The sequence below is a fragment of the Shewanella sp. MM_2022_3 genome (genome assembly GCF_022557375.1).
Classification (GTDB): Bacteria; Pseudomonadota; Gammaproteobacteria; order Enterobacterales; family Shewanellaceae; genus Shewanella; species Shewanella xiamenensis.
Genome location: NZ_JAKZGV010000028.1, coordinates 1 through 51,972 on the forward strand (window position 1 = coordinate 1; position 51,972 = coordinate 51,972).

Below are 51,972 nucleotides of genomic sequence, written 5' to 3' on the forward strand. Positions count from 1 at the left end.
TAGATTAAGGTTGCGACCCCAAGTAGGGCAAACAAAATCGCGCAGCCCCTGTGGATCCACTTCATCGGTAATTTTTCGGCACTAAAATGGCCCGCAATCACCACTGGCACGTTCGCCAGCAACATACCCAAAGTGGTACCTGCAACCACCATGGCTAAGGCATCGTATTTTGCGGCTAACACGACAGTCGCGATCTGGGTTTTATCGCCCATTTCGGCAATAAAGAACAGAATAAAGGTCGCGACAAAGGGGCCCATTTTATAGAAACGGCTTTCTTCAGCATCCACTTTGTCGGGGATTAACACCCAAAGGGCAATCGCGAAGAAGGAGGCGGCAACCAAGTAACGCGCTACATCAGGACTCACCCAGTTAATGGCCCATTGTCCAAGCCATGCAGCGGCAAAATGGTTAAACAGGGTTGAGAGTAAAATCCCCATAATGATCGCGGTTTTATTTTTAAATCTTGCAGCGAGTAATAGGGCAAGCAGTTGAGTTTTATCGCCGATCTCGGCGATAGCAACCGTAAAGGTTGAGGCGAGTAACGCTTCCAAGTGTGATCCTTTTAGGGGTGGTTTTTGACATAAGCACAATAGACCGTCCACCCCTAGGTGCGGTTATTGTGCTCAGGTCTTGCAAGACAAATCGATGATTTGCTGTGAACACCATGGCATGTGGCCAAGTATGTTGATGCTCACCCTAGATATTGATGACTCAAAATCCAGTTAGCTACTCCCCCGAAGCGAGGTGGGCATTATACCCAAGTCGCGATCCGTTTCAAGGTTAAACTAATCAAGATTAAAAGCATAAAATCTGGCAGGTGCCAAAAAAATACCGTTCTATATTCTGTAATTCATTGAATTGTAATAATTTAATTTTTGACAACGTTGTCTTTTGTTGTTAGTTTAGCCGCATCTCAGTCTTTGAGTTACATCCTGTTAACTTAATCAATTGAGATCCACCGTATTGGGCAAACTAATTGAAAAATTAGGACGCAAAGCCTCCGGTCTAAGGTTGTAAAAGGATGTTAACTAAGATAGCGGGGTTGCTGTAGAATTCAGCGAATATATTGAATTCTTTAAAAAATAAACGGCTTTGCTTAATGCTGTTTTGCCTAAATACCACTTTTATACCAATGCCAATCTTTTATTGAATGGCCCCTACGGAGTACATTAAAGTGGAACATCTGACTGCTTTTTCTCAATCAACTGTCCCTAAATTTGCAATTCCTAAGCTTACTCAGTTAAGCCTAGTAGCATTAGCCTTGACTGCCGGAAGTTCGTTGCTGAGCCAAACGGCATCGGCTCATGGTTATGTTATATCACCAGAGTCTCGCTCCTACGCCTGTAAAACGGGCAGCAACGTCAACTGTGGCGCCATTCAGTGGGAGCCGCAAAGTGTTGAAGGTCCTTCTGGATTCCCTGAGTCTGGCCCTGCTGACGGTAAAATTGCTAGTGCGGCAAATGGGGCATTTTCTCCTTTGGATGAGCAGAGCCCAAGTCGTTGGTCTAAGCGCGATATCAAAGCGGGTTGGAATGACTTTTCTTGGCAGTTTACCGCTAACCACGTTACCCGCAATTGGCGCTACTATTTAACTCGTCAAGGCTGGGATCAAAATCAAGCTCTGAGCCGCGCAAGCTTTGACTTAGCCCCCTTTTGTGTGATCGACGGTGGCATGGTGCAACCGCCAAAGCTAGTGACTCATAATTGTTATGTGCCTGAAGATAGAACGGGTTATCACGTTATCTTGGCCGTGTGGGAAGTGGGTGATACCACCAACAGCTTCTACAATGCCATCGATGTAAACTTGAGCTCAGGCGCTGTGGTGCCGGGCGAGTGGACCGATATTGGTGATATTAATCCGTCACTCGATCTTAAGGCGGGTGATAAGGTAATGACACGGGTGTTTGATGCTAATGGTGAACAAAGCGCTAAGCAAACCCAAATTACCATTGCCGATGCAACCCAAGGTGCTAAGCAAAATTGGCCATTCCTTTTAGCTAGCGCGATTAATGCTCAGCAGCCACAACTTAAAGCTGGGCAGAAGAATGCGGCTGGTGTGATTTCACCTGTGTATGGCAAAAATGAGATTTTTGCCGCGCCTAAGTCGGGCTTAGAGCGAGTGGAAGTGAGCTTTGATATTGCGCCAGCACCGGGAAATCAGCTTAATGTCACCTCCTTGGCCGATGATTACACCATTGTTGATGGTGTCGCGCAGGTCAGTTTTGATGTTAGCACCAATGCGGATATGCAGGTTTCGGCCTATTTATTTAGCCACGATGGCACCGCAGCAGGTTATGTGACGCAGGCGGTAAACAATACCAGCGCGAGTTTTGTGTTGGATGTCGTTGCCCCTAAGGCAGGACATTATCATTTACAAGTGAAAGCCGAGCCTAAACAAGGTGAAGTTATCCAGCAAAACTTTGATCTTTTCCTAAAAGATCAACCCACTGCACCGGATGCTGACTTTGTCTTCCCTGAGGGAATAAAAAGCTATGCAGCGGGCACTAAAGTGCTACAACCTAAAACTGGTAAAGTCTATCAATGTAAACCTTGGCCCTACAGTGGCTATTGTGTGCAATGGTCACCAACTGCAACCGGTTTTGAACCTGGCGTAGGTAGCTCTTGGACCATGGCTTGGACTGAGCTGTAATTTAACATTTTGAGTGATTGTTAAATTCAACGGAATGGACTTAAGCATATGGAAGGTGTTTAAGTCCATTATCAGCGCGTTTGTGATGTTGTAAAGGCCAAATTAACCTTACGATGATTTTAATCGCGCATTTGGCGTATTTTCACAAAGGTAGCGATTTTGTTGGTTTGTATGTTTTCGTTTATCACTGCGCTATTGAGTTGTTACCATTAGGCGCACCTTCTATCTTTGTTCACAACTGGCTTGCCCACTGGGATTGGCTCTGTTAATGTCCCTAGCTATCTTCTATTACGCGCGTTGTCGCTGTTTTGCTAAGGCAATCACGGTTGAAATTAATGTCACTTTTCTGCAAACGATTTAGTTAGCCTCAATGGCTACTGGGTTGAAATATTCAAAAGCTATTGGGGCCAATTGATCTGCTCTATTGAGATCGGATTGGATGCTTTAAGTTTAGTGACGCTTTTCGTTTGAGATTGCTGTTGGCTTAATCACAGAGTGCGCAAGGCTTTATCCTTCAAATCTACTCAAAAACCTTAAAAAATAATAATTAATACTTGAACAGGATAATTGTGTGAATTCAAAAATGTTAGGCTCGATAGCCATTGTTGCAGGGACCGCTATTGGCGCGGGAATGTTAGCCTTACCGCTCGCTACGGCGGCCTTAGGTATGGTACCTGCTATTTTGTTGATGGTAGTGATTTGGGGGCTGTCAGCCTATACCTCATTGTTAATGCTTGAGATTAATCTTCGTTCTGGCGTGGGCGATAATGTCCATGCGATTACTGGCAAATTACTCGGCAAGAAAGGCCAGATAGTGCAGGGGGCATCATTTTTGAGCCTGCTGGTTGCTTTAACAGCTGCTTATCTAACCGGGGGCTCATCGCTATTAGTGCTCAAAGCGCAAAATATGTTTGATATCGTGTTAAATAACCAACTAGCGGTGGTGTTATTTACCTTAGTGCTCGGCGGTTTTGCTGCGTTAGGGGTGGCTTGGGTTGATAAAGTGTCACGTTTTTTATTTTCGTTGATGATTCTATTGCTCATTGTCGTGGTGCTGTTTCTATTACCTGAAGTGAGTATCGCCAGTATGACAACCAGTGCAGTGGCGCAATCCTTGACCAGTAGTTGGATGGCGGCTATCCCTGTGGTATTTACTTCCTTTGGCTTTCATGTCTGTATCGCGACCTTAGTACGTTATTTAGATGGCGATACCGTGTCTCTGCGCAAGGTGTTATTGATTGGCTCGACCATTCCGCTAGCCTGTTATATCTTCTGGTTATTGGTGACCTTAGGTACGGTAGGCGGCAGCGAAATTAATGGCTTCAATGGTTCTTTACCTGCGCTTATCAGTGCTTTACAAGAGATTGCCCACACGCCTTTGATCAGCAAATGTATTTCTCTGTTTGCTGATTTAGCCTTAATCACTTCTTTCCTTGGCGTTACCTTAAGCCTATACGATTTTGTGGCTGAGTTAACTCGTGCCAAGAAGACCTTCGTCGGTCGGGCGCAAACCTGGTTATTAACCTTTGTGCCACCGCTGTTATGCGCACTTTATGTGCCAGAAGGCTTTGTTGCCGTATTAGGTTTTGCTGCGGTGCCGCTGGTGGTGATGATTATTTTTCTGCCGATTGTGATGGCGCTACGTCAACGTCAAGCCGTGCCCCAAGGATACCAAGTGTCAGGCGGAACATTTACCCTTGGACTTGCAGGTCTGTTGGGAGCCATCATTATTGGTGCTCAGCTATTTGTCGCACTTTAAACTGCGGCAATTGAGCACATTTAAACTTGTAGTGCTTAGTTAATGTATTTGCTTTGTAAGCGAATTTTTCTGAGTCTGTTATAAAGTGCGTACGATATGCTAAAGTCAGGCTCTGTGCCTGACTTTTTACTTTCTGGCTGTCGGGTAAGTGATTCACATCATACGTAGAAATAGCCTCGCAAGCGCTCGGCTTTCTTTATCAAAACGGACTTAAGACAATGAAAAAATGGTTACTCTCAGTTGCTGTGGCGGCGAGTTTTGCTTCCCATGCTGACGAAGGTATGTGGCAGCCCCATCAATTGCCCGCAATGGCCGATGAACTCAAAGCGAAAGGCTTAGAAATTGATGCTAAATCAATCTCTAAACTTACCGAATTCCCGATGAATGCCGTGATAAGCCTTGGTGGCTGTACGGCATCTTTTGTATCACCCAAAGGCTTAGTGGTGACTAACCATCACTGCGCCTATGGTTCGATTCAATACAATTCTACTGCTGAGAAAAACCTGTTACAGGACGGTTTTTTAGCTAAAACCTTTGCTGATGAATTACCCGCAGCCCCAGGCTCACGGGTATATGTGACTGAAGATGTGACTAATGTTACTGAGCGCGTTAAAGCTGGGCTAGAAAACAAAACGGGCCGTGAGTTTTATCAAGGGATTGAAAACCAAGAGAAAGCTCTCGTTGCCGAGTGTGAAAAAGACGAAGGCTATCGTTGCCAGGTGTATAGCTTCCACGGTGGCTTGGAATACTATCTGGTTAAACAGCTAGAAATCCGCGACGTGCGTTTAGTCTACAATCCTGCGGGCAGCGTTGGTAAATACGGTGGCGATATCGATAACTGGATGTGGCCACGTCATACGGGCGACTATTCTTTCTACCGCGCCTATGTGTCTAAAAATGGTAAACCCGCAGAATTTAGCGCTGACAACGTGCCCTACGAGCCAAAGAGCTTCTTAAAAGTCTCTGCTAAAGGCGTAAGTGAAGGTGACTTTGTGATGGTAGCGGGTTACCCCGGCCGCACAAATCGTTATCGCACCGCGACTGAAGTTCAAAATGAGTTTGAGTGGGCTTATCCCGAAGGCAAAATGCTGCGTGAGCGCTTTATTGAAATCATTAAAGCAACTGCGCCAGAGGGCAGTGACGAGCGGATTAAGTATGAGAGCCAAATCGCGGGTTTAGCAAACTATGCTAAAAACTTCACTTCGATGATCGAGTTCTACGGCAAATCGACTATGTTGGCCGACCGTAAAGCCCTTGAGGCTAAACTGGCTGAGTGGATCGCTAAAGACCGCAGCCGTGAGGCTAAATACGGTAAAACCTTAGCCGAATTAGATGCCTTGATTGCTAAGAGCAAAGCGCACCAAGAACGGGATATGATTTTAAGCTACATCAGTAGCACCACTATGTTACCAACGGCGACGAATCTGTACCGTTTAGCCCATGAAAAGCAACTGCCTGATATGCAGCGTGAACCAGGCTTCCAAGACCGTGATATGACTCGCTTTAAGGCAAGCATGGAACGTATTGATCGCCGTTATGCCGCGAGTGTCGATAAGGCCATACTCTTAGATATGCTAAAACGTTATGCCGCGTTACCTGAAGCGCAGCGTTTACCTGCGATGGATAAAGCCTTTGGTATCGATAACAAGGTTAACGAAGCTAAGCTTGCTAAAACCTTAGATAAAATGTACGCCAAAACCGAACTCGGTAATAAAGATGTGCGTTTAGCTTGGATGGAAAAATCGGTCGACGATTTTAAAGCCTCTAAGGATCCTTTTATTCAATTTGCGGTGGCCATGTATGACACCAATATGAGCGAAGAGAAGAAAGAAAAAGAATTAGACGGCGAGATGATGAAAATACGTCCGCAATATATGGATGCCATCATTGCCTATAACCTTGAGCAGGGTAAGCCCGTTTACGCCGATGCGAACTCTAGCCTGCGTGTTACGGTTGGCCATGTAAAAGGTTATTCGCCAAAAGATGGTTTAGTGGCTGTGCCATTCACTCGCCTCGAAGGCATAGTGCAAAAAGACACGGGTATTGATCCATTCGATGCACCGAAAAAGCAGTTAGAGCTTATTAAACAGAAGCAATACGGTGATTTCTATATGAAATCCATTGATTCTGTACCAGTTAACTTCCTGTCGACCTTAGATACCACCGGTGGTAACTCTGGTTCACCGACCTTAAACGGCCGCGCTGAATTAGTGGGTCTGCTGTTCGATGGTGTATATGAAAGCATTATCGGCGGTTGGGCATTTGATAATGAAATTAACCGCTCTATTCATGTCGATAGCCGTTATATGTTGTGGGTAATGAAATATTTGGATGGTGCCGACAATCTCTTAGCTGAGATGGAAATCGTTAAATAATCCATTGCCGGATTAGCGTCACTGCGGTCAAAGCAAGACAATAAAAAGCGATAAACCCATAGGGCTTATCGCTTTTTCATTTTGAGATGATAAAACGACCCAATGCCTGCGTATGGTCAAAAGCGGTTTGGGATAGATATTCATTAGGTTGAGTTGCACACGCCCTAGTGCTCGCTAAATATCAAGCCATACTGGCTTTCGTTGCATTCACTCAACGAGACAGTAAATAGAAACTAAAATTGATACTGGCTTAGGGTTTCTATTAGGGACTAATTCAGCAGTATCCAGTTTGAATTTAGCCCTAAATGTCTTGTGGTGTAGCGCTGATGTATTCACCTAAAGTGATCTGTAAGATAAGAAGATCACTGTAGCTTTGGTGGCACAAAAAATAGTGTGCCACTTCACCCTTAGCAGATTATCAGTTCTTAAAAATTTGGACAGAATCATCTATCTCTGCGGGTTCTTCCTGCATAACGGGTGGGTTGGCGATATGGTCGTCTAAATTATCACTCAGCATTTCACGGTATTCTGCGCTAAACCAGTCGAGTGCATTGTCTTTTTCTGCACCTAAATCGGCTGATTTAATCGCCGCTTCAAAAGCATTAAAACGGGCCGCCGCAAAACGCAGGGCGGTACCTACTTTGCCTACATCACCTTCTTGCTGGCTTAGCTGATTGGCTAAGGCAATAAATTGATCGGCAAGTTCAAAAATAGTGGTGTTGCTCGTGTCTGTCATAGCGCTTACTCAAAATAATTTATTGGTGGGCGATTCTATCCTAATTTCTATGGGAAAGAATCGCTAACTCTTAACTATTGGGATCTAAGTCTGTTGTGACGGTTCCCGTTCTTGAATCGTAATAAATGGATAATTTATCGTTAGCCCGATAAAAATATCGGCATTGATTAGGGTTGAGATAACTGGCTTTATAGTCTGTTTCCGTGGCATCAATATTGAGTCGTGAGACGCTCGGCTGCGCATTTTGGAATAACACTTCCCATACAGAGACACAGTCTTCCACATTATCTAATGAAGGTGATGCCTCATTGCCATAAATATAGTGTTGGGCAGGCCAACCGTTAGCATTAAAGTCCACTTGTTCAGATTGTGCTGTGCCAAATACGGGCAAATCTTCCTTGGGGCCTGAGCCTACTTTCACTGCCCAAACTGAACGCGCTAAATTTAAACCGGATTTAAATCCTGCGCCTGCGGCTTTGACTGTAGCTATCTGCGCATCTTGCTGCACATTGATAAACTTGGGCAAAGCCACAACGGCTAAAATTCCAAGCACCATAATCACTACAACGAGTTCAATTAAGGTAAAGCCTGCGGATTGTGGACTTGAGCCTTGTAAGCGGTCGCGGATCATTTATCTGAATGAATAGGGGATAAGTGCCGACACTATAGCACTTAATTGGTGGCATTTTAACTTGAACTATCAGCAGTTCTGGCGAATTAATCGCACAGTGAGCTTGTCATGGTTGCTTATCACTTTTAAGCTAACGGCATTGTAACTTAAGTAAGAGAAACTGATTTTGGCGACTTGGCAAGCATTTATCGACCATCAACGTACGCAACCTTACTATCAACACCTGATCGCATTTGTGAATCAACAGCGAGAAGCGGGCAAAGTGATTTATCCTCCGAAAGAGGATGTGTTTAATGCATTCAAAACAACGCCGCTCGAGCAAGTGCGTGTAGTGTTAATTGGTCAAGATCCCTACCATGGCCCCAATCAAGCCCATGGTTTATGTTTCTCAGTGAAACGAGGGGTTAAACCGCCGCCTTCGCTTGCCAATATGTATAAAGAATTGGTTAACGATATTCCGGGATTCCATATTCCCAACCATGGTGATTTAACGGCCTGGGCTGAACAGGGGATTTTGATGCTTAATACTGTCCTCACGGTAGAACAGGGGCAAGCGCACTCCCATGCCAATGCGGGCTGGGAAATTTTTACGACGGAAGCGTTAAAGCTGCTTAATGCGCAGCAACGTCCAATTATCTTCGTGCTGTGGGGGAGTCATGCCATCAAAAAAGGTGCTGTGATTAACGCACCACAACACCAAATTCTATCGGGACCGCATCCATCACCTTTATCGGCGTATCGTGGTTTTTTTGGTTGTGGGCATTTTTCAAAAGTGAATCAACTACTGATGGCTCGGGGCGAAGTGCCGATTCAATGGCAGGTTTAAGTTCCATGTTGTAAATAATGCTAAAAATAAAAAGGCCTTGCGAAGCAAGGCCTTTTTATTGATTGTTCACAACAGCTTAGTGGTTGCGGTCAACAGATATTTTCGCCAGTGAGACTAATGCGGTTTTAAAATCACTGTCAGGTAATGCCGCAAGTGCAGCAATCGCCTTATTTGATTCCTCAATGGCCTTTTGCTGAGTATAAGTGAGCGCGCCGCAATGATGCAGAGCGGCAACTATCTTCTCAATAGCATGGGTGCCATCACCTTGCTCAATCGCATGACGAATGAGTTGCTGCTCTTCTTCTGTGCCATGGGCAATGGCATAGATCAGCGGTAAGGTCGGCTTGCCTTCGGCGAGGTCATCACCGATGTTTTTACCTAACTCTTCACTGTCGGCGGTGTAGTCGAGCAAATCGTCGGTCAATTGGAAGGCTGTACCTAAATACTTACCATAATCGCCCAACGCCGTTTCTTGTTCAGGTGTGGCGCCCGCTAATACAGCGGCAAGTAAGGTTGCGGCTTCGAATAGCTTTGCAGTCTTACAGTAAATTACCCGCATATAGCTTTCTTCGGTGGTATCTGGGTCATTACAGTTCATTAGCTGTAATACTTCGCCCTCAGCTAATACGTTGGTGGTATCGGCTAGTACCCGTAATACTCGCATATTGTCGAGTTCAGTCATCATTTGGAATGAGCGGGTATAAAGGAAGTCACCCACTAATACACTGGCGCTGTTACCAAAGAGCGCGTTGGCGGTTTCGCGGCCGCGTCTGAGGGTCGATTCGTCGACCACATCATCGTGCAGTAATGAAGCGGTATGAATAAATTCAATAATCGCGGCAAGCTTAAGGTGGGCTTCACCTTGATAGTCGACGGCGCGAGCGGCGAGGACGGACAGTAAAGGACGAAGACGTTTACCACCACCATTGATAATGTAGAAACCTAGCTGGTTGATCAGGGCGACATCTGACTCCAGCTGTTTATAGATCAGCTGATTGACTGCTTGCATATCAGTGTCAGCCAGTTGACGAATAGCGTTTAAATCCATAATAGACTCTGGTTGTGGGGCCATTACGTACCCGGCCTGTATTTTAGGCTCACGTGTTATATAGAATGAATTTTACCTAAAATTCTGACATATGACAGTACTCACACTACTAATGTGCGAGTTATTCCGGCCTTTTTTTATTCTTTCCTAATTAGGGCTTGCCAGATAAGGATTCTTCGCGTAAACTCCGCGCCCATTGTCAATAAAGTTTTTGTAGCATCCTGCCCCCAAGAATGTGGGCCAGCATGTTAGGAATATCGGAGTAAAATAGCTATGTACGCTGTTTTTCAAAGTGGTGGTAAACAACACCGTGTAGCCCCTGGCCACACAGTTCGTTTAGAAAAATTAGAAGTTGCTACTGGTTCAACTGTTGAATTCGATCAAGTTTTACTGATCGCTGACGGTGAAAAAGTGCACGTTGGTGCTCCTTTAGTGGCTGGCGGTAAAGTCGTTGCTGAAGTAGTAAGTCATGGTCGTGGCGAGAAAGTAACTATTGTTAAGTTCCGTCGTCGTAAGCACCACGACAAGAAGTTGGGCCACCGTCAGTGGTTCACCGAAGTTAAAATTACTGCTATCAACGCATAATAGGAGTCTAACTCATGGCACATAAAAAAGCTGGCGGTTCTACTCGTAACGGCCGTGATTCAGAAAGTAAACGTCTAGGTGTTAAGCGCTTTGGCGGTGAATCAGTTCTAGCTGGTAACATTATCGTTCGTCAACGTGGTACTAAATTCCACGCTGGTGTAAACGTGGGTATTGGTCGCGACCACACTCTGTTTGCTCTGACCGACGGTAAAGTAAAATTCGAAGTTAAAGGTCCTAATAACCGTAAGTTTATTAGCATCGAAGCTTAATTTTCGAGTCTAGCTTATACTGTAAAGCCCCGCCTTTGGTGGGGCTTTCTGTTTTTTGTGCTTCTACTTACCTACGTTTCTGGAGCGATTTGATAAATCTTTATCAAATTAAGGGCGTTGACTGGTAAGATTGGGAGCAAGTATCTCGAGTTTTTTGGCGACCGATGAAGTTAAACGGTATAATTCCTTCATTCAGTGATGCCAGGAGTAAGTATGAAGTTTGTCGATGAGGCAGTAATTAGGGTCGAAGCAGGCGACGGCGGTAGCGGTTGCGTGAGTTTCAGACGCGAAAAATATATCCCTGATGGTGGTCCTGATGGTGGTGATGGTGGTGACGGCGGCAGTGTGTATCTGGAGGCCGACGAAAACTTCAACACCTTGATTGAATATCGTTTTGAACGTTTCCACATGGCTGAACGCGGTGAAAACGGTCGTGGCCGTGATTGTACCGGCCATAGCGGTAAAGATTTGATTTTAAAAGTACCTGTGGGTACTCGTGCGATTGATCATGACACCGAAGAAGTGCTTGGTGATTTAACTACCCATGGCCAGAAGTTATTAGTGGCAAAAGGTGGTTTCCATGGTTTAGGGAATACTCGCTTTAAGAGCAGCACAAACCGTGCGCCACGCCAGAAAACCTTAGGTACACCGGGTGAAGTGCGTAGCTTAAAATTAGAACTACTATTGTTAGCCGATGTTGGCTTGCTTGGTATGCCTAATGCGGGTAAATCGACCTTTATTCGTGCAGTGTCTCGTGCGACCCCTAAGGTTGCGGATTATCCCTTTACGACATTAGTGCCTAACCTCGGTGTGGTTAACCCTCGTCCAGGCCAAAGCTATGTGATCGCAGATATTCCTGGTTTGATCGAAGGCGCGGCAGAAGGTGCGGGTCTGGGTATTCGCTTCTTAAAGCATTTAGAACGTTGCCGTATTCTGTTACATATCATCGATATCGAGCCAATTGATGGCACAGATCCTGTCGACTCTGCCCGTGCAATCGTCGGTGAGCTTGAAAAGTATTCGCCAAAACTGGCAAGCAAACCTCGTTGGTTAGTCTTCAATAAGGCCGATCTACTGCTCGAAGACGAGCTAAAAGAAAAGGTTGACCGAGTTGTTAAAGAGCTTGGTTGGGAAGGTGAGGTCTACACTATTTCCGCCTATGGCCGCGATGGTACTAAGGAATTAGCGACTAAGCTGTGGGATTTCATCCAAAGTCTTCCTCCTGAAGATAAAGATGCAAATCCAGACGATGAAGTCGAATTCAAGTGGGATAATTATCATCAAGCTAACATTGAGTCCGTCAATGAAGATTATGATGATGACTTCGACGATGACTTTGATGATGATGACTACGATGTTGAAGTCATCTACCAAAGATAATATCCATATCTAAGTTTTGAGAGTTTCGTGTACGCAGATACTCAAAATGATATTACTCGGCAAGTTGTGCGGGTTGCACAACTCTTGCTGGCCTACGGTGCTGAATCTGATTTAGTTGAAGAAATCAGCCAGCGCCTAGGTCAGGCCTTAGGCTTAGCAAGTATCGAGCTTTCTATTTCCTCCAATTCCCTCGTGTTAACGAGTTTAGTTCATGGTCGCTGTATCACGACAACGCGTCGGATCCGTGAGCATGGCATTAACATGACCATAGTGTGTGAGTTACAACGTATTTGTTTACTTGCAGAAAAAGGCCTCTATGGCCCCAATGAAGTGCGCAAACGTTTAGCCCGCATCGAGCCTAAGACCTATCCTCCTTATCTTGTTATATTGATGATAGGCTTATCCTGCGCGAGTTTTTGTCACCTCTTTAATGGTGATGTCGCGGCTTCAATCATTACCTTTTTCGCCTCTGCGGTGGGAATGTCGGTGCGCCTTGCGATTGCAAAGCGGCATTTTAATTTGCTGGTGAATTTTGCGGTGACGGCATTTGTCACTAGCATGTTGGCGCAGACGGGTTATGTATTCAACTTGAGTGAGACTCCGCAGGCGGCCATGGCGGCCAGTGTATTAATGCTGGTGCCGGGATTCCCAATGATCAATGCGATTTCTGATATGGTTAAGGGGCATATGAACGTGGGCATTTCCCGTTGGGGACATGCAACATTACTGACGGTTTCTTCGGTCATTGGGATTACAATCGCAATGCAACTTGGTGGTATTTTTCTGTGATGGAATTACTGACTATTTTGCTACACGATGCCTTTTTTTCAGCGATCCCTGCCATCGGCTTTGCCATGGTATTTAATGTACCTAAACGCTTTTTAGTCTACTGTGCATTAGCTGGCGCAATTGGTCATAGCTCTCGCACACTTATGCTGCAATTTGGCTTACCCATTGAGTGGGCGACCTTTGCCGCTGCGGCCTTAGTGGGCACTATTACTATCGGGTTTGCAAAGCGTCATTTAGCGCCGCCGTTGATGTATGCAGTTGCTGCCATTATCCCCATGATCCCAGGTACTTATGCATTCAATACTGTGATTGCCTTAGTGCAACTCACGGCACAATCGCAGGTAAGCCAAGAGCTAACAGGCCAAGTGATTAGTAATGGGTTAAAAACAGTCTTTATTCTAGGGGCACTATCGGTTGGTTTAGCCTTGCCGAGTTTGTTGTACTTTAGAACCCGTCCAGTTATTAAATAAAAACAATTCCACAGGAGTGACCATGCGCATTGCTATGATAGCCGCGATGGCAAACAATCGAGTCATCGGAAAAGACAATAAAATGCCATGGCATCTACCCGAAGATTTACGCCATTTTAAAGCCATGACCTTAGGTAAGCCAGTTGTGATGGGCCGTAAAACCTTTGAATCAATCGGTCGACCTTTACCTGGGCGTCATAATATTGTGATTTCTCGCCAAGCGGATTTATTAATCGAGGGCGTAACCTGTGTCACATCATTTGAAGCTGCCAAAGAGGCGGCTGGCGATTGTGAAGAGTTGGTGGTCATTGGCGGTGGACAATTGTATCAACAGCTATTACCCCAAGCCGATAGGCTCTATCTAACTCAAATTAACTTAGACGTTGAAGGTGATACCTTTTTCCCTGCTTGGAAAACCGATGAGTGGCAAGAAACCGAATCCGTAGCGGCTATAAATGCTGATGGGCTGGAATATCGCTTTATCAATTTGGCAAAAAAATGTTAAATTATGTCGTTATGTTGTGTACCCTGTGCGTATGGATTGTCAATATGTCGAAGGTATTATACCGGCTAGGCGCCAGTAGGCTGAGATAACTGTGTTATCGAGAGCTATCTGAACCTGAGAGGTTAATTATCGTTAGAGATAGACGCAGACCATACAAACCATAAAAAAATTATAAGAAAGTATTAAGGAGTATCGGATGCGTCTAATGCCTGTAGCCTTGGCTGCACTAATCGGATTTAGCTATGTTTCTGTGCCAACCTCGGCTAAAGCGACTGAAGCAGATCCGCTTGTTGCGAGTATTTGTGATTACGTTAAAGCGAACGATAAAAACCGCTTACGTAAAAAATTAAAAGAAAGTCGTGTTAAATTGCGCCAAGTTTACAGCGGAATTAGTTGTGACGGCCAAAGCTTACTACGTACCGCCTATGCCGTGAATGCGAATGATGCGGGTGAGTTTGTTGCTAAGCGGTTATCCGCCAACGAGCTAAGCGTACCAGAAGCGGATGGCATGACTATCCAAGCTTGGGCTGAGGCAAATGGTCATAGTGCCAGTCCTATCACTGCAGCGGTTAAAGAGCGTTTAGGTGCAGGCGCTGGCGGTGAAGAAGAGTAATAGCCTGTTTAATCATTTTCTCGCGTGCTTTTACATAGGCAAAGAATAATACGTAAAAAATGCCGAACTCAGTTCGGCATTTTTTATGGGTGTCGTTTAGGCCGTTTTTACTGAATATTGAGTTGAGTTCCGAAATTGCATTTATAGCATTTGGCTGCGGGATAGCCTGATAACCGAGTTCAAGGGAAAGCGCAAGCCAAAGAAAAGGGCCGCGACAGCGACCCTATTTATACCTGAGTGTTTGCTTACACTCTAAATTCACCGACAGAAGCTTGTAGCTCTTCGGCAAGCTTAGCCACCTGATGGCTTGATTGGGCGGTTTGATCTGCGCCAATCGCGGTCTCTTCCGAAATTGCTGCAATATGTTCTAGTTTTTCAGACACTTGTTGGCTTACTAAATTTTGTTCCTGCGCGGCGTGGGCAATATGAGTGCCTGCATCATAGGCTTTATGCACCGACTGGCTGATGGTCTCTAGGGCAAGGTTGGCTTGTTCTGTTTTTGCTACGCAGGCATTGGCTTGGGCACGGCCCATATCCATCGCAGCCACTGCTTGCTGTGCCCCTTGCTGCAATACCTCAATCATTTGTTGAATTTCACGGGTCGAGACTTGGGTTCTTGATGCTAGGCTTCTTACTTCGTCGGCGACGACCGCAAAGCCACGGCCCTGTTCACCCGCCCGCGCGGCTTCAATGGCCGCGTTCAATGCCAATAGATTCGTCTGTTCGGCAATACCGCGGATCACATCCAAAATCGACCCAATTGAGGCGCTATCCGATTGGACCTTGTTAATCACTTGGCCTGCTTTAGCCACTTCTTCCGCTAAGGCCAGAATAGTGTGTTTATTTTCCTCGGCAATAGCACGCATATGCTTAGCTTCTTGATCAGCTTGTTTAATTTGTGCGAGTGCATCATCGGCACTCATCGACACTTGTTGCGCGCTGGAGCTTAATTCTGTCGTTGCGGTAGCCACTTGATCGACTTGATTCTTTTGTTCTTGGATACCCGTGGTGGTTTGTGCGGTGATTGCAGAGGTCTGTTCAGCTGCGGCGGCAAGCTGGTTTGAACGATCTAAAATACCCGCAATTAAGCCGCGTAAACTATCGACCAAGCGATTACAGTTTTTGGCAAGTTCAGCAAACTCATCGTGACCTGAATCATCTAATTTGTGGGTTAAATTACCTGAAGCGAGCACATTCAGCGCATTGTTTACTTGGTTCAGCGAGCGTTTTAGGGGCGTGACTACGGCAAAGCTGATAATAACGGCGACAACAATTGCGATAAGCACCACAATCATAGTGCGGATACTGGCTGCATCAATTTGAGCAATGGTTTCTTGGCTCATTTGTGCCGCAACCGCTTCGATATTATTGCTCACTTCTTCCATGTTACGATCGATGATTTTAGCGTCTTTCTCAATAATGCTAAGTTGATTCGATGCCGCCAAAGAATGACTCAACTGGCTCGCTTTGAGTTGCACCATAGAATCTGAGCCTTCGAGGAGTGCCAGTACTTTTTTAATATCTTGGTTAATCGATTCTAAGGTATCAGCTTCAATAATACCCTGCGCATGGCGGTTAACGTATTCGAGCTTATTTTTGCTTTCGCTAAGAATGTAATCAAGTTCCTTGGAAATGAGTTCGTGTTTACTCATTTCTTCGTTTGTCACCAAATCAGCAATGGTGGTGATGATATTCCCCATGCTGCTATCAATTGCACTGGCTGAAGCTGCAAGACTCTGGGCATCAGGGTTTTGGCTATTTTCTAAATCGATAATATCGAGCAGTACCGATGAGGCATCATCAGCGGCATTTTCGAGTTTCTTTTTTAAATTGATAAGCTGTTCTTGTTTGCTTAACGCGGCTTCTCGCTCGGTAAGCATGGCCAAACTATCCCGCTCAAAGGTAGAAAAGCTTGTATTTAATTGAGAAATCAATGATGACAAGTTGTTTTGCTTTTGAACAAGCTGGTTAAGATTGCTGATCTCATTTTTAAACTGGGCGCTATGGTCGTTAAATACTTTACGGATATCGGGAATGAGCCGGGATTTTGGGGCATGGTAAGCGATTAATACTTGACGCTGTTGCTCACTCAGGGACTCGGTTAAATGATTGGTCGATTTTAGGGCTGGCAGGCTGAGTTCTTGCATCATCGCCGAACTATCTTTGAGGCTAATGTTCGTCAGGTAAGAGGTAAATCCTAACAACACAAGTAAAAGCGTGACTATGCTAAACCCGCCAATGACTCGGGTGGCTACATTAACTTTCATAGGATACTCCGGTTATTATTATATTATTCCGAATGAAAAGATTATTAAATTCAGGGCTTAGACGCACTGTCGTTTATCGACCAAAGTTAAGGTTAGTTTAACTCTTTTTTAACTTTTTTTGGGTAATTTTTTGGTCTTTTTCAAGATGCCATAGGGTGAGGTGTTCTCCCCAGCAACAGCCTGTATCGAGTGCTTTTAACTTAGGATCTTTCACTTTTCCCATCAATGCAGCCCAATGTCCAAACACTAAGGTGTGACTTTGGCGTAATGCCGACGTAAATTCAAACCACGGGCGAAGCTGTGGATTACTGCAATTTTCTGGTGGCTGTTTACAATCAAAATCCAAATGACCATCGATATACAAATAACGCATGCGGGTCAACGCATTAATACAAAATCGCAGCCGATTTATACCAATAGCACTTGGGTCCCAACGTTCTGCAGTGTCGGTATACATTTGGCGAATGAGAGCATCGAGATAATCATTTTGCTGTAGGGCTTGGCTAACTAGTTGGGATTCTTGCTTTAATTGTTCTAATGACCATTGCGGTGGCACGCCAGCATGGGTCATGATGACGTTATGTTCTGGCAACTCTCGCATTAGGGGTTGCTGCCTAAGCCAGTCGATAAGGCTCGAAATATCCGGTGCGTTTAATAGTGGTGTGAGGTTATCACTGGGTTTATCCCGCTTAAGTTTGCCATGCAGGGCCAGTAAATGCAGATCGTGGTTCCCGAGAACCGTTTTACCCGCATCACCTAGAGATTGAAAAAAGCGCAGTGTCGCTAATGAATCTGGGCCTCTAGCGACAAGATCACCCACCGCCCACAGTTCATCGCGGGATGGATTAAAGTCGACCTTAGCAAGTAATTTTTGGAGTTCGGCAAAACAGCCTTGGACATCACCAACAAAATAATGGGCCACAGTATCCTTTCTTAAATTAAATCAGTGTAATAAACCAGGGGTCGCTAAACGGAAGGGCTTAATGGTTGCCTTAAAACGTTCGCCAGATTCGCTGACCATACCATAAGTACCATACATAATGCCAAGAGGCGTATCGAGTACTGTGCCACTGGTATATTGGTAGGCGGTATTGGGTGGAATGCTTGGGGTTTCGCCGACGACTCCTGCACCTTGTACTTCAGTCATTTTGCCGTTCGCGTCGGTAATGATCCAGTGACGGGTTTCGAGTTTTGCGGTCTGCTCACCGAGGTTAATAATGGTGATAGTGTAGCTAAAGAGGTATTTCTGATCCTCTGGCGAGGATTGTTGTTCAATATACTCGGTTTTGACTTCGACTCGGATAGAGTTATCCAATACGCTCATGTGAGTTCCTACAATGATATTGGGCACCTAAGTGCCCATCAAACTTAACTGCTTAAGCCTGCTTATCACATACCATATTCGCCATTGCAACATATTGTTCAACGGAGATTTGTTCTGGACGCAGGTTGTGATCGATACCTAACTGTTCGAACTCTTCATCACTTAACACTTGTTTGAGGTTATTACGCAGTGTTTTGCGGCGCATATTGAATGCCGTGGTACATAGCTGGCGTAGCACATTCACATCTTTACAGGGGAAGGGTTTTTCTGCATAGGGCAAAAGGCGCACTACGGCAGAATCCACTTTCGGTGGTGGCGCAAAGCTATGGGGTGGTACTTCGAGTACGGGGACCACTTGGCAAAAATATTGTGCCATAACCGTTAATCTGCCATAGGCTTTCGTGCCTGGACTTGCAGATAAACGCAGCACTACTTCCTTCTGCAACATAAAGTGCATGGTTTCAATCAGTTCGGCAAACTCGAACAGATGGAACATTAACGGAGTTGAAATATTGTAAGGTAAGTTACCAAAAACTTTGAGTTTTTTACCTGGGACAACCAACTGACTAAAATCAAACTGCAATGCATCGCCCTGATGAATGGTGAGCTTATCCTTAAGTACTGGGTGATGCTGCAAGCGCTCAACCAAATCGCGGTCTAACTCCACTACGGTGAGATTGTCTATCGAGGAGGCGACTGGCTCCGTTAAAGCGCCAAGGCCTGGGCCGATCTCTACCATCACATGGTCGTTATCGGGGGCGATTGCACCCACAATGCGGTTAATCACATTGTTGTCAGTTAAGAAGTTTTGTCCGAAACGCTTTCTGGCCGTGTGGCCTAAATGTACTTTGCTACTCATTAATATCTAATCGTTTAGTTTTTTGAGGATAACTCAATGGCTTTATTCAAGGCGCAGACAAAACTGCCGATATCGGCTTTGCCAGTTCCCGCAAGATCGAGCGCCGTACCATGGTCAACCGAGGTACGGATATAAGGTAAACCTAAGGTAATGTTTACCGATTTGCCAAATCCTTGTGACTTTAGAACGGGTAAGCCTTGGTCATGGTACATGGCCAAGACGACGTCAGCGTCCTGTAAATATTTAGGCTGGAACAGGGTATCGGCGGGGAGGGGGCCGACAATGTTCATTTGAAACTCATCACGCAGTTCATTCAGTGCCGGAATAATCACGTCGATCTCTTCACGCCCTAAATGTCCATCTTCACCCGCATGGGGATTTAAGCCACAGACATAAATCTTAGGCGAAGCAATGGCAAACTTGCTGATAAGGTCAGCGTGTAAAATCTTGATAATATGATGTAAGCGTTGGCGTGTAATGGCTTTAGCAACATAAGCCAGTGGAATATGAGTGGTCACCAGTGCCACTTGTAAACCTTGAGTTGCTAACATCATCACTACATCGGGGCAGTTAGCCTGATGGGCAAAAAACTCGGTGTGACCACTAAAGGAAATCCCTGCTTGATTGATGATCCCCTTATGCACTGGGCCGGTGACAACGGCATCAAACTCGCCACTCATGTTTTTTTCACCTGCGTAACGCAGAGTCTCAACCACATAGGTACTATTTTGCTCATCAAGTTGCCCACAAACGGCTTCAGTGACCAGCTTGAAGGGGGCGATTGTCAGCGTACCTGCTGCTTGAGGTTTTGGGGCCTGATCAGGCAAATAGGGGCGAAAGGTAACATGAAGGCCAAGTCGTTTAGCCCGGCTGGCTAATAATTCAGGATCCGCACAAACGACTAACTCAGCAGGCCAAGCCTGCTGAGCCAGTTGCACGACTAAATCGGGGCCGATACCCGCAGGTTCTCCGGGGGTAACGGCAATACGTTTAGTGGTCAATTTACCTTAACCTCGATTAGACTCAGGCTGAAAGACTTCAATGTATGCGTCGGCACGCATTTCGTCTAGCCAGTTTTGCAGTTCTTCGTTAAATTTGCGACGGAAAATCAGTTGGTGCGCACGGTTAGTATTAAATTGATCCGTGGCATCGGTTTTTCTACGCTCTTCTAACTGAGTGATATGCCAGCCGTGGGTAGTACGGAAAGGCTCACTGATCTGATCAGGGCTTAAACTATTAAGTGTCTGCGCAAATTCTGGCACATAAATACCTGGCTCTGCCCAACCTAACTCGCCCCCCTTAGTCGCTGAACCCGGATCTTCAGAGTATTGACGGGCTAAATCTTCGAATTTAGCTTCGCCTGAACGAATTTGCTTCAGGAATTGCTCCAACATGGCCTTAGCGCGATCTTCCGACAGAATTGGCGATGGCTTGAGCAGGATATGACGCGCTCTCACTTCTTCAATTTCTTTGGTTTGTAAACCACGAGCATCCATAATCTTGATGATATGGAAGCCAGCACCGCTTTTAATTGGGCCGATAATATCGCCTTTTTTGGCGCCATTAATGACTTCTGCAAACAGGGTTGGCATCTCGTTGATGTTCATGTAATCCCAAATACCGCCTTCAAGTGCTTTAGGGCCAGATGAAGAGGCGATAGCGGTACGGCGGAAATCCTCACCACTCTTTAAACGTTCAAGCACCGCATTGGCGCGTTTGCTTGACGCTTCGAGTTGTTCACTGGTGGGATTATTGGGTACATCAATAAGGATATGGCCGATTTGGTATTCGACGTCCTTCATGCCTTGCTCTTGGATCAGTTTCACTAGGCCAGTGATTTCCTGTGGTGAAACTTGGATACGGCGTTGTACTTGAATACGTTGGATTTCACCTAAGGTGATTTCTTCACGTAGTTGCTCACGGTATTGGCCGAAGCTTAAGCCTTCGCTCTCAATTTTTTGCTGCATTTGCGCCACGGTCATTTTTTGTTCGCGCGCAATGTTTTCAATTGCTTGGTCTAACTGTAGGTCACCAATATGTAGACCAATGCGATCCGCCATTTGTAATTGCAGACGAGTCAAAATTAATCGCTCGATAACCTGGGTGCGCAGTGCACTGTCGGAGGGTAACGATTGATTCGCGGCCTTAGCATTGGCTTTAACCGTGTCAATCATATTGGTGATTTCACTTTCGAGCACAATACCGTCGTTGATTTGAACGGCAACACGGTCGAGTGGCTGGGGAGCTGCCATGGTTGGCTGGCTGATAGCGAGTGCAAATAAAGCAAAAATCAGATGTTTACTGGGTTTCATCCACAAAATCCTTGGCACGTTCTAAGGTCAGATTCGACGGCTTATTTAAGTTAACTTTACCATTTATATCGAAATTACAGTGAGTTGCCTAAATTTTCTTTTGTTGGTAACTCTTAAAAGATGCGTCACTCAATTCAGTTATTGGGTGAACGCACAGCTTTCATTAACTTGTTTGGACTCTCAGTCCTTGTTGAGGTTCAGCAATCTACCACAATTCTTTGCTAATTCCTCAGATAAAGCGGTTTTCTGTAGTTAAACAGACCATCATTGAGCATATCCGTTACACCTAATGGACCAGAACCACCGAGCCCTTTGATGACTAAGTTGAGGTACACACCACGCTCAAATTGCTCGCGCTCATCGATAATGGCTGAGCCGATGTTGTCATCGTAGTTGGTTTTAATGCGATAGTGATAACTGAGGCGGATTGCATAACAGCATGATTCATATTGGAAACCTGTATAGGTTTCTATGCTACGACTCTCGTTGAGGTCATAGTACCAGTTGCCAACAAAATAGAGGCTGTCATTGATAGGCCAAGCTCCGCGAACACCTGCTTGGGAGATATTAACCAAATCGTTAGTGTTGGAGTTCAGTAGATCGGGTACATAACGATAGCTTAATTGCAGTAGTTTGTTGGCTTCAGGACGGAAGTCTAATGTGACTTCGGTCTTCTTATTGTCACTGGTGTTGGTATCGTACTGAATGGCCGCGCCCAAATACCAGTCTTGGCTTAAACGAGTATCTAACTCGGCCGCCAATACTGAAGTTGATTGATTTTGCTCAAAAATATTATCTTCATAGCCTAGCTTACTGTCTTGAAGATAGAAGATTTGTCCGAGACTGAATTTGGTCGCTTCTTGGTTATGGTCATCGAAGAAACGAGTTGTAATACCAAGGGTAACTTGGTTGGCATCGGCGATACGGTCAAGACCGGAGAAGCGGCGATCTCGGAATAGACCAAAGTAGTCGTCCTGTAATTGGGCGGTATCGTAAATACCAATGCCCCGTTGATCCTCATAACCTACATACAGATACTGGAATTGAGGTTCGAGTGTTTGGCGATAATTTTGCTCAAATATCTCGGTAAAACGTTCAAAGTTGATTTGTCCGTTGATACGCACCTGAGGAATGGTACGGCTCACAGTGTCATCTAAGGTATCAAATTTAGTGTTATTTTTGTCCTGCCAATAGTTAGTTTGCATTAACTTTAATTGGCTCGTCAGTGAGCCTGAAGGACCATGGATTGGCAGTGTTAGGCTGGGTGCCATATGTAAACGGGTTGCCGTGTTTACATCGTCATCTTGGTGGGCAAAATTGGTCAGCTCTGAGTTAAAACCAAAGTCCAAGTTGTTCCAAAAGTCGGCGGCACGGTAGTTAAAGTTAACCTGTGGCATGACTTGATATGGCTTTTCATCTTCGCCCAGTACTTTAATATCCTGCACCCGAGTGCTGATATCCCAATCACGTTCGAAGTAACTGACTTCGCCAATCCGTGATAATTGGTTATCGGTCGCACGGTTAACATCAGACTTTAAGTCGTTGAAATAGTTGTTATCCGAAACTTCAGTAAAGTTAGTCAATACTCGCCAGTTTTTATCGATAGCTCCCTGGTGTTGCCAGTTATACAGGTAACGATTTGGGCTGCCGCCGATCATTCGATCACTGCCTAGATATTCAAAATTCAAACGGCCATTTTGAGCTTCACCCGCGAGATAACGAAACTCAGTTTTAGTGAATAACCCGCGGTTAGTCATATAGTTTGGCGTAAATGTCAGGTCGTATTCCGGTGCAATATTCCAATAGTAGGGCGCTGACACCTCAAAACCGTTGGTGGTGCTGGTGCTAAAGCTTGGATAGAGGAAGCCTGTTTTACGTTTGTCTGAAACCGGAACCGTCATATAAGGGATGTAGAACACCGGAATATCGGCCACTCGCAGCTTGGCATTCCAGATCTCACCCCATTCTTCTTCGCTGTTGATCTTAATTTTTTCGGCTTCAAGCAACCAAGAGACGTTGTCAGGCGGACAGGTGGTAAAGTTCGTATTGGTTAAAATCAGGTTGTTGTTTATGGTGATTTGCAGTTTTTCTGCATCACCGTGTACCTGTTGCCCGTGCAGCCAATACTGTGCGCCTTTGAGGGTGGCACGATTGCTGCGCATTTGCGCCTGTAGCGAGTCTGCGGTAACGGTAAAATTGCTGTCTTGGAAGACTAAGTTGCCATTAGCATCAAATTGTTCTGTGGCTTGATCGAGGATGGCTTCATCGGCAGCGATGTGTCTATCGCCTTGGCTGAAGACCACATCACCGGTAAAAATCGCTTGCTTACCCATTTCAGCTTTTGAGCGGTCTGAAGCTATTCGAATTTTTGCTTGTTCAGCCGCACTCAACCCCGGTTGAGATACGATACGAGGTACTGGCGGTTCGATTAGGCATTGTGATGCTGAGGTTGCGGGAGATTCGTCTGCCAGGACTAATTTAGGTAACAGGCTCAAGGCCAGAAGGTAACGGATCTGCATCTTAGGTCAATAATAATGATTTCTTAGTCTGGACAAGTATCGACGGGGAAAGTTGCAAACTACAAGTGCAACGCAGCAAATAAATCTCTCAATTTCTTAGCTGTTTCCAAATTATATGCCAGCTATAATAAAGCAATTTTTCTATAAGAGCCATGAAATGACTTTATCCGATCCGAGATTTATTTCCCTTAATCAGTGGCTGAACCGTTATTTTTCCTATGATGTGACCCCGATATTGATTTCGGGTGATGCTAGTTTTAGACGCTATTTCCGCGTCGTTGCGCGTGATGCTAGCTATATTGTCGCCGATTCTCCGCCCGCCTTAGTGCCTATCGCGCCTTTTATCGCCCTCGCTAGTAGCTATGCTGCGGCGGGACTGACAGTTCCAAAAGTGATTACTTCCGATGCCGAGCAAGGTTTTATGCTTCTGAGCGATCTGGGGGATACCCAGTTATTGTCTGTACTTACGGACGATAATGTCGCCGATTATTACCGCCGCGCATTGGCATTATTGCCCCAGGTGGCCTCAGTGGTTGAGAGCCTTGATCCTGTCACAGGCAACACGCAGCCCTTGCCTTTATATGATGAGGCGTTTGTGCGCCGTGAGCTGGGGATCTTTACCGAATGGCTGTTAGAGAGGCATTTACAGCTCGAACTTAGCCATGAGGAACGCTTACTGCTGGAGAAGAGTTTTGGCCTCTTAGTAGAAAATGCCCTCGCTCAGCCAAAGGTGGGGATGCACCGGGATTTCCACAGCCGTAACTTGATGCTAAAAGAGGGCGAGCTGTGCGTGATTGATTTTCAAGATGCGGTGCTAGGGCCTGTGACCTACGACGCTGTGTCTTTACTGCGGGATTGCTATATCCGTTGGCCGCAAACCATGGTGCAGGAATTAATGCAGCAGCATTATCAGCAAGTGCTTGAGTTAGGGCAAATCCCGGCGCAGACATCCTTTACCCAGTACCAAACTTGGTTTGATTTAATGGGGTTGCAGCGCCATATCAAGGCCGCAGGGATTTTTGCCCGTTTACACTATCGTGATAACAAGCCCGCCTATATGGCCGATATTCCGTTAACCTTGTCCTACATTGTGGATATTGCCAGTGTTTATCCTGAGTTGGCACCATTTTCCGCTTGGGTGCAATCGCGCGTTGTGCCTGCGTTTGCGGCCAAGGAAAGGGATACTCAGCAGGGAGACAAGCAATGAAGGCGATGATCCTGGCGGCAGGCAGGGGAGAGCGTTTACGCCCATTGACTGACTCTTTACCAAAACCCCTAGTACCGGTGTTAGGTAAGCCGCTGATTGTGTACCATATCGAGAAGTTAGCGGCGGCGGGTATCGTGGATATCGTGATAAATCACGCTTGGCTTGGGCATAAGCTGGTCGAAACCTTAGGCGATGGTCATGCCTTTGGGGTCAAGATCCAATATAGCGCCGAAGCATCGGCACTCGAGACCGGTGGCGGAATTAAACAAGCCTTGCCTCTGCTGATGACGGATGGCGACTCGGATGCACCGTTTTTAGTGCTCAATGGTGATGTGTTTATCGATGCCTTGCCGACGATTGTCCCCTTAGCGGATACTGCTCTGGCGCATTTATGGTTGGTGCCGAATCCCGAGCAACATCCTAACGGCGACTTTGCCTTAGAACAGGGCCTTGTACGTGAACAGGGTGAGCAAAAATACACTTTCTCTGGCATGGGCTTATATCGCCCATCATTATTTGACGGTACGCCGGATGGTGCCTTTGCCCTTGGGCCTTTGCTGCGGGCTAAGATGGCCGATGGCCTGATCACCGGGGCACACTTTAATGGACTCTGGTGCGATGTTGGGACGATTGCGCGTCTGCAAGCATTAGAGTCAGCGCTAGCGTAATGGCATATCGCCTAATGTTTAGCGCCCTGACTTAACGGTTTCACTCGCGATGTCGATTGAGTGACTGAATAAATTATCAAATTGGGAATTAAGATGCGCCTTTGGGGTAAGTTTTTTGGATTTGTTATCGGGTTTATGTTTGGCCGTATTTTCGGTGCTCTGCTGGGCTTATGGCTTGGGCATCTCTACGACAAGCGCGCTGGTGGTGGCGCCAGTTTTAGTCAGATCTTAGGTCAAGCCAAGAATCGACAGGGAATATTCTTTAACACCACCTTCGCCGTGATGGGCCATGTGGCCAAGGCGTCGGGTCGAGTGACTGAAACCGATATTCGTATCGCGACTATGTTGATGGATCAGATGCGCTTAACGGGTGAAGCCCGTAAAGAGGCGCAGCAGGCGTTCCGTGAGGGTAAAGAGCCCGACTTTGACCTGCGTAGCAGCCTGCAAGCCTTTCGCGCCGTGACCCAAGGCCGTCAAGAACTGGTGCAAATGTTTATCGAGATCCAAATTCAAACCGCCCTATCGGACGGTGAGCTCGATGCCGCAGAACATGCAATTCTGATGACGGTGGCCCAAGAGTTAGGTTATGGTCGTGGGCAACTCGATGAATTACTGAAACGTTGGCAAGCGGAATACCGTTTCCACCAAACCTCTAATGGAAATAAAACCTCGATTACCGACGCCTATCATTTGCTCGGCATTAATGCCGAGGCGACGGATCAAGAGGTCAAGCGGGCTTATCGTAAGTTGATGAATGAACATCATCCCGATAAATTGGTTGCTAAGGGGTTACCACCCGAGATGATGGAAATTGCCAATCGTAAGGCGCAGGATATCCAAGCTGCGTACGACAGAGTGAAATCGGAGCGCGGCATGCGCTAATGCTTCGGTTAACGTTGTCGACGCAAGGAATAATAACGATAGATAAGGGATTAAGATGAAATACGTTAACCGATTAAGTGTGATTGCAGGTTTATTACCTCTAACCCTCGCATTACCAACCTATGCCGAACCCGAGCTGTTTGTCGCCCCCTACGGTGGTTACAGCTTTGGCGGCAGCTCGTTCGATATCAATGAACTCGATGCTAACAACGCTGAAACCAATAATAAGCAGAGTGTGGGTATCGAAGAGGCGAGCCATTACGGCCTCATGTTAGGGATTGGCACTAACGATCCCGGCAATATTTACCTGCTTTACAGTCGCCAATCCTCCGAGCTGAAAAGCGGTGGCCTGTTTACCCCAGACTTAGTCGCCTCCTTAGATGTGGACTATATCCACCTTGGCGGCACTTTATTCTTCCCAAGTGGCGATTTTCAGCCCTACATTACCGCCAGTGCCGGGGTGACTCGGATGATGCCCGATGATTGGTCAACGGAAACCCGTTTCTCCATGGGCATTGGTGGTGGCGTCGAATATCGTATGATGCAAAACTTTGCGTTGTTTGCGGATCTGCGTGGCTACGCGACCTTTATTGACAGTGACACCTCACTTTTTTGTAATGAAGACCAATGCTTATGGCATGTCACATCGGATGTAATGTGGCAAGTGCAAGCCAATCTTGGGGTCAAACTCAGTTTTTAATTTTCCTGCTTTATGGGCAAGGCGCAAACGCAGTTAAGAGGTAAAGATGAAAATAGTCGTACTCGATGGTGAAACCTTAAATCCAGGGGATCTAACCTGGCAAGCGGTCAGCGCATTAGGGGAATTTAGCTGTTTTGCCCGCACGCCCTCGGCGGAGATTATCCCCCGTGCTCAGGATGCCGAAATTGTGCTCACCAACAAGACGCCCCTCGATGCTAACACCTTAGCCCAACTGCCTAAGCTTAAATATATCGGTGTGCTTGCTACTGGCACTAACGTGGTGGATCTTGCCGCCGCAAAAGAGTTAGGCATAGTGGTCACCAACGTGCCCGCCTATGGTCCTGATGCCGTCGCACAAATGGTGTTTGCTCATATTTTGCATCATACGCAAGCGGTTGCGGCGCACCATCAAGCCGTTGCCGCAGGGCAATGGAGCAATTGCAGTGACTTTTGTTTTACCTTAATGCCGCTGCAATCCCTCAAAGGCAAAACCTTAGGCTTGATTGGTTATGGGGATATTGGTCAGCAGGTGGCTAAACTCGCTTTAGCTTTCGGCATGAAGGTATTAGTAAATACCCGCACTCAGCCCCGCAATTTACCCCAAGGCGTGAGTTGGACATCTCGTAATACGGTATTCAAGGAGTCCGATATTCTCTCGCTCCATTGTCCACTCACCCCTGAGACCACCGAGCTGATTAATGCTCAAACCCTCGAATTAATGAAGCCGAAGGCGTTACTGATCAACACCGCACGCGGCGGCTTAATTGATGAGGCGGCGCTTGCGGCCGCATTAACGCAGGGCAAAGTATTTGCCGGCGTCGATGTACTCTCTACCGAACCACCGAGCGCGGATAATCCGCTACTAACAGCGCCCAATATCAGTATCAGCCCACACAATGCTTGGGCAACCAAAGAAGCACGGCAGAACCTGCTCAATATCGCAACGGCAAATCTCAGCGCTTATCTAGCTGGCGAGCGAGTTAATTGGGTGAATCCATAAGGCCTGTGGGTTAGCTTGTTTCTGTAGGAAATGTTTTCATTCCAAAGAAATGCAGTTGGAATTGAAGGGGGAAAAATGTGTTGGATAGTTCCCTTAACGGCATAAAATTTGGGGGAGACGATATTTAAGTGCTGAGTTATAGGTGAGCCATGGTATTCGCTCATCGACACGCAGCGAGTCCGTCCGTGGATGCTCGACCGCCCCGTCCATGGGGCGGACGGTCGTCTCGCAAACCTCCATGGCTCACCTATTTAGCATCGGCGTAATCTGTAAGTTTTAAAGAAATACATAGCACGCTTTGGGACAAAAGCGTGCTATGTTTTGCGCGAAATTATCTCCATTTCGGATAAACAAAAATAATCCTAAACGCTGAGTCGTGAGCAACTTAAGGATGTAACGCTTGGCTTGAGGCTTTACCTTTACACCATTTGCCGCTGTTATGCTGCTTTTTAAATTCACACATGCTATCCCATCGACCACTTATGCCACTGTATTGACGACGAAACTCTTTGGCTGATGTGAGCCACGCATCGGGCGCAACACCTAATTCATTGAGTAGCTTAGGTCGTTGATTATCGATATAGCCTTTCTTATCAAGGCGGATGGCGCGGCCTGTCCAATCAATCAGTTCGAGATAATCGGCAAAGTGAAACGGAATACCCACTTGCTGATTCAGGTGAGCTGCGCCATCGAATTGGACCAGAGACTTGTGGGGAATATGAGCTTCATTAGTTGAGAAGTCAGTTTGTAGCTTTGAGATAGCTAATGGGCGCTTGGGTGAATCTAGCGAGTTAATTCGCTCCTGAATCGATGTAAAATCAGAGGATTGCAAAGAATCGGCAATGCCTGCTCTGATTGGATTTAAATCGACATACATCATGCACGCGAGCAAGGCTTGCTCATCTAACAGTGCTTGCGATTTAAAACGACCTTCCCAAAAGGCGCCTTTGCACTCATCTTCACGATTAGCCTTACGGGCAATTTCTTCGTTTAAACAACGCATAAACCAAGAAATACTGCTTAATCGTTCATGCCACTCGGTAATTAAGCCATCGAGCAACATGCGTTCACCTTCGATTAATGCATCACCATTCATATACTTAGTCGCGACTGCATGGCCTTTAGTGATTTGGCACCAACGGCTGATAATGTCTTTTTGCGTTAAGGATTTGGCCTTATCGACATCTATTTTAAGCACTAAATGATAGTGATTGCTCATCACCGCGTAGGCGCAAATATCGATACAAAATATCGCAGACAAGGCTTTGATTTTATCAACTATCCAGCCACGTCGATGCTCGTAACTACGTCCAGATAACTTATCCTCGCCGCACAAAAAAGCCCTTCTAACACAGCGATTTATCACATGGTAGAAGGGCGTTGAATTAGCATCAATTAGCTGTCTTCTTGCCGAAGTCATCGCAAACTCCACACAGACAAAATCAGGATATTTTAAAGCCTAGTTGAAGGTGCTGAATAACACAAAAAGATATGGCTGTCCCCGCTATTATCCAGATAACTTATCCTCGCCGCACAAAAAAGCCCTTCTAACACAGCGATTTATCACATGGTAGAAGGGCGTTGAATTAGCATCAATTAGCTGTCTTCTTGCCGAAGTCATCGCAAACTCCACACAGACAAAATCAGGATATTTTAAAGCCTAGTTGAAGGTGCTGAATAACACAAAAAGATATGGCTGTCCCCGCTATTAACTTCGACCGACAGGCGCTAACATCACCGCCTAAGGCGAGAAGTATAAGGATAACGGGCTAACCAAACAGAATGAGGACTTGATAACGGCTTGATGAACAAGTGATAAAAATATTAGCTCGTTCGCTAAGGGCGGGTCATGTCTGCATAAAAGTCTCTTTCAAAATAAGACCTTCGCCAGTACACATTCTCAATCCGCTATTTGCATAATAAAGTGTCCACAACCAGCATCGGGCTTGTTCAACACTTGGGATAAGGTCGCGGCTACGCGCGGCCTATCCTTATTTGTTATGCGTTAACGCCGATGATACAGAATACCTAGTGATCCTCGAATCCATACTTCCTTAAACTCTGAACCGACTTTAAATGTATTGAAGTGTGATTTTGATACATCTAATTTAACCGGCTCATCTGAGTTGGGAAGTAGAACATACACATAGTAGCTCATACCGCCTTTAGTACTTTTATATGTATCAAGTTCGACAACAGTACCTGATAAATAAACTTCTTTCTGGCTGCCCACCCAAGCGTTAAAGAAAAGAACATAGCCACCACTAAATAGCAATAATAATGCTGCAACCATTGATGTCCATGCAAAGCCTTTAAAATTTCCAGCTTTGCGTCGAAATTTTGGTAATTTGTAAAAATAAACATAGAAAGATAAACCAAAAATTGGAATCGACAAATATTTAAAGGCCCAGTGATAAGGTGCATTCAAAACTGTGTCGTACAAAAAATTTGGTATTATTGCAACAACTGCTATAAGTATAAAAAGCCCGTTTCCATACTTTTTTAGATAAAACTCCAAGGCCACTCCTTTTACGCATAACGATTAGCGCACGTGCGGCAAAGCGCGCAGCGATTTGACGTCACTGTGGCGCGCCTTGTTAGCCGAACCAATGCTACCGCTCAGCAAGCAAACCCAAACAACGACGCGCACGTGCAAATAAAAAACAAAACCAACCAACAACTGACCCGCGCAGCGTCGCTGCCCGCAAAGGGTGATTGGCACCTGTAAAATTTACGTTAAGGACAAACTATCAGAAGGGATGCAGCGAAAACAACTGGCGATTTAAACTTGGCTAAAACGAAGAACTGCCAAACAGCGCCACCATCCTTGATGAGTTGCCTTACCGGCGAAAACTATAAAACCCGAAAACCGGCTAACATTTTATTCGTGCGCATGCGCGTTTATCTCGTTAGACCAGCAAAAACGCGCACTGTTAACTACCTGTATGCAAAGAACTTATCAGCTTTCTGCCAAATACACTATCTGGAAAAACGCGCATGCGCGTTTTCCAAACCTATTAACTAAAATTCAGTTACTATATTCACCTGATTTTATAGCGTTTTATTTTTGCAGATGGAGTTAATGTGCACTGATATTGTCTAAAAATCATACCAAAACACCTAAGTTTAAATATGACTGTATACCCATCATTGTTAGCCGATTTTTGGTAAGGCCAAACATAGGCAAATAGATAAGAATATGTATGGCATCAGGTGTGGGAATTTTCGATTGAGCTAACGAGCCGAAACACTAAATGGGGCATTAGCTTTTTAGCCAAATGAACAGTTCGATGGTCGTAAAGATTGCCATTGTTGCAACAGTGACCGTTGGCGGCATGGATGCCGCCGTCGAGCCTATAAGGACATATTCATGGCGTGTCACTGGGAAAACAATGGCAATTCTCCCTGTACTCCAGCAATTCATCAGCTCTGCTTTAGCGCCTTTCTTTGGTGATAAGAAAGGCGCTTTGTGTTTTTACTGTTTACGCTTTCTTCTGCGCCACGCGTAAGCGCCGAGTAGGGCGGCGATGATGGCAACGCTAACGGCCACAGGCTTTTTCAGTTTGTGGTAAATCGCATTCCACTCGGCGATTTGGTTGGCTTTTTCCCGTTCGACGGCGCGGTCAAAGTCTGGGGTTTCACACTGCGTACCAAAATTCTCGGCCCAAGGCACAAAGGGGCCGTTGGCGACGTATTTTTTATAGTAGCGTTGGGCGAGTTCATCATCGCGATATAACACCCAACCTGTGGCTTGGCATAATAGCGCCGCATAGGCTTGGCTGTTGTGGGGGACTAAGTCGGCGGCCTTGCTTGCCAGCTCGGCGGCTTGGTAGCGATAGTGGAAACGTTTATCGGGAATCGCTTGGCTGGCGCTGATGCGTTGCTGCTCTTTATCGCTGAGCTTATCCGCTGCATACCAATCCCTTAAGTCGAACATCCCGGCGTAAATCGAATAATCCGGCGCTAATTCAAAGCCTAAGATTTCCATGCCTTGATGACGCGCGAGTTCGGCGGCAGTCCAATAGGCGCGGGCACTCTCAATGCCCTTGCTACTCTTGGCTGTGGTCAATGCCTTGCCATACTCCTGCACATTGGCATTAAGTGTGGGATTACTGAAATAAGCTGGCGCTTCGGCAATCGCGCCTTCACGCAGTAAGCGACGACCCAGTAAGTAACGCAGGCGATTATTGAGTGGCTCGACACTGTCGTACCAATCGCTGTCCTTGGGATACTCGAAGTTCATTACCGGCACATGCTCGTCGACAAACAGCTTAAGCTCGGCGGTGGTGAGCACGCGCTCGGCCACATAGGCGATATCCTGCCAATACTCATCGCCACTGGCGAACAGTTGGTTTAGGGCATCGACATATTCGCCCCGTTCAAGGGATAGCACGCCCTGCTCGGCGCGAATACGGCAATAGGTGGCTTGCTCTGCATCGGCTTCAATGGCCTGCTGCTGGGCATCCTGTTGGCTGGTAGTTGCGGTAGCAGCGTTCATATCCGTTGGGAAATGGCGCACCGCTTCGGCATAGGCCTTAGCGGCTTGGGCTTGATCACCCTTTTGCATCATTAATTTGGCCGTGAGCCACCAAGTCAGGCCGCTGGGTTTAGCGAGGGCAATGAGGCGCTCGGCACTGGCATAGTCGCCCAACTGATAGTAAATCGCGGCTAACTTATCGCCTTGGCTCAGCATGAGGCCATCGGTTGGGAAGACGGTCAGCGTTTTAGCGACCTGTTGCCCCATTTCTGTAAGCTGTCCATCAAAGGCGAAGTCATTGGCGCTGCTCTGCCAGTAGGCGATAAGCAACTGCTGCACACTTGGTTGCTGCAATAAGGGCTTAATCTCAGTGATATCTTTCGCCATTAAGGTGCGGCTTAACATCAACAGCGAATCATAACCGCTGCTGTCGCCCTCGGCCGATTGAGTGGCGTATAGCTCAATAATCTTATCCAGCGTGGCGGGATTTAAGGCCACATCAATTTTTGGCGGCTCATATTCCCCACGAGTGACTTCAATTTGAGCTTGGCCTTGATGCAGCAGAATATAAGCCTGCTCGCCAAGGCCGGCTAAGCTCAAGCGCAGCGGATCGGCTGCGCCTTGAGTCACCTCAGCTTGTAGCTGCTGCAAGTAAGCATTGGCTTGGACAAAATGGCTATTATCGTTGGCGCTTTTGCTCTTAATCAGCTCGATACGAGACAAGCTATACAGCGCCCACAGGCTGCGACCCGCACGCTCACTCTCAGGTAGGGCGATGACCTTTTTAAAGTAATCGCTGGCTTTATCGTACTCTTTGGCATCAAACGCCATGGCGCCAAGGCTGTACCACGTTAAGGCGGGCGCTAAGCTCTCTTTTAACTGCGCAGCGATTTGTTCGGCCTCAGCCAAGCTTTGTGCATCACGCAGGCTATTAACTTGCGCAAGTTGAGCCTCGGATAACTCGCTGTTTTCATAGGCGCGAGTCTGCGAAAGATAGCGACTGTGTGCCTCATCCCAAAGATACTCCTGCGCCGCTGGCGCCCCCTGAAACTGCCAAGCCAGTGGTTTGGCTAAACCGCTTAGCTGCTGGCTAAAACTGGTTTGGGGTAAATAACTTAGGTTATTTTGCCTGTCTTGAGTCAACTGTAATGGGAAGTCGGGGCCACAGGCTAATAGCACAGGGGAGAAGAGACTTAACCCAATCAGGCTGGTTTGTTTTAATTTGGTTTTCCAGCGTGGAATAGCCTTCGCTGGCAATGAATTTGACTTATGGCGCATAAATTCCCTGTAAATGTAATGACTCACAACGTGCCCAGCCTATGACTCTGCGTCCATTTGGGCTTAGCTCGATCGCTGAGATTAAATTCGGCGCAAACTGCGAGGAGGCTGGTGCGGCTGCGCGCTCCGTTGAGGTGGCTTGCGGTAACTGCCACACTAATATTCCTTGGGTTAATTTGGCTTGATAACCGTTTTGGGCATCATACCCGCTGCACGCCTGCGCCGCTAGGGACAACTGGCCCGGCAACTTGCCCGCAAGATTGCCCTTATTGACTAATACCAGTTGAAATAAGCGGCTTCCCGGCGCCTCATGTTGGGCTGACCCGGTATTAGCCTGGCTTAAGATTTCTAGCTCAATGTGCGCTGCGAGCGGTTGCTGCTTGGCGACGGCAATCAGGGTCGAGAGTGGCCACACCCGTTTATCCCCTTCGAGAGGTAATCTAAACCAAATTATCCCCTTAAGTTTTGTGTCAGCAAAGGTATGCAGTTTTTTAACAAAGGACTGCAACACCAGTGGATCGGCCATCAACTCCTGCCGCGCGAGATGCTGCGAAGATGCAGTGTCTGCCAATGGCATTTGCATCGGCACTTCACTCTCCACTCGATAACCCGCTGCCGTGCTATACACCGCCGAGCCGTAGGAGGGCAGGGCGATGAGATAGGGCACCTTAGCTAACCGTGAAAGTTGCTCGACCCATTGCCAACCTTGAGTGGCGTCGAACAGCCCTAAACGTGGGTCGCTAACACTGTGAATTTGCAGTACCAGCTCATCGATATTGTCAAACAACGCCGGAAACTCCGAGCTGCTCATCCAAGCGGGCAATGAAGTAATACTGAGTTTTAGCGAGTGGGGTAATTGGCTTTTTAACTCGCGTAAAAAAGCGTTATAGGCCGCGAGTTTACTGCTGGCGCTATCGTGGTCGATTTCAATTCCCGCAAGCCTTGTGCCCTTTGCCTGCCAGTCTTGAATGAGCGCGAGGATTTTTTGGAGAGCTTCGCGATTATTAAGGCGCGTTAGTTGGCCATCTAATCTTATCACCGCCACTTTAGGGCGAGGATCGGCCTGTAACCAGGTATGGTTGACCTGCACTTCAAACCAGATATCCGCGCCATTGGGTTTGGGATGGGCTTGCAATGCAAGAATGCGCACGCCATTAAATGTGCTTTGGCTTTCGACCAAAGCGCTTTGATTGGCATCGCGCCATTGCCGCTGCCAGACATACACTTCTTGGCTTAATTCACGCTGGGCGACGGTGTCTGCCTTGCTGCTCGATGTTTCTTGATTCGCAGGTTGACAGGCGCTAAGGGACACTAAGCCAAAGGATAATGCCAGTAGCTGGGATAACCTGAACAAAAGGGAAAGGGTGCGATGTATCGCTTGCAAGGATTTTGAGCGCCTAGGCTCAAAGTGCTTGGACTGAAAGCGCCTAGAGTGAAAGTGCTTAGAGTGAAAGCGCTTAGAGCGAAAGAGAGAGCAATAACGACTGCGTAAATCCATGGGATCAGAGTAAAAGCCTAGCGTGGGGCATGCCAAATAGAGGACTACTATGCCTCAAAACCACCTTGGATTGCATCAGGCTTTTGCATTAGACGCGAAATCAATTTGGGTGAAGAGGAAATGGCTGTTAACTCGGCTTTGATACCTTAATAACGCGCCCAGCAATAATGCTGGGCGCGGTGCTGATCACGGTACTGAACACTAAGTTGTCGGTGACAAGTCGTTAAGCATTCATGCCTAGAAAATCACTTTTACCTTAGATGCACTATCCAGCGCTTTGTTGACTGCGCTTTCGATATCTTTATCGCGGGCGAGGGCCACCCCTAAACGGCGGCGACCATCGATTTCAGGCTTAGCGAATAATCTGAGCTGAGTATTCTCCGCTGCCAAGGCATCGGCAAGACCTTGATAGCGAATGTTTTTCGATTTGCCTTCCACCAATACTACCGCCGAGGCGCTGGGGCCATGTTGGTGGATATTCGGGATCGGCAGGCCAAGAATCGCCCTGACATGCAGTGCAAACTCGGATAAATCTTGGCTAATTAAGGTGACTAAGCCGGTATCGTGCGGACGAGGCGAGACTTCAGAGAAGTACACATCGCTCCCCTTCACAAACAGCTCGACCCCAAATAAGCCGTAACCGCCGAGGGCTTCGACTACTTTGCTAGCGATCGCTTGGGATTTTGCCAGCACGTCGGCCGACATGGCTTGAGGCTGCCATGATTCGCGGTAGTCGCCGTCTTCTTGTCGATGACCAATTGGCGCGCAGAAGTGGATACCGTTGACTGCACTAATGGTTAATAGGGTGATTTCGTAATCGAAGGGAATAAAGCCTTCAACGATAACGCGACCACCGCCCGCACGGCCGCCTTCTTGGGCGTATTGCCAGGCTTTGACGCTTTGGGATGCATCACGGATAACACTTTGGCCCTTGCCCGATGAACTCATCACGGGTTTGACCACACAGGGCACGCCAATTTTGCTAATCGCTTGATTAAATTCGGTTTCAGTGTCGCAGAAGAAATAGGGCGACGTCGGTAAACCTAAGGTTTCAGCGGCGAGGCGGCGAATGCCTTCTCTATCCATAGTGAGCTTAGTTGCGCGCGCGGTCGGCACCACATTGAGGCCTTCGGCCTCCATCTCAACTAGGGTTTGAGTGGCAATAGCTTCAATTTCGGGGATCACTAAGTGGGGCTTTTCTAGCTCAATAACGGCGCGAAGGGCCTTGGCATCGAGCATATTGATCACATGGGAGCGATGGGCTATTTGCATCGCGGGGGCGTTGGGATAACGATCAACGCCTATCACTTCAACACCTAAGCGTTGTAACTCAATGGCGACTTCTTTACCTAGCTCACCGCAGCCAAGCAACATGGCGCGTCGAGCGCCCTCGGTGTAGGGGGTTCCTATCATGGTGTGGGTACCTTTTTATATTGGGATAATTGACGCCTTGGGGCGTTCTTGGGCCATAGTCTACCCCGATTGGCGGCAAAGCATGAGACTGAAATTAACAACTGTGTTTTTGATCAAGCTATTTAAGGGTGATTAGTGCTTGGCATGGTAAAAATCCTGTTTGTAGCGGTGTTTTATGTTAACTTTTGGTTTCATAACGGATTATGGACTTAAGATATGCAAGACATTCGCGATTTGACCGCAGTACTACGCTCTAAAACGCCCATCGTGGTGATTGAAACCTATGAAGAATATCGTGTTGTTGACATGCTTAAGCGAATCGCGAATGTACTCTATCAGCCGCTATTTACTTGGAGTATTACCCAAGGGCTCACGCGGGTTGATAAGCCGATGCCTGCACAGAAATTTAATACTGAACCTAGCGATATCCTAGGGCAGATTAAAGCGACGACTCAGCAGGGGATTTATGTGCTCTGTGATTTTCACCCCTTTGTGATTGATGCGCCAAAGAATGTCCGTCTGCTGAAAGAAATCGCCCTCGAATACGATGCGCTGCAACATACGCTGGTGCTAGTGAGTCATGCCTTTGAGATCCCGCCCGAAATTAAGCGTTACTGCGCCTATTTTCAGCTTACCCTGCCGAGTACCTCGCAGCTTGAGAACCTGATTTATCTTGAGGTGGATAAAGTGCGCACCCAAGGCATGCCATTGAATGTGGATGATAAAGCCGTGATTAAACTGGCGGAAAATCTGCGCGGTGTGACCTTAGATGATGCCAGGCGATTGATTCATAAAGCGATTGTGGATGATGGCGCCATTACTCACTCAGATGTTGACCTGATCAACAAAGCTAAATTTCAGTTGCTCGATCTTAACGGCATATTGCAATTTGAGTACGACACCAGTGATTTTTCGCAGATTGCCGGATTACATAATCTCAAAAAATGGTTAAAACAGCGCGCGCCAGCGGTGCAGGTAACCACCGATGCCAAGGCTGCGGTACAACCCGATGCGCCAAAGGGGGTGTTATTACTCGGAGTGCAGGGCAGTGGCAAGAGTCTTGCGGCCAAAGCGGTGGCGGGTGTGTGGCAGCGGCCCTTGCTCAGACTCGATATGGGCGCCTTATATAACAAATACATAGGCGAAACCGAAAAGAACTTGCGCAATGCCCTCGAATTGGCCGATATGATGTCGCCCTGTATTCTATGGATTGATGAAATTGAGAAAGGCTTAAGCGGCAGTAGCTGTGATGAGGGCACTTCGACTCGCATTCTTGGCACACTATTAACTTGGATGGCGGAGCGTAAGTCTGAGGTGTTTGTGGTCGCCACCGCTAACGATATTCAAGCCCTGCCGCCCGAACTGATGCGAAAGGGGCGAATGGATGAAATCTTCTTTGTCGATTTACCCGATGAGGCCATACGCAAGGCGATTTTCTTGATCCATTGCCAGCGCCGTGGTATCGATGTGACTCGGCTCGATCTTGCCCAGCTTTCGCGCCATAGCCAAGGGTTTTCGGGGGCTGAAATCGAGCAGGCGGTGATAGCCGCCATGTACAGCGCCCGCAGTTTAGCGCGAACGCTTGATCAAGACATGTTGTTAGAAGAGCTGACCAAAACCAAACCTTTATCCATAGTGATGGGCGATAAGATTAATGCCCTAAGACAATGGGCTGCGGGGCGCACAGTCAATGCCCATGAGTAGCTATTGGGCTGGTAATCGCTGATTTATATGTGGCGGCTTATGGGGTATCGCTTCTTATCCGCCATAAAGCGACTTTAGATTTTAGTGTTGGCTTTTGGTTGGGGAAAGAGTTGGGTATCATCACAGTCGATGTTAACTTGCTGGTGGATATGGATTATTTTTCAGTTTCTAATGGCAAGTTTTTAGTGTGAGTAATATTTGCCGTTTGTGTTGTACAGCATGATAAGCAGGGATAGAGATGAGTTTCGAGCAAGAGTTTACAGAAAAAGTCGATGGCTACTTAGCCAAGCTCACCGATAAGTTACAGCCCATTCTTAAGCAACTGATTGAGCATGATTATCCCCAAGAGGTGGCCACGCTGGCGTTTGAAGTCTTTGTCGATCGTTTTTCATCCCAATTCCCGGTGCGGGTATTTTTTATGGATAAAGATAACATCGAGTATTTTGTGGAACTCGATGGCAAGGCTGCATACCCATCACCAGTCAATCCAAGTTTGCTCGATATCGACCATGTCTATCCCGATGAGTTTGAAGAGGAATATATCGACAAGGATGAAGATCTTGACCCTTGGCAGATTGCAACCAACGCGCTTATCGAATGGTTCTCCAAGTGCTGGATTGCGGCAGGTGGCAAAAGCTTTAAATTAAAAGCTCATATCGCTCCCCATGACAGCCACTATGAGTTCAATTTAGTTGAAAGTCAGTGGCAAGAACGATGCTAACTCGCTTGAAGTTAAAGCTTTTAAATCAAACGCTTGGATGTTGTGATTCTTGGGTTAATGCTCAGACTGAAGCCGTGAGATCGTTATCCAGCCTTGGTTTGCTCGCCTCTACATCGGGAGTAACCCCATAGAAATCTAAGCTGACATTACCTATCTGCAAATCTCGTCTTTGCTTACTTTACGCGTTGCTCACTCACGCTAGCCTTTTTTCGATACAAGACATAAAGGCCTAGGCTTTTGAGCTATCCCTGTCTCGTCGCTTGCTGTATTTGGCAAGCCATAATTCATATCTTGGCGATAGTAATTTGTCGACACTGGCCACCTTTCCTTGGATGCCATTTGTCGCATCGCAATAAACCATTGTGTTTTTGATCAAGCTATTTGGATGGTTTTGTTGCGAATTTGTCATTCTGGTGTAGAACTATATGGTGTCTCAAATTGAAAGACACTGTGTGGCAAAGAGCGATTTTGGTAAAGGATGTTTTACCGAAATAAGGAATGGGAAGGGAGTGGGAGCTCAGCATGTTTCTGGATTATTTTGCCTTAGGTATTTTGTTTTTTGTCGTAGTGGTGATTTTTTATGGCGTGATTGCCATTCACGATATCCCTTATGAAATTGCGAAAAAGCGCAATCATCCCCAGCAGGATGCATTGCATATTGCGGGCTGGGTAAGTTTATTCACGTTACATGCAATTTGGCCTTTTTTATGGATTTGGGCGACCTTGTATCGAGAGGACCGAGGCTGGGGATTTAGCACTGTGATGAAGCGCGAGCAGGCATTGGAGGATGATGTTAAAGCGCTAAGGGAAACAGTAATGGCCTTACAGGCAAAGCTTGAGCAACTTGAATCAGCGCCTATTCCCATTCCGGCAGCAGCAAGCGTTGAGACCAATGCTGCAACTTCCACTGTCGTAAGCCCAAAAGCCGAGGTATAACATGGATTTACTATTGATATTAACCTATGCCTCCTTTTGTATTGTGATTTTTAAAGTATTTAAGATCCCGATGAACAAATGGACAGTGCCAACCGCCGTATTAGGAGGCGTGATTCTTATCGGGGCGCTGTTGCTGATAATGAACTACAACCATCCCTATTCACGTTTTGCGCGGGAATACTATGTGACTATTCCCATTACGCCTGCTGTGAAAGGTATAGTCACTTCTGTTGATGTCAAACCTAATACGCCGATTAAACAAGGGGATGTGCTGTTTCGCATTGATTCAACGCCCTATGAAGCTGTTGTTAAAACTAAAAAAGCAGCGTTGTTAGCAGCGGAGCAAGAGGTGCCACAACTTGAGGCAGCATTGGAAACCGCTAAGGCAAATGTGGCGAGAGTTGCCGCAGATAGAGATCGCAATAAGTCAGCCTATGACCGTTATGAACAAGGCCATCGTAAAGGTGGGGCGAACTCGCCTTTTACTGCGCTGGAATTAGACAATAAACAACAATTGTATTTAGCCTCTGAAGCACAACTTACTGCGGCGCGAGCGGAAGAGTTACGTGCACGTCTTGCCTATGAGTCCAATGTGGATGGGGTTAATTCTAAAGTTGCCGGACTACAGGGTGATCTTGAAAGCGCACTGTATAATCTCGAGCAAACTGTTGTGCGGGCGCCCGCCGATGGTATTGTCACCCAAATGGCGCTGCGTCCAGGGGCGATGGCGGTTCCCTTACCTTTACGGCCGGTGATGAGTTTTATCCCCGATGAACAGCGGTATTTTGCCGGTGCATTCTGGCAAAATTCGCTGCTGCGTTTACAGGAGGGCGATGAGGCCGAAGTGGTATTAGATGCGGCGCCTGGACAAGTGTTTAAGGGCAAAGTCGCTAAGGTACTCCCTGCGATGGCAGAGGGTGAGATCCAGATGAATGGCACGCTGCAATCTTCCAATCAGCTATTCCAAACAGGGCGGGTTATCGTATTAATCGATATTGAAGACGATGCGATACGCCGTCAATTCCCAGCTGGAGTAGCGGGACAAGTGGCTGTGTATAGCGAACATTTTCACCATGTCGCTGTGATGCGCAAAGTGCTGCTACGGATGCAGGGCTGGTTAAACTACTTGTTCTTCGATGGTCACTAGTAGGGGGGAATCTAACCACTTTGCTTGGATTTGGTTTTAAGCTGTTCTAGAGTTAACAAAAAGCGCTAACAAGACTGTCAGCGCTTTTTGTTGTATGCAGTAGGTGAATGCTGGCTGCGATTAAATATCGAAGACTAAGCTGCCCGGCGGCAGGAAGGGCCAGCTTTGACGGATAGGCGAACCATCACCTTGTTCAGCAAAGAAATAACCCGTTCTTGGGGTGGCGTAGACCACACAGCCTTTTTGCAGCCCCAATTCTTGCAGATGGTGGTGGGTAAAGGTGGCTTCCCACAGTTCTTCACTCTGCCAGCCGATAGGTGCCAGTTCGACACGCACTTCTGCGCCAACCGGTGTTATCGCCACTATGGTAAAAGGAATATGGGCTTGGCTATTGGGTTTATCCGCCAGTGCCAGCTCATGGCTACGCACATAGAGCGCGCCGTTTTGTTGCAGTGGCGCTTGCTCAGGAGGCACTAAGAAGGCGTCACCATTGGTCCAACGATTCTGTTGCCAGCTTGCCTCAAACCGATTGACGTTACCTAAGAAATCAAACACAAAGCGGCTATTGGGTTGGGCATACAACTCAATAGGGGTATTGACCTGCTCAATATGGCCGTTGCTCATTACCACTACTCTATCGGAAAGCTCTAAGGCTTCGTCCTGATCATGGGTTACAAACACGCTAGTGAATTTCAGCTCATCGTGAAGGCTGCGTAGCCAGCGGCGCAACTCTTTACGCACCTTGGCATCGAGGGCGCCAAAGGGCTCATCGAGTAACAGTACTTCGGGCTGAGTCGCTAAGGCGCGGGCCAAGGCGATACGCTGTTTTTGTCCGCCCGAGAGCTGCTCAGGGTAACGCTGTGCTAGATGGCCAAGTTGCACCATTTCGAGTAAATGGCTGACGCGCTTTTGGATTTCGGCCTTTGACGGGCGCTGTTTTTTCGGAATGACTTCGAGTCCAAAGGCGACGTTATCGGCGACCGTCATATGGCGGAACAGGGCATAGTTTTGGAAAACAAACCCAACTCTGCGGTCGCGCACATGCACTTGGGTCACATCGCGATTACCGAAATGGATTTGGCCGCTATCTGCGCCCTCAAGGCCAGCAATAATCCGCAATAGGGTGGTTTTACCCGAGCCGGAAGGGCCGAGAAGACCTATCATCTCGCCTTCTTGAATATCCAGATTTAGCGGCGAGAGCGCCTGAAATTGGCCAAATTTTTTGGAAATATTAGTTAAACGAATACTCATAATGATTGGCTCTGCTCTTGGTTGTCATTGGCGGATAAGCTGCGTTGTTGGCGCCACTCTACTAAGGCTTTTAGCAGTAAGGTAAATAGGGCGATCAAGGCAAGCAGTGACGCGCTCGCGAAGGCGGCTTCGGCCTGATAATCTTCGTAAAGTAATTGCACATGCAAAGGTAAGGTGTTGGTTTCACCACGGATATTGCCAGATACCACGGCAACGGCACCAAATTCACCCACGGCCCTAGCGTTGGTGAGGATCACCCCATAAATCAGTGCCCACTTGATATTGGGCAGAGTCACGCGGCGAAACAGTTGCCACCATGAGGCGCCAAGGATGACCGCTGCTTCTTCCTCCGATGCACCCTGTTGCTGCATCAAGGGGATTAATTCTCGGGCAACAAAGGGGCAAGTCACGAAAATGGTGACTAATAAAATGCCCGGCCAAGCAAACATGATCTGTAAATCGTGCTCAAACAGCCAAGCGCCAAGCCAGCCGCTGTTGCCGTAAAGTAGTAGATAGAGTAAGCCTGCGACCACGGGCGATACGGCAAAGGGGATATCAATCAAGGTAATGAGTAACTTACGCCCTGGAAACTCAAAGCGTGTCACGCTCCAAGCGAGCATGACACCAAACACTAAGTTTATCGGCACGGTGAGCGCCGCGACCATAAGGGTCAACCCAATGGCGTGGAGTGAGTCGGGTTGGCTCAGATGCTCGATATAACGCTCCCAGCCACCGACAAAGGCTTGCTGGAAAATACTGACTAACGGCAGCAGTAATAACACCATGGCCAAGAAGACTGCTAGGGTGATTAGGCTCCATTTGATAAGGGGCGCTTCACCGACTCTTAAAGGTTTAAATGAGTTCATGGTGGCTCCTTATCGGCCGTGAATACGGCGTAAATAACGCGCTTGCCACAGGTTAATCAGCAGTAACAGCAGTAAAGATGTTATCAGCACGATAGATGCAATGGCACTTGCGCCAGCAAAATCAAACTCCTGTAAGCGAACAAAGATCATCAATGAGGTGATTTCACTGATGTAGGGCATATTACCGGCGATAAAAATCACCGCGCCAAATTCTCCAAGACTGCGGGTAAAAGACAGTGCCGTGCCAACCATTAAAGCTGGCCACAGTGAGGGCAAAATCACCCGCCAAAACACCGCGCTATCGGTTGCGCCTAAGGTCATGCCAGCTTCTTCTTCATCGTTGGATAACTCTTCCAATACGGGCTGGACGGTGCGTACCACGAAGGGAATGCTGGTGAAGATCATCGCGACCACAATCCCCAATGGCGTGTAGGCCACTTTGATGCCAATTTCGGCCAATAGGCTACCAATCTGACCATTTTCAGCATAGAGAGTGGCTAAGGTAATACCCGCGACGGCTGTGGGTAAGGCAAAGGGTAAATCGACTAAGGCGTCGAGGAGGCGTTTACCTGGAAACTCATAACGAACCAATACCCAAGCGAGTAATAGCCCGAAAAGACAGTTAAATAGAGAGGCGGCCAGTGCCGACAATATAGTGACTTTGTAGCTTGCTAGTACGCGGGGATCGGTAATCACGCCCCAATACTCGGCCCAGCTCATCTGGCTGGTTTGCATAATCAGGCCTGTGGTGGGGAGTAAAAGAATCAAGCTGACAAACAGCAAAGACACACCTAGGCTGATACTAAACCCCGGCAAAACCCGCTTGTGGCGTAAGCGCCCATTATTAAATATCACTGAATAACCACCCGATAAGGTTAATGGAGTTAATCCAATATTATTATGCCATTAGCACGTTATTGCTCAATCGCGATAAAGACTGCTGATGTTTATCTTTATTGCGATATAACCACAAAACCCGGGACATTGCCCGGGTTGTAGGTTTGATGACTTAGGTACCCAAGCGGATGATCAACGCTTTAATAACTGATCCAGTTTAGCGCCATTGGCAAATTGGGTCTTCATCGCGTTGTCCCAGTTACCAATGATTTGCTCAACGGTCATTAACTCAACCGCAGGGAACTGTTTGGTAAATTCGGCAACCACTTTCTCGTTGTGAACGCGGTAGTTAAATCCGGCTAACAAACGTTGTGATTCTTCGCTGTAAAGATAGTTTAAATACTCGGTCGCTAATTCTTGCGTGCCGTTACGCTTGGCATTTTTCTCTACTACGGCAACGGGGAATTCTGCCAGAATCGAAGTTTTAGGCACGACAACTTGGTAATCATCGGCGCCATATTGCTGACGAATATTGTTAACTTCAGATTCGAAGGTGATCAACACATCGCCGATGCCACGTTCAACAAACGACGTGGTTGCACCACGGCCGCCCGTATCAAATACGGCAACGTTACCGAGGAACTTCTTCAAAAACTCATCTAATGAGGCTTGATTATCTTTTCCATAGTTTTTCTGGGCATAACCTAAGGCTGCTAAGTAGGTGTAACGCGCATTACCTGAGGTTTTTGGGTTCGGGAACACCAACTTAACGTCATCTTTGGCTAAATCATTCCAGTCGCTGATTTGCTTTGGATTGCCCTTACGCACTAAAAACGCGATGGTAGAGTAGTAAGGTGAGCTGGCATTAGGCAGCAGTTGTTGCCAGTTTTCTGGGATCAACTTGCCGCGGTCATGCAGAATTTGCACATCGGTGACTTGGTTAAAAGTCACCACATCCGCGGGTAAGCCTTGCAGAATCGAGCGAGCCTGCGCTGAAGAACCTGCATGAGACTGTTTGATTTCAACCGTTTTACCGGTTTTTTCTTGCCAATGTTTAGCAAATACTGGGTTATAGGCACTAAATAATTCCCGTGAGATATCGTAAGAGGAATTAAGTAAGGTCTGATCGGCGGCTGCGGCATTGAGGGAAGCGCCCAGTAATAGGGTTCCTAGCAGGGCCTTAGTGAATTTTACTGGCATTTTGTGCTCCTTAATCTGGCAACTGTGTCAGGGTATAGAGATAGAGTAATTGAAGTTTTTACTTATAAAAAGCTAGGTAAATAGAACTTTTTTGAATAACTATGAGCAATTAATTGTATGCCATAGGTGATATTCATCGTGTTTGTTGTGGCTAAGCCCCTTAAAATATCCCTATGCGAGTCGCTTTTATCAAATAAAGGATAAACCCTGTGTCTGACTTTATGACTATTGAAGCCTGTATCGGGCAAACGCCGCTAGTTCGTCTGCAACGGTTGGATTGCGGGAGCTCTACGGTACTGTTAAAGCTAGAGGGCAATAATCCCGCTGGCTCGGTAAAGGATCGTGCTGCACTGAATATGATTAACCAAGCGGAGCTTCGCCAGGAAATCGCCCCAGGTGATACCTTGATTGAAGCCACCAGTGGCAATACAGGAATCGCCTTAGCGATGGCCGCAGCGATTAAAGGCTACAAGATGATCCTGATTATGCCGTCGAATTCGACCCAAGAACGTAAAGATGCCATGCAGGCGTATGGTGCCGAGCTGCTGCTGGTGGACAATATGGAAACCGCGCGGGATTTAGCTTTAGATCTTCAGGCACAAGGTAAAGGTAAGGTGCTGGATCAGTTCAATAATCAAGATAACGCGAATGCGCATTTTCTCACAACTGGTCCAGAGATTTGGCAGCAGAGCGAAGGCAAGATCACTCACTTTGTTTCCAGCATGGGTACCACGGGTACCATTATGGGTGTGTCGAAATACCTAAAAAGCCGCAACCCCGATATCACCATTGTCGGGCTACAACCCGCTGATGGCAGTTCGATACCAGGGATTCGCCGCTGGCCGCAAGAATATTTACCGGGTATTTTTGATGCCGCCCGTGTCGATGCCGTGATGGATATAGAAGAGCAAGATGCCAAAACCATGGCACGAGCCTTAGCGCGAGAAGAGGGGATTTGTGCTGGCGTGAGTTCTGGCGGCGCGGTATTTGCGGCACTTGAGATAGCGAGGCAGAATCCGGGGGCCGTTGTGGTTGCGATTGTGTGCGATAGGGGCGACCGTTATCTATCATCTGGGCTATTTTCTTAAGCCGCGTTTTATCCACTGATCCTCGCATTTGGGATTTCTTCTGCAATAAAAATGGGCGTGTATCGCCCATTTTTATCACTTATTGCTTAAGCTCTCATAGTTTCAAGCATCGCTTAAATCATCATGGCCCAATGATTATGGCTGCGGTGGAAATTGCGCCAAAATCCGACTTACCGCCTTAGCAGTGTCTTGGGCTTTTTTATCGCCGCCCGCATCAAAATCGAAACTATCGGTACCGCGCCAAATCAGCTTATTGGTTTTAGCATCGATAATATCAATTTGAATGGTTTGAATTTTTGCTGTGTCACTGCCAAGAGGCACGCCAACGCTGGTGCCTATGCCAATGCCGCCAGAACGGCCAAAACTGCCCGTGCCTAAGCCTATAGATAGACCTGAGTCTTTAGGCTTGTCTTGGGTCAGTAAGCCATAGGCGACTTTAAAATCGGGGGAAGAAGCATTTTCGGTAAAGCCTTTTTGGCTTAATTGCTGGGTGATTTCGGTTTGAATACGCTGGGCACTGAGCGGATCGTCGTTGGGCTGTGGAGCAAGCTGCGAGAAACTCTGCAATGCCTTAAAGTTATAATTGAGATCGTAATCGTTTTTCGGCTTAGTGCTGCAAGCACTTAAAAAGACCGTGGCGATGAACAAACTGGCGATGTATTTGTATCTCATCATTGCACTCCAAATTGTACGAACAGTATTCAATGTGCCTTGATTAACAGTAAGACTGCAAGTAATTTAGTGAAAAGTGTTTGATTTTTGTTAAGTATAGAAGGTCACACATTTTACGTACTTAAACTGGCAGAGTAGCCCAAGATCATGGAACAGTTAGCCTTTTTCGATATTCCTAGCCCTTGTATCGGTGTGTGCCAAACCGATGCGCGGGGCTATTGTAAAGGTTGCCTGCGCAGTCGTGATGAGCGGTTTAATTGGTTGCATTTTACCGATGCCGAAAAACATGATGTGATCCGTTTATGTCATCAACGGAAACGTCGGCGGGAGCTGGCCTTGTATAAGGCGCGTCAGCAAGCGCTTGAGCAGGAGAGAGCGGCGCTTAATCCACAGCTTGATTTTGCGCCACAGACCGCTGCAGAGTTAGATTTAGGCGATCTTGCTCTCGACGAATAATCTCAATGAGCCTTTTTGATAAGATGATACAAACTAGAGGCGCTAAATTTGCCGCTTTTTCGGCCAGCTTAAGGTGAAACGCGTCTGGGCTGGATGGCTGGTGACATTGACCTCACCCTGATGACGCTGCATGATCCGTTTGATAATCGCTAAACCTAAACCATGACCCTTATTGCCATTTTGCACCGATTGGCTGCGGTAAAAGGGCTCGAACACTTTAGGTAAATCCACCTCAGGGATAGGCTCTCCATCATTACTCACACTTAGTGTTACCCGTTGCTGGGTTTGGCTGACTTCAATCAAGATTTGATGGCGAGCAAAACGCTGTGCATTGGTCAGTAGATTTTGCAGTGCTCGCTCAATCAATGCTGGTTCGCCAAATAAGGGCAGGGTCTCTATATCTGTATGCAAGGTTATTGGGGTTTCACTCAATGCACTTAAACGTTTAATGGATTGATTAATCAAGGTGATAAGATCGTATTCATCTAGAGGCATTTCACGCTGGGATTCTAAACTGGCGTAGGTGAGTAATTCTTGCAGTAGGTTTTCCATTTCCTTAATGTCGAGCTGCATTTCATTGAGAAAATCCTGACGCTTTTGTTCGTCAGAGTCAGCTTGGCAGTACATGGGCATTAAGGCAAGGGCGAATTTAAGTCGCGCAAGGGGCGTGCGAATCTCGTGGGAAACCGCATTGGACAAATGTTTTTGGTTTTCAATCAATGCGCTGATATGTCGCGCCATTTCATTAAAGGTATTGGCTAAGGGTTTTACCTGAGAGCGGTTCGAGAGATTGATGCGAGTGTCCCATTTGGCTTCGCCAAAATCCTTTGTGGCCTTACGCAATATGCTTAAGTCCCGCGAGAGTGGTCCAACCCAAATCAAAGCGACGAGTGCGAGTGACAAATAGAAAAACAGAGTGAATAAATTACGCAGATCGGCTCTGGGGTCTATCTCAATAGGACCCGCCATTAATACTTGTTCACCTACCTGTATAAACTGGAATTGTTCGCCCTCACTGGTTGTGGTGGTGACTACATGATTGGGCGTCAGAACTTGATCTTTCGCCAGTGCAATTTGATCTGGACTGAGTAGATTTAACGGCAGCTGATTATCGATTGTGAGTGCTTCTAAGTAATCGTGGCGACTCTCCTCTGGAAGCTGAGTCAACAGCTGGGCAAATGCAACCAGAGGAGCATCTAAGGGATTATTTTCATCTACATTTTTCTTCCATAGGCTGTCCAGTGTCCAGCCTATGCCCAGAAAACTGAGACTCAGCAGTAAATATAAGCTGATAAAGAGACGTTTCACGGGAGTTCTTAGTTGTTCCAGGCCTCAGGGGCGAAGAGATAGCCTTGTCCCCAAACGGTTTTGATTCTGAAGGGGGTCTCAATATTGTCGTTGAGCTTTTTGCGAAGTCTTGAGATCCGCACATCAATTTTTCTGTCTTTACCATCAAAATCAATATTGAGCAGTAATTGATAGATATATTGACGACTCAGTACTTGTCCTGCCTGTGATGCCAGTAACCACAGGAGTTCAAACTCATGGCTGGTGAGGTCGACTTCTTTGTTGTCGAGTCGAATTGCATGGGTATGGGGATCGATACTGAGTTTACCAAAAGTCAGGCAATGGGATTCGGCCTGAGGCGGTTGGTTTTGGCGGCGTAATAGGTTGTTGATACGGGCAACCAGCAGGGCAGGATCAACGGGTTTAACCACGTAGTCGTCTGCACCGAGTTCTAGTCCTTTGATCTGATCTTCGCTTGAGCCTAAGGCACTCATCAACAGGATCGGGCCGGCAAAGTAATCGGGTAACTTTTCGCACAGGCTAAGGCCATCAATTCCTGGCAACATAATGTCTAGCAGGATGATATCAGGCTTATAGTTGATTAAGCGGGTTAACACTGTGTCGCCACGACGCTCTACTTCAACGTGCATGCCGTGGGATTTCAAATAATCTACGATTAAATTCGCAAGACGGACATCATCTTCAACCAATAACACTCTGTGGGGTGATTGTGGATTCGTCATTAAAATAAACTCCAAGGGTTACGGTAACGTCTGCGCACCTGAGGCTGCGAGGTCGACGTGATTTTTAATTTGGCTCCAGCCAGTGTTTGGTTGGTATCCTTACTGACCAGAACAAAGTGAATATCGTTTAGCGTACTGACATTCAATGTTATTTCATGTTGTTCTAGCGATTCGCTGCACCATTTAGGATAGGCATTGTTGTCAGATAAGATACAAACCAGCTCATTTTTAGCGAGTTGCCACTGCAAGTCTACACGGATTTCACAGGCTTGGTTTTCATCCCCCGTGATACAGATTTCAGGGGTCAGTTTTAATTTTGACTCTTCATTTGGAGCGGCAAGTGCATGGGTCGGTCCCATTAAGCTAACGCTTAGACCGAATATGCATAGCATCCTAATATGAAGGGGCGTCACTCTTGTTAAAACCTATACGCTGCGCCAATAAAATAAGTGCTGCTATAGTCTTGATTGAGCAAGGGACTGGCGGCTATTTCATCTGCAATTTGTGTGTAGCGGAACGCAAAGAGCATATCCCAGTTATCAGTTAAGATATAACGGGCTGTCATTTCGACCCCTTTATTCCAGCCAGCATCAGCATGGTAATGTTTGCTCCAATAATCATTTTCACTCGGGCGTACACCATAGTAATAGTCGACGACGTTGGTACTTTTCCAATCAAATACGAGTGACATATCCATTACCCAGCGGGTTAAATGCCAACCATAGGTCCATTTAATTTGCGCTTCAGCGCCTTGATGCACATCAAACATATCATGGGTGTAGGCTAACCTAACTACGCCTAATGGGGTATAAATAAATGCTTCAGCGCCACCTAATAACGTAAAGTTACGCGATTCTAAGGAATTAAACACGGGTTCGGGTTCACTGCTGAGAACTGTCTTGGTCGAGAGCATTCTCGCCCCATCCTGTGAACTTCGCTCCAAAAAGATATTCGAAGGGTCCCAGCGATAGAAATAAGCTCTATCCATGCTATAGCTGGTCACTAAGTTGACGCTGAAATATTGCTGCTCAACTAAGCTATAGCCTAAGTTACCGTTATCAAAAAACCAATGATCACCATAGTAAGCTACAGTTGGGATAAAAAAGACCGGAATATCATCAAAATCCCTAAGAGGGTTGGTTTTTTGTCCCCAACCGACCGCCACGCCTAAATCCCAGTTGCGCATTTCAATACATTCATCTTTAGTGACGCACGGTTCTTTGGCCATTCCAATAGAAGGTAGGCTAAGCGCGGTGAGTAAGATTAATAATGTTCGATACATGATATGCGTTCGGATTTAATGACAGTCGGTAATGGGCAACAGATTAGCATTTTATGCTTAATTCCACAGTGCTTTCACCTGAAGGGATGCAAAATGATACAGATATCATACAAATAGCATATATGTAGATCTCGTAATCAATTGAAAGACATCATAAAAGCATAAAATGCACTTGCTTAGCGCTTTTGTCGACGTTGGTGTGTTGTATTTATACTGTTTTGCTTTTTGGGCGCTAGTGTTACTAATTTGGGTTGGTGCAGCAAATAAAATGCCATTCATTGTCGGAATGGCATTCGTAAGACTCGATGAAACCTGATTACAGCCTGGAGCTAAAGGAAGTAAAACCGATCAGTTGAGTTCTTTTAGTGTCTGATAGCCCATTTCTGTTAGCTGGTCATTCACGCAGTCGAGGACATATTGTTTAAGCTCGGCATTTTCAATCTGATCTTCAGATGCCATCTGTTGGCATACTTCGGTCAGTTGAGCGATATCATTTGCAGGTGCAGGAGGAAGTGTTGATTCATCGGCAAAGCTAGCAAAACTGATTAGCGCCGACAGGGTGATAACAGCTGATAACGTTTTCATTTTATTTCCTTTAGTTATTGATAGTTAACAACAGCCTAACTGGTTTCCCATCATGCCGCTGCGTCAACAGATAGCAATTTATCATTGCTATTATTTTTTAGATATAAATAATTTTTCACTCATTTTGTAAGCTATTTTTTGTCGAATTATCATGGTT

The 51,972-nt window shown here is 46.7% G+C and carries 48 protein-coding genes and 1 riboswitch; of the genes, 22 read left to right on the forward strand and 26 right to left on the reverse strand.

Annotated features, from left to right (window positions below; genetic code table 11):
- Nucleotides 1–551 (reverse strand): TMEM165/GDT1 family protein (locus tag MMG82_RS13985; protein WP_241406992.1); only part of this gene is annotated, 551 nt, incomplete at its 3' end.
- A 405-nt stretch (nucleotides 552–956) separates the two neighbouring features.
- Nucleotides 957–1,050, forward strand: a riboswitch (cyclic di-GMP riboswitch).
- A gap of 124 nt (nucleotides 1,051–1,174) precedes the next feature.
- On the opposite strand from MMG82_RS13985, the gene gbpA reads away from it, so the two are divergent.
- The 3 genes from gbpA (at nucleotide 1,175) to MMG82_RS14000 (ending at nucleotide 6,784) form a co-directional block, all read left to right on the forward strand.
- Nucleotides 1,175–2,650 carry an N-acetylglucosamine-binding protein GbpA gene (gbpA, locus tag MMG82_RS13990; protein WP_241406993.1) on the forward strand — a complete coding sequence of 492 codons (1,476 nt, stop codon included), beginning with the start codon at nucleotides 1,175–1,177 and terminating at the stop codon, nucleotides 2,648–2,650.
- A gap of 583 nt (nucleotides 2,651–3,233) precedes the next feature.
- Nucleotides 3,234–4,409, forward strand: coding sequence for an aromatic amino acid transport family protein (locus tag MMG82_RS13995; RefSeq protein WP_241406998.1), 1,176 nt, complete (start codon nucleotides 3,234–3,236; stop codon nucleotides 4,407–4,409).
- Between the two features lie 218 nt (nucleotides 4,410–4,627).
- Complete coding sequence (locus MMG82_RS14000) at nucleotides 4,628–6,784, forward strand: S46 family peptidase (RefSeq protein WP_241406994.1); 2,157 nt, start codon at nucleotides 4,628–4,630, stop codon at nucleotides 6,782–6,784.
- Between the two features lie 418 nt (nucleotides 6,785–7,202).
- On the opposite strand, the gene MMG82_RS14005 is transcribed toward MMG82_RS14000, so the two are convergent.
- Nucleotides 7,203–7,520, reverse strand: coding sequence for a DUF3144 domain-containing protein (locus tag MMG82_RS14005; protein ID WP_037421448.1), 318 nt, complete (start codon nucleotides 7,518–7,520; stop codon nucleotides 7,203–7,205).
- 70 nt (nucleotides 7,521–7,590) lie between these two features.
- Nucleotides 7,591–8,151, reverse strand: coding sequence for a prepilin-type N-terminal cleavage/methylation domain-containing protein (locus MMG82_RS14010; protein ID WP_241406995.1), 561 nt, complete (start codon nucleotides 8,149–8,151; stop codon nucleotides 7,591–7,593).
- A 160-nt stretch (nucleotides 8,152–8,311) separates the two neighbouring features.
- Here MMG82_RS14010 and ung point away from each other — a divergent pair, with 160 nt between their 5' ends.
- Nucleotides 8,312–8,977 carry a uracil-DNA glycosylase gene (gene ung, locus MMG82_RS14015; protein WP_144345589.1) on the forward strand — a complete coding sequence of 222 codons (666 nt, stop codon included), beginning with the start codon at nucleotides 8,312–8,314 and terminating at the stop codon, nucleotides 8,975–8,977.
- 76 nt (nucleotides 8,978–9,053) lie between these two features.
- Here the strand turns inward: ung and ispB are convergent, their stop codons facing one another.
- On the reverse strand, nucleotides 9,054–10,025 hold the full coding sequence (gene ispB / locus MMG82_RS14020; protein WP_037421455.1) for an octaprenyl diphosphate synthase: 972 nt from the start codon (nucleotides 10,023–10,025) through the stop codon (nucleotides 9,054–9,056).
- A 273-nt stretch (nucleotides 10,026–10,298) separates the two neighbouring features.
- On the opposite strand from ispB, the gene rplU reads away from it, so the two are divergent.
- The 7 genes from rplU (at nucleotide 10,299) to MMG82_RS14055 (ending at nucleotide 14,636) form a co-directional block, all read left to right on the forward strand.
- Complete coding sequence (rplU, locus tag MMG82_RS14025) at nucleotides 10,299–10,610, forward strand: 50S ribosomal protein L21 (protein WP_011073451.1); 312 nt, start codon at nucleotides 10,299–10,301, stop codon at nucleotides 10,608–10,610.
- 14 nt (nucleotides 10,611–10,624) lie between these two features.
- The gene (gene rpmA / locus MMG82_RS14030) at nucleotides 10,625–10,879 is read left to right on the forward strand and encodes a 50S ribosomal protein L27 (protein WP_007650346.1); all 255 of its coding nucleotides are present in this window, start codon (nucleotides 10,625–10,627) and stop codon (nucleotides 10,877–10,879) included.
- A 213-nt stretch (nucleotides 10,880–11,092) separates the two neighbouring features.
- Nucleotides 11,093–12,259 carry an Obg family GTPase CgtA gene (cgtA, locus tag MMG82_RS14035; RefSeq protein WP_037421441.1) on the forward strand — a complete coding sequence of 389 codons (1,167 nt, stop codon included), beginning with the start codon at nucleotides 11,093–11,095 and terminating at the stop codon, nucleotides 12,257–12,259.
- Nucleotides 12,260–12,286: 27 nt separating this feature from the next.
- Nucleotides 12,287–13,048, forward strand: coding sequence for a threonine/serine exporter family protein (locus MMG82_RS14040; RefSeq protein WP_037421437.1), 762 nt, complete (start codon nucleotides 12,287–12,289; stop codon nucleotides 13,046–13,048).
- Nucleotides 13,045–13,518 carry a threonine/serine exporter family protein gene (locus MMG82_RS14045; RefSeq protein WP_037421434.1) on the forward strand — a complete coding sequence of 158 codons (474 nt, stop codon included), beginning with the start codon at nucleotides 13,045–13,047 and terminating at the stop codon, nucleotides 13,516–13,518. The genes MMG82_RS14040 and MMG82_RS14045 overlap by 4 nt, the downstream gene beginning before the upstream one ends.
- Nucleotides 13,519–13,540: 22 nt before the next feature.
- Nucleotides 13,541–14,023: a type 3 dihydrofolate reductase gene (folA, locus tag MMG82_RS14050; RefSeq protein ID WP_055648548.1), complete on the forward strand. Its 483-nt coding sequence runs from the start codon at nucleotides 13,541–13,543 to the stop codon at nucleotides 14,021–14,023.
- Nucleotides 14,024–14,219: 196 nt separating this feature from the next.
- Nucleotides 14,220–14,636: a DUF3718 domain-containing protein gene (locus tag MMG82_RS14055; protein ID WP_037421428.1), complete on the forward strand. Its 417-nt coding sequence runs from the start codon at nucleotides 14,220–14,222 to the stop codon at nucleotides 14,634–14,636.
- A gap of 245 nt (nucleotides 14,637–14,881) precedes the next feature.
- On the opposite strand, the gene MMG82_RS14060 is transcribed toward MMG82_RS14055, so the two are convergent.
- From MMG82_RS14060 to lptD, 7 genes are all read right to left on the reverse strand, one after another.
- Nucleotides 14,882–16,903, reverse strand: coding sequence for a methyl-accepting chemotaxis protein (locus MMG82_RS14060; RefSeq protein WP_037421426.1), 2,022 nt, complete (start codon nucleotides 16,901–16,903; stop codon nucleotides 14,882–14,884).
- A 97-nt stretch (nucleotides 16,904–17,000) separates the two neighbouring features.
- Nucleotides 17,001–17,825, reverse strand: coding sequence for a symmetrical bis(5'-nucleosyl)-tetraphosphatase (locus tag MMG82_RS14065; protein WP_047535502.1), 825 nt, complete (start codon nucleotides 17,823–17,825; stop codon nucleotides 17,001–17,003).
- 21 nt (nucleotides 17,826–17,846) lie between these two features.
- Nucleotides 17,847–18,227 carry a Co2+/Mg2+ efflux protein ApaG gene (apaG, locus tag MMG82_RS14070; protein WP_037421420.1) on the reverse strand — a complete coding sequence of 127 codons (381 nt, stop codon included), beginning with the start codon at nucleotides 18,225–18,227 and terminating at the stop codon, nucleotides 17,847–17,849.
- A 52-nt stretch (nucleotides 18,228–18,279) separates the two neighbouring features.
- The gene (rsmA, locus tag MMG82_RS14075) at nucleotides 18,280–19,086 is read right to left on the reverse strand and encodes a 16S rRNA (adenine(1518)-N(6)/adenine(1519)-N(6))-dimethyltransferase RsmA (protein WP_037421417.1); all 807 of its coding nucleotides are present in this window, start codon (nucleotides 19,084–19,086) and stop codon (nucleotides 18,280–18,282) included.
- Between the two features lie 14 nt (nucleotides 19,087–19,100).
- The gene (gene pdxA / locus MMG82_RS14080; protein WP_047535504.1) at nucleotides 19,101–20,087 is read right to left on the reverse strand and encodes a 4-hydroxythreonine-4-phosphate dehydrogenase PdxA; all 987 of its coding nucleotides are present in this window, start codon (nucleotides 20,085–20,087) and stop codon (nucleotides 19,101–19,103) included.
- A 6-nt stretch (nucleotides 20,088–20,093) separates the two neighbouring features.
- A complete protein-coding gene (surA, locus tag MMG82_RS14085) occupies nucleotides 20,094–21,398 on the reverse strand; it encodes a peptidylprolyl isomerase SurA (protein WP_037421411.1) in 1,305 nt (434 codons plus the stop codon).
- A gap of 221 nt (nucleotides 21,399–21,619) precedes the next feature.
- Nucleotides 21,620–23,917, reverse strand: coding sequence for an LPS assembly protein LptD (gene lptD, locus MMG82_RS14090; protein WP_037421408.1), 2,298 nt, complete (start codon nucleotides 23,915–23,917; stop codon nucleotides 21,620–21,622).
- Nucleotides 23,918–24,032: 115 nt separating this feature from the next.
- Between lptD and MMG82_RS14095 the strand changes: the two genes are divergently transcribed.
- The 5 genes from MMG82_RS14095 (at nucleotide 24,033) to MMG82_RS14115 (ending at nucleotide 28,374) form a co-directional block, all read left to right on the forward strand.
- On the forward strand, nucleotides 24,033–25,124 hold the full coding sequence (locus MMG82_RS14095; RefSeq protein ID WP_047535506.1) for a phosphotransferase: 1,092 nt from the start codon (nucleotides 24,033–24,035) through the stop codon (nucleotides 25,122–25,124).
- Nucleotides 25,121–25,792, forward strand: coding sequence for an N-acetylmuramate alpha-1-phosphate uridylyltransferase MurU (gene murU, locus MMG82_RS14100; RefSeq protein WP_047535507.1), 672 nt, complete (start codon nucleotides 25,121–25,123; stop codon nucleotides 25,790–25,792). Before MMG82_RS14095 ends, murU begins: the two co-directional genes overlap by 4 nt.
- Before the next feature lie 93 nt (nucleotides 25,793–25,885).
- Nucleotides 25,886–26,674 carry a co-chaperone DjlA gene (djlA, locus tag MMG82_RS14105; protein WP_011718024.1) on the forward strand — a complete coding sequence of 263 codons (789 nt, stop codon included), beginning with the start codon at nucleotides 25,886–25,888 and terminating at the stop codon, nucleotides 26,672–26,674.
- A 55-nt stretch (nucleotides 26,675–26,729) separates the two neighbouring features.
- Entirely contained in the window at nucleotides 26,730–27,374 is a 645-nt protein-coding gene (locus MMG82_RS14110; protein ID WP_011718023.1) for an outer membrane beta-barrel protein, read from the forward strand.
- Between the two features lie 46 nt (nucleotides 27,375–27,420).
- The gene (locus MMG82_RS14115; RefSeq protein WP_047535509.1) at nucleotides 27,421–28,374 is read left to right on the forward strand and encodes a D-2-hydroxyacid dehydrogenase; all 954 of its coding nucleotides are present in this window, start codon (nucleotides 27,421–27,423) and stop codon (nucleotides 28,372–28,374) included.
- A 385-nt stretch (nucleotides 28,375–28,759) separates the two neighbouring features.
- On the opposite strand, the gene MMG82_RS14120 is transcribed toward MMG82_RS14115, so the two are convergent.
- From MMG82_RS14120 to purT, 5 genes are all read right to left on the reverse strand, one after another.
- Entirely contained in the window at nucleotides 28,760–29,794 is a 1,035-nt protein-coding gene (locus MMG82_RS14120) for a transposase (protein ID WP_011718021.1), read from the reverse strand.
- Between the two features lie 585 nt (nucleotides 29,795–30,379).
- Nucleotides 30,380–30,892 carry a hypothetical protein gene (locus tag MMG82_RS14130; protein ID WP_041412744.1) on the reverse strand — a complete coding sequence of 171 codons (513 nt, stop codon included), beginning with the start codon at nucleotides 30,890–30,892 and terminating at the stop codon, nucleotides 30,380–30,382.
- A gap of 957 nt (nucleotides 30,893–31,849) precedes the next feature.
- The gene (locus tag MMG82_RS14135) at nucleotides 31,850–34,129 is read right to left on the reverse strand and encodes a tetratricopeptide repeat protein (protein WP_241406996.1); all 2,280 of its coding nucleotides are present in this window, start codon (nucleotides 34,127–34,129) and stop codon (nucleotides 31,850–31,852) included.
- Entirely contained in the window at nucleotides 34,119–35,627 is a 1,509-nt protein-coding gene (locus tag MMG82_RS14140) for a DUF3142 domain-containing protein (RefSeq protein WP_081990896.1), read from the reverse strand. Before MMG82_RS14140 ends, MMG82_RS14135 begins: the two co-directional genes overlap by 11 nt.
- Before the next feature lie 237 nt (nucleotides 35,628–35,864).
- A complete protein-coding gene (purT, locus tag MMG82_RS14145) occupies nucleotides 35,865–37,040 on the reverse strand; it encodes a formate-dependent phosphoribosylglycinamide formyltransferase (protein ID WP_037421384.1) in 1,176 nt (391 codons plus the stop codon).
- Nucleotides 37,041–37,256: 216 nt separating this feature from the next.
- Between purT and MMG82_RS14150 the strand changes: the two genes are divergently transcribed.
- From MMG82_RS14150 to MMG82_RS14165, 4 genes are all read left to right on the forward strand, one after another.
- The gene (locus MMG82_RS14150; protein ID WP_203433033.1) at nucleotides 37,257–38,744 is read left to right on the forward strand and encodes an AAA family ATPase; all 1,488 of its coding nucleotides are present in this window, start codon (nucleotides 37,257–37,259) and stop codon (nucleotides 38,742–38,744) included.
- A 238-nt stretch (nucleotides 38,745–38,982) separates the two neighbouring features.
- Complete coding sequence (locus tag MMG82_RS14155; protein WP_069454386.1) at nucleotides 38,983–39,465, forward strand: hypothetical protein; 483 nt, start codon at nucleotides 38,983–38,985, stop codon at nucleotides 39,463–39,465.
- Nucleotides 39,466–39,987: 522 nt separating this feature from the next.
- Nucleotides 39,988–40,401: a DUF3302 domain-containing protein gene (locus MMG82_RS14160; protein ID WP_239000489.1), complete on the forward strand. Its 414-nt coding sequence runs from the start codon at nucleotides 39,988–39,990 to the stop codon at nucleotides 40,399–40,401.
- A 1-nt stretch (nucleotide 40,402) separates the two neighbouring features.
- Nucleotides 40,403–41,548, forward strand: coding sequence for an HlyD family secretion protein (locus MMG82_RS14165; protein ID WP_069454388.1), 1,146 nt, complete (start codon nucleotides 40,403–40,405; stop codon nucleotides 41,546–41,548).
- A gap of 120 nt (nucleotides 41,549–41,668) precedes the next feature.
- Here MMG82_RS14165 and MMG82_RS14170 read toward each other — a convergent pair whose 3' ends face one another.
- From MMG82_RS14170 to cysP, 4 genes are all read right to left on the reverse strand, one after another.
- The gene (locus MMG82_RS14170; protein WP_241406997.1) at nucleotides 41,669–42,799 is read right to left on the reverse strand and encodes a TOBE-like domain-containing protein; all 1,131 of its coding nucleotides are present in this window, start codon (nucleotides 42,797–42,799) and stop codon (nucleotides 41,669–41,671) included.
- Nucleotides 42,796–43,665: a sulfate ABC transporter permease subunit CysW gene (cysW, locus tag MMG82_RS14175; protein ID WP_037429736.1), complete on the reverse strand. Its 870-nt coding sequence runs from the start codon at nucleotides 43,663–43,665 to the stop codon at nucleotides 42,796–42,798. Before cysW ends, MMG82_RS14170 begins: the two co-directional genes overlap by 4 nt.
- 9 nt (nucleotides 43,666–43,674) lie before the next feature.
- On the reverse strand, nucleotides 43,675–44,520 hold the full coding sequence (gene cysT, locus MMG82_RS14180; RefSeq protein ID WP_037421358.1) for a sulfate/thiosulfate ABC transporter permease CysT: 846 nt from the start codon (nucleotides 44,518–44,520) through the stop codon (nucleotides 43,675–43,677).
- Nucleotides 44,521–44,694: 174 nt separating this feature from the next.
- Nucleotides 44,695–45,702 carry a thiosulfate ABC transporter substrate-binding protein CysP gene (gene cysP, locus MMG82_RS14185; protein ID WP_047537360.1) on the reverse strand — a complete coding sequence of 336 codons (1,008 nt, stop codon included), beginning with the start codon at nucleotides 45,700–45,702 and terminating at the stop codon, nucleotides 44,695–44,697.
- Between the two features lie 221 nt (nucleotides 45,703–45,923).
- Between cysP and cysM the strand changes: the two genes are divergently transcribed.
- On the forward strand, nucleotides 45,924–46,790 hold the full coding sequence (cysM, locus tag MMG82_RS14190; RefSeq protein WP_252977840.1) for a cysteine synthase CysM: 867 nt from the start codon (nucleotides 45,924–45,926) through the stop codon (nucleotides 46,788–46,790).
- Between the two features lie 135 nt (nucleotides 46,791–46,925).
- Here cysM and MMG82_RS14195 read toward each other — a convergent pair whose 3' ends face one another.
- Entirely contained in the window at nucleotides 46,926–47,462 is a 537-nt protein-coding gene (locus MMG82_RS14195; protein WP_037429744.1) for a DUF4136 domain-containing protein, read from the reverse strand.
- A 147-nt stretch (nucleotides 47,463–47,609) separates the two neighbouring features.
- On the opposite strand from MMG82_RS14195, the gene MMG82_RS14200 reads away from it, so the two are divergent.
- On the forward strand, nucleotides 47,610–47,918 hold the full coding sequence (locus MMG82_RS14200; protein WP_037429746.1) for a DUF1289 domain-containing protein: 309 nt from the start codon (nucleotides 47,610–47,612) through the stop codon (nucleotides 47,916–47,918).
- A gap of 42 nt (nucleotides 47,919–47,960) precedes the next feature.
- Here the strand turns inward: MMG82_RS14200 and MMG82_RS14205 are convergent, their stop codons facing one another.
- From MMG82_RS14205 to MMG82_RS14225, 5 genes are all read right to left on the reverse strand, one after another.
- Nucleotides 47,961–49,226, reverse strand: coding sequence for an ATP-binding protein (locus MMG82_RS14205; protein ID WP_047537354.1), 1,266 nt, complete (start codon nucleotides 49,224–49,226; stop codon nucleotides 47,961–47,963).
- 8 nt (nucleotides 49,227–49,234) lie between these two features.
- Nucleotides 49,235–49,948 carry a winged helix-turn-helix domain-containing protein gene (locus tag MMG82_RS14210; protein WP_011073412.1) on the reverse strand — a complete coding sequence of 238 codons (714 nt, stop codon included), beginning with the start codon at nucleotides 49,946–49,948 and terminating at the stop codon, nucleotides 49,235–49,237.
- Nucleotides 49,948–50,340, reverse strand: a complete 393-nt coding sequence (locus MMG82_RS14215) for a DUF3019 domain-containing protein (RefSeq protein ID WP_081990918.1) — start codon at nucleotides 50,338–50,340, stop codon at nucleotides 49,948–49,950. The genes MMG82_RS14210 and MMG82_RS14215 overlap by 1 nt, the downstream gene beginning before the upstream one ends.
- A 26-nt stretch (nucleotides 50,341–50,366) precedes the next feature.
- Complete coding sequence (locus tag MMG82_RS14220; protein ID WP_037421340.1) at nucleotides 50,367–51,230, reverse strand: MipA/OmpV family protein; 864 nt, start codon at nucleotides 51,228–51,230, stop codon at nucleotides 50,367–50,369.
- 348 nt (nucleotides 51,231–51,578) lie between these two features.
- Nucleotides 51,579–51,815, reverse strand: a complete 237-nt coding sequence (locus MMG82_RS14225) for a hypothetical protein (protein ID WP_037421337.1) — start codon at nucleotides 51,813–51,815, stop codon at nucleotides 51,579–51,581.
- Nucleotides 51,816–51,972 lie beyond the last annotated feature (157 nt).

Excerpts from the sequence above, each read along its gene's own strand:
- MMG82_RS13995 (WP_241406998.1), top strand. The coding sequence starts at position 3,234 with ATGTTAGGCTCGATAGCCATTGTTGCAGGGACCGCTATTGGCGCGGGA.
- MMG82_RS14000 (WP_241406994.1), top strand. The coding sequence starts at position 4,628 with ATGAAAAAATGGTTACTCTCAGTTGCTGTGGCGGCGAGTTTTGCTTCC.
- MMG82_RS14005 (WP_037421448.1), bottom strand. The coding sequence starts at position 7,520 with ATGACAGACACGAGCAACACCACTATTTTTGAACTTGCCGATCAATTT.
- MMG82_RS14010 (WP_241406995.1), bottom strand. The coding sequence starts at position 8,151 with ATGATCCGCGACCGCTTACAAGGCTCAAGTCCACAATCCGCAGGCTTT.
- ispB (WP_037421455.1), bottom strand. The coding sequence starts at position 10,025 with ATGGATTTAAACGCTATTCGTCAACTGGCTGACACTGATATGCAAGCA.
- rplU (WP_011073451.1), top strand. The coding sequence starts at position 10,299 with ATGTACGCTGTTTTTCAAAGTGGTGGTAAACAACACCGTGTAGCCCCT.
- rpmA (WP_007650346.1), top strand. The coding sequence starts at position 10,625 with ATGGCACATAAAAAAGCTGGCGGTTCTACTCGTAACGGCCGTGATTCA.
- cgtA (WP_037421441.1), top strand. The coding sequence starts at position 11,093 with ATGAAGTTTGTCGATGAGGCAGTAATTAGGGTCGAAGCAGGCGACGGC.
- folA (WP_055648548.1), top strand. The coding sequence starts at position 13,541 with ATGCGCATTGCTATGATAGCCGCGATGGCAAACAATCGAGTCATCGGA.
- MMG82_RS14055 (WP_037421428.1), top strand. The coding sequence starts at position 14,220 with ATGCGTCTAATGCCTGTAGCCTTGGCTGCACTAATCGGATTTAGCTAT.
- MMG82_RS14060 (WP_037421426.1), bottom strand. The coding sequence starts at position 16,903 with ATGAAAGTTAATGTAGCCACCCGAGTCATTGGCGGGTTTAGCATAGTC.
- apaG (WP_037421420.1), bottom strand. The coding sequence starts at position 18,227 with ATGAGCGTATTGGATAACTCTATCCGAGTCGAAGTCAAAACCGAGTAT.
- rsmA (WP_037421417.1), bottom strand. The coding sequence starts at position 19,086 with ATGAGTAGCAAAGTACATTTAGGCCACACGGCCAGAAAGCGTTTCGGA.
- surA (WP_037421411.1), bottom strand. The coding sequence starts at position 21,398 with ATGAAACCCAGTAAACATCTGATTTTTGCTTTATTTGCACTCGCTATC.
- lptD (WP_037421408.1), bottom strand. The coding sequence starts at position 23,917 with ATGCAGATCCGTTACCTTCTGGCCTTGAGCCTGTTACCTAAATTAGTC.
- MMG82_RS14095 (WP_047535506.1), top strand. The coding sequence starts at position 24,033 with ATGCCAGCTATAATAAAGCAATTTTTCTATAAGAGCCATGAAATGACT.
- murU (WP_047535507.1), top strand. The coding sequence starts at position 25,121 with ATGAAGGCGATGATCCTGGCGGCAGGCAGGGGAGAGCGTTTACGCCCA.
- djlA (WP_011718024.1), top strand. The coding sequence starts at position 25,886 with ATGCGCCTTTGGGGTAAGTTTTTTGGATTTGTTATCGGGTTTATGTTT.
- MMG82_RS14110 (WP_011718023.1), top strand. The coding sequence starts at position 26,730 with ATGAAATACGTTAACCGATTAAGTGTGATTGCAGGTTTATTACCTCTA.
- MMG82_RS14115 (WP_047535509.1), top strand. The coding sequence starts at position 27,421 with ATGAAAATAGTCGTACTCGATGGTGAAACCTTAAATCCAGGGGATCTA.
- MMG82_RS14120 (WP_011718021.1), bottom strand. The coding sequence starts at position 29,794 with ATGACTTCGGCAAGAAGACAGCTAATTGATGCTAATTCAACGCCCTTC.
- MMG82_RS14135 (WP_241406996.1), bottom strand. The coding sequence starts at position 34,129 with ATGCGCCATAAGTCAAATTCATTGCCAGCGAAGGCTATTCCACGCTGG.
- MMG82_RS14140 (WP_081990896.1), bottom strand. The coding sequence starts at position 35,627 with ATGGATTTACGCAGTCGTTATTGCTCTCTCTTTCGCTCTAAGCGCTTT.
- purT (WP_037421384.1), bottom strand. The coding sequence starts at position 37,040 with ATGATAGGAACCCCCTACACCGAGGGCGCTCGACGCGCCATGTTGCTT.
- MMG82_RS14150 (WP_203433033.1), top strand. The coding sequence starts at position 37,257 with ATGCAAGACATTCGCGATTTGACCGCAGTACTACGCTCTAAAACGCCC.
- MMG82_RS14155 (WP_069454386.1), top strand. The coding sequence starts at position 38,983 with ATGAGTTTCGAGCAAGAGTTTACAGAAAAAGTCGATGGCTACTTAGCC.
- MMG82_RS14160 (WP_239000489.1), top strand. The coding sequence starts at position 39,988 with ATGTTTCTGGATTATTTTGCCTTAGGTATTTTGTTTTTTGTCGTAGTG.
- MMG82_RS14165 (WP_069454388.1), top strand. The coding sequence starts at position 40,403 with ATGGATTTACTATTGATATTAACCTATGCCTCCTTTTGTATTGTGATT.
- MMG82_RS14170 (WP_241406997.1), bottom strand. The coding sequence starts at position 42,799 with ATGAGTATTCGTTTAACTAATATTTCCAAAAAATTTGGCCAATTTCAG.
- cysW (WP_037429736.1), bottom strand. The coding sequence starts at position 43,665 with ATGAACTCATTTAAACCTTTAAGAGTCGGTGAAGCGCCCCTTATCAAA.
- cysP (WP_047537360.1), bottom strand. The coding sequence starts at position 45,702 with ATGCCAGTAAAATTCACTAAGGCCCTGCTAGGAACCCTATTACTGGGC.
- cysM (WP_252977840.1), top strand. The coding sequence starts at position 45,924 with ATGACTATTGAAGCCTGTATCGGGCAAACGCCGCTAGTTCGTCTGCAA.
- MMG82_RS14195 (WP_037429744.1), bottom strand. The coding sequence starts at position 47,462 with ATGAGATACAAATACATCGCCAGTTTGTTCATCGCCACGGTCTTTTTA.
- MMG82_RS14200 (WP_037429746.1), top strand. The coding sequence starts at position 47,610 with ATGGAACAGTTAGCCTTTTTCGATATTCCTAGCCCTTGTATCGGTGTG.
- MMG82_RS14210 (WP_011073412.1), bottom strand. The coding sequence starts at position 49,948 with ATGACGAATCCACAATCACCCCACAGAGTGTTATTGGTTGAAGATGAT.
- MMG82_RS14215 (WP_081990918.1), bottom strand. The coding sequence starts at position 50,340 with ATGCTATGCATATTCGGTCTAAGCGTTAGCTTAATGGGACCGACCCAT.
- MMG82_RS14220 (WP_037421340.1), bottom strand. The coding sequence starts at position 51,230 with ATGTATCGAACATTATTAATCTTACTCACCGCGCTTAGCCTACCTTCT.
- MMG82_RS14225 (WP_037421337.1), bottom strand. The coding sequence starts at position 51,815 with ATGAAAACGTTATCAGCTGTTATCACCCTGTCGGCGCTAATCAGTTTT.